The following is a 57,671-nucleotide window of genomic DNA, read 5'->3' on the forward strand; positions in this document are numbered from 1 at the left end:
CCTGATGACGCCTGGCGCAATACGCTGGTCAACATCACCGACAGCCGCATTCTCGGTCAGAGCGCCATCTGGGCCGCCGAAAACGGGAAATATGGCGCGTTTAATATCACTAACGGCGATGTCTTTCGCTGGAGCCACGTCTGGCCGAAACTGGCCGACTGGTTCGGCGTGCCCGTCGGGGAGGCGCAGCCGATTTCGCTGAGCGAGCGACTCAGCGCGCTTAAACCGCTCTGGTCTTCGATTGCCGATAAAGCGCAGCTAAAAGAGCGGGATATCGACCGGCTGGCGCTGGGGGGCTTTGGCGATTTTATTTTTCACGTAGAGAAAGATGCCATATTCGATGTGACCAAAGCGCGTCAGGAGGGCTTCGATGCAATGATCAAACGCTCTGATGAGGTGCTGATTGAACATCTGGACGCGATGCGCAGCAGCAGGCTGATCCCTTAAGCCTGAGTAACACGGCGATGCCTTTCGGCATCGCCGTTGTGCGTTAGTCGATCAGCTTATCAAGGGAGAGCGGCAAATCGCGCACGCGCTTGCCGGTAGCATGATAGACCGCATTGCTGATGGCAGCCGCCATGCCCACAATGCCCAGTTCGCCGACCGCTTTGCCACCCATCAGGGTAGCGTGGTAGTCCGGTTCGCCGACGTCGATGGCGACGATCTCCGGCACGTCTGCATTCACGGCGATCAGGTAGTCCGCCAGATTGTTATTAATCACGCGCGCGTTGCGCGGATCAATCACGCCCCCTTCCAGCAGCGCCTGGCCCAGCCCCATCACCATGCCGCCGATCCACTGGCTGCGCGCCAGCTGGGGATTATAGAGACGGCCGCTGTCAAACGCGGAGACCAGCCGTTTAACCCGCACGGTGCCAAAATCTTCGTCTACCCGCACCTCGACGAACTGCGCGCCCCAGCTGTGCGCGGAGAACGCCTCCGGCCGCGTCATTTTCGACATGGAGTGCACCGCCTGATCGCGATCTTCTTCGCTCTCATCCGGCGAGAAGGTGCCGGAGAGCACAGAGAGCGTAAGCGAATCATTCAGCTTCACCAGTTTGTCATAGCTGACCGCGCGCTCGGGCTGGCTTTTCACGCGCACTGCGCCATCGCGTAGCACCAGCTGCTCGCGCTCAACCTGGAACAGCGGCGAACCGGGCGATTCGGTCGCCAGCGTGAAGAGTTTTTCGCGCATCGCTTCCGCGGTCTTATGCACTGCCGCGGTGAGATTGCCCGCCAGCTGCGAACCGCCCGCCACGCCAGCGCGCGGCAGATCGGTGTCGCCCAGCTCGACGCGGATCTGCCTGGAGGGAATTTGCAGCACCTCGGCGGCGGTCTGCGCCAGAATGGTATAGGTGCCGGTGCCGATGTCCGCCCCGGCGCTCTGCACCACCAGGCTGCCGTCGCTGTGGAAAATCAGTTTTGCTTCGGCGGGCGAGCGGCTGACCGGATAAGTGGCGGTCGCCATTCCCCAGCCAATCAGCTCCCGCCCTTCACGCATTGAGCGCGGCGCCATGCTGCGTTTATCCCAGCCAAACGCCTCGGCGGCGGCGGCGTAGGCCTCTTTCAAACGGCGCGTGCTCCAGGGCGCATTGAGCTGATAGTCGTGATCGGCCCAGTTGCGCAGGCGAAACGCCAGCGGATCGATCCCCAGTTCATAAGCCATCTCATCCATGGCGACTTCCAGGCCATAGGTGCTCGGGTTCTCTCCTGGCGCACGCATCCAGCCTGGCGTGACGGTGTTGATCGCCGCGACGTAGTGACGCGAATAGACATTCGGCACCGCGTAGAGACGACCTGTCGCTTTGTTGGTGCCCTCTGCGAAGGTATCGATCATCGAGGTATCGCTCAGGCCGTCATGGATAATCGCCAGAATTTTGCCGTCGCGCGAGGCGCCCATCTCCAGATTTTGAATGGTCGCCGGACGACCACCCAGACCGGTAAAGGTTTGCGGGCGGGTTAAAGAGACTTTGATCGGTCGCCCCAGCGCGCGCGAGGCGACGCAGGCGAGCGCGACATGGGTGTAGGGCACCGGTTTGGAGCCGAAACCGCCTCCCACATAGGGAGAGATAATGCGCACCTGGCTGACGGCGATGCCCAGCCACTCAGCAATCTCCTTCTGGGCGCCCATCACCCACTGGCTCGGCTCCCAGACCGTCATCCGGTCATCCTGCCAGGAAGCGATGCAGGCGTGCGGCTCCATCGGCGTATTATATTCGCGCGGCGTCGCGTATCGCGCGTTGATCCTCACTTCCGCCTGCGCCATCGCCTGATGGGCATCGCCGAGATCGATATTGGTCGAGCTGTTTTCTTTGCGTTCGGCGCGCGGATCGTCCGGATAAATCAAGGCTGGTTCAGTCTCATATTCCGTTTCTACCAGGCTGGCGGCCCAGGTCGCCTGCTCAAAAGTCTCCGCTACTACCAGGCCGATATTCTGGCCGTTATGAATGATTTTATCGTCCTGGATGGGCGTATAGGTGGACTGCGCCGCGCCGCCGTCGGCGATGCCGGTAGGCTTGTTGATCTTCAGGCTGTTAAGGTGGGTATAGACCGCCAGCACGCCCGGTGCCTGGCGCGCTTTTTCCGTCTCCATGCGGGTAATGCGCCCGCTGGCCACGGTAGACTGGATCACCACGCCGTAGGCGACATTTTCCGGCTGGTATTCCACTGCATATTTAGCCTGACCGGTTACCTTGACCACGCCGTCGCCGCGCTCGCGCTTTTCGCCCAGCGCCTGAAAGTTTTTTTCTGCCGTATCCATTATTTATCCTCTCTGTTCGGCCAGTTAAGCCATGCCGCCCGCTTTCATCAGCGCGCGGGCGATGGCGCGCGGCGCCAGCAGCTTTTTATGCTGGTTTTGCGGCAGCGCTTCGGCGTCCTGCACCACCAGCTCGGCGGCGCGACGCAGGGTCTGCTCGCTGAATGGCTGACCGCGCAGCGCGCCTTCAACGTGTCGGGCGCGCCAGGGTTTGGTGGCCACGCCGCCGACGGCGATGCGCAGGTCGCGGATGCGATCGCCATCCAGCTCAATGCCGACAGCCGCGCTGGCGGCGGCAAACTCGTAAGAGCTGCGATCGCGCACCTTCAGATAATGGGAATGGCGCAGCGCAGCGGTTAACGGCAGCTCCACCGCCACGATCATCTCATCCGCCGCCAGATCGTGCTCCAGGTGCGGCGTGTTACCCGGCAACAGGAAGAATTCATCTACGGGAATACGTCGTTCGCGCTGTGCGGCGTTGCGCACGATCACCACCGCATCAAAGGCGGTCAGCGCGACTGCCAGATCGCCGGGATAGACTGCAATACAGCTTTCGCTGGTGCCCAGAATGGCATGGTTGCCATTTACGCCGTCGCGCGCGGCGCAGCCAGAGCCGGGCTGGCGCTTATTGCAGGCGGAAAAGGTATGCGGGTCGCGGAAATAGACGCAGCGGGTACGCTGCAGCAGATTGCCGCCTATCGAGGCCATATTGCGCAACTGTGGCGACGCCGCCTGCCAGAGACTGTCATAAATCGCGGGCGCGGATAGCTGACATTCAGGATGGTTCTCCACCTCGCTCATGCGCGCCAGCGCGCCGATGCGCAGCGTATCCGCCGTAAAGGTAATTTCACGCATCTCCGCCAGCTGGTTGATATCGATCAGCGCGGCAGGCTGTTCGACATCGCACTTCATCAGGTCGATTTGGTTCGTACCGCCCGCCAGAAAGCGGCTGTTTTCGCGCTGTTTCTGGCGCAGCGCCTCATCCACGCTGCCGGTGGCAACGTAATCAAATGGATTCATGTTGCCTCCTTGCTGAGATCGGCGGCCGCCTGCTGGATCGCCTCGACAATATTGGGATAGGCGCCGCAGCGGCAGAGGTTGCCGCTCATATATTCCCGAATTTCCTCTGGCGAACCGGCGTGACCTTCGTCGATGCAGGCCACGGCGGACATGATCTGGCCTGGCGTACAGTAGCCGCACTGAAAGGCGTCGTACTCCAGAAAGCGCGCCTGTACCGGATGCAGCGTGCCGTCGGCCTGGGCCAGCCCTTCGATAGTGGTGACCGACTGGCCATTAGCCTGTGCCGCCAGCGTCAGGCAGCTCAGCACGCGTTTGCCGTTAATATGCACCGTACAGGCGCCGCACTGACCCTGATCGCACCCTTTCTTGGTGCCGGTAAGATTGATGTGTTCGCGCAGCGCGTCAAGCAAGGTGACGCGCGGATCGACCAGCAGCGTATGCGGTTGCCCGTTGATCTCCAGCTGTAAATGTAGATTTTCAGACATAGCTCGTTTCCAGTATTTAACGGGTTTTTAAAAGGGATGTTATGCACGTTATGAGGAGATGTAGTGTGGTGTGCAATCCGTTAAGTCTAGACGGCTAAGCGAGGGCGGGGTTGCCTGTTTCTGGAAATCTGTTGCCTGTTTCTCGCCGCGGGCGAGCCTGGCGCTTGAACAGAACGGGGTTGAGGCGTCCGTTACTGGCCTCTTTGTGCGTCATTCGGATAGAGGCTGTCGTCACCTTTACCCCATTCCGGGCGACAGAGGCGGAAGTCCTCTCCCGGTAAAAAGGGAACCGGCCGCGCTGGCGGGTTCCCTGGCTGGGCGTAGCAGGCGAGCCTCAGACAACCTCGGCGATAGCGTACTCGCGGGCGATGGCGCGGGTTTCTTTACCCCACGTCGATGCTTTGGTTCTGACCTGATGAGCGTCGAAGGTTTCCTGACTGGTGAACAACTCCTCAACTGACCAGATTAAGGGATCGTCGGTTTCCCTGACCTCAAAAGCGAGGCATCCCGCCTCTTCCTTCGTCAGCCTGATGTGCTCAGGAAGATAACGGCGCACCAGCGCCGTCTCTTCCCGGTTTTTGCAGATTAAACGGCCAGTAAGCTTTATCACTGTTATCCCTTTCATTGCGTTACGTTTTAGCCGTTTTACACCAGTCTGACGCCTTATAAAAGCCTGACGGCGCTACATTTCACAGCCCGGTTCAGGGTGCGAAAATCGCGCGTACGCAGCCATCTTCTTTATGCTTAAACATCTCATAGCCGCGCGGCGCATCCTCCAGCGAGAAACGGTGCGTCGCCATAAAGGCAGGGTTAAGCTCATTCTTCGCGACGTGCTCCAGCAGCCGATGCATATAGCGCTGTCCATGTTGTTGCGCGGTACGGATAGTCAGGCTTTTGTTAATCATCAGCCCCAGCGGAAACTTATCCATCACGCCGTAAACGCCAAGGATAGCGATATTGCCGCCCTTCCGGCAGGCGTAGAGCGCCTGACGCAGCGCGGCGCCGACGTCGGTTTCCAGATGCAGCAGCTGTTTGGTTTTATCGTAAACCTGGGTAAGGCCTTCGCCGCGCGCCTCCATGCCGACAGCGTCGATACAGCTGTCCGGGCCGCGCCCGCCGGTGAGCTCCAGCAGCGCCTCGTTGATATCGACCTGGGTGTAATCGAGCGTAATGCTGCCTGCATAGTCGCGCGCCATCGCCAGGCGTTCCGGATAGCGGTCGATGCCGATGACCTGATGCGCGCCCATCAGCCACGCGCTTTGCTGCGCCATTAAGCCAACGCCGCCGCAGCCCCACACCACTACCGTATCGCCAGGGTGGATATTGCAAAAATCGGCACCCATATAGCCGGTCGGAGCCGCATCGGAGAGAAAGAGCGCCTGCTCGTCGGTTACGCCTTCCGGCACCACAAAACAGTCGTTATCGGCAAAAGGCACGCGAACATATTCAGCGTGCGAGCCTGCATAGCCGCCGAACGCGTGGCTGTAGGCATAAATGCCGCCGGTAGGGTGTCCCAGCACCGTTTCGCCTTTCTCCCACTGCGGATTGGTGTTGTCACAGCAGGATGGCAGCTGGTGCTGACAGTACCAGCAGGAGCCGCACGAGATAAACGAGGGAACCACGACGCGATCGCCGCGACGGATCTGTTTTACCGCGCTGCCAACCTCCACCACTTCGCCCATAAATTCATGGCCGAGAATATCCCCTTCGCGCATGCTCGGGATCAGCCCGTCGATTACGTGCAAATCAGAGCCGCAGGTGGTGGTTAAAATAACGCGAATAATCGCATCATGCGGATTAAGCAGGCCCGGATCGGCCACCGTTTCAACGCTGAGATCGTTTACGCCGTTCCAGCAGAGTGCGCGCATCTATTTCTCCTTATCCTGACGTTCGGCATGTCGGCCAGCGGGCTGACCATCAAGCGTGGGGATCTCGCCGGTTTCGGCCAGACTTTTAAATCGGTGCAGCGCCTTGCTGGCGATCTCTTTGGGCAGCAGGTCGAAGAAGGTCGTGACCTTTTTACCCAGCGCGCCCCCCGGCGGCGTGAAACGCAGCGTCAGCGACAGCTCGGTTCCCCACTCACCCGGCGCCGGGCGCAGCAGCAGTTCGCCTTCGTTAGGGATATCTGCCCCTTCCAGAGACTGCCAGGCGATGATCTCTCCCGGTTGCGCCTCAACAATGCGGCTCTCCCAGGAGTAATGTTTGCCGAGCGGGCCATCGACCTGCCACAACGCATCGCTTTTGTTAACGGGCGTAACGGTCGCAAAATGGCTCATAATGCGGGGCAAGGTGTCAGGCTCCAGCCAGAGGGCAAAAAGGTCAGTAGCGGGACGCCCGACGGTTATCCAGCGGCGTAGCGTAAGCACGTCGGCAACAGCATCAGGTTTTGATTTTTTGGCCAAAGGATCCTCCTGTAAGGCGCAAACAGCCATTAACATAGTTTGAGTTAAGTCCAGAGGATCGGATATTGCGAGCGAAACCGCAGGCGGGAGGGGGAATTCTGGCGCGCAGAAAAAAGCCGGGAATGCTCCCGGCCGGGTTTATTGCTGGCTGTCCTGCCAGTGTCGTTCGCAGTGTTCGCGCGCTTCGGCGGGCAGATCGCGCAGTTCCGGCAGGCTGTCGCCAGAACCGTAGTCCATCGCCACTGCGACCTCTTTTTGCTCATCACGCGCGGCGAAACTGAGCTTCTCGTCCAGCTTGCGCCACTCCCCATCCTCTTGCCGGTAAATCAGCGCATAGACAGGCGTCTTTTCATCGTCGCCGTAAATCTCATATTTCTGTGCCCCTTCACCTTCAGAACCAAACTGCAGAGTGTCAATCAATACGGAATCGGCCATGTTTTTCTCCTCGGTCACCAGAAAATAAGCATAGCCTATTGCCCGGAGCAGATACGCCCTGGCAGAAAGAGGGCCAGCGTTTTGGCTGGCGCAGCATCCTTGTCGGGGCTCTGCCTCAGTTAAATAGAGCAATCCCGGAAGCGCTGGCATTTATCTCAGGGATGCGTTTAAAAGAAATGAACATGGTATTTTTACAACGGATGTTAACGAATATTTATAAGCGAATGCGTAACGGGGACAAATAATAAAAATGACAATACGAAAACCTTACTCAAAATTTATCTCATTTAACATTGATCATTATTCTGGAATAACAATATAATGGTCACATATATGATCTTTTCGACCACTTTGTTAAATTAATAAGTAACAGTAAATTTTTATTTTAACATTAACACGTAACAGGAGTTTTTAAGGGAACAGCTATTTATCAATTATTTTCAAATATCTCTCGCCAGTTCTGACAGTTAGAACGATTTGGGATGCTTATAAGCTAAAGGAAGACCCCCAAACGGAAGGGAAACGAAAAAGCTTTCCTCCCGGTGATGGAACCAACATAAACCAATGCATTTACCTGAACGATTGCGATATGAATCTTATCGGAACAGGTCACTGTGCATTATAAAATTTATCTCAGTAAAGGATGTCTGAATATGAAAATTGTCATGTTGAATAAAACTGCTGCCGGTCTGTTTTTATTAACAGCATGCAATGCGGCTTTCGCCAGCACCACAACAGCCGATGTCGGTGGCGGCACTATCACCTTTTACGGTTCAGTAACCGATGCAACCTGTAATGTTACGACGAATAGCGGAAGCGACTTTTCCGTTGATCTGAATCCCGTTACGACAAGCGATCTGGGAACAACCGCTGGAGTTATCAGCACCAATGCCAAACAGTTTACGTTGAACATCGACGGCTGTTCTGGCTTTGACAGCACCAGCACGGCTGCGCAAACGCTTATGATTACCTTCTCAGGCGGAAATGTCTCTGACGATAACACCTACCTGAAAAACGGCTCGGGTACGGCCAGCGGCGTGGGGATTGGCATTACCAAAGATGGCAGCACGCTGGTAGCGTTGAACACGGCGTTAGATACCGGTATGGCGACGACCTCTTCTGACGGCACCACTTATGATACAGCGCCTGCGTCAGGCACGCTGAGTTACTACGCCAATTACTATAACTACGGCGGCTCATCCGTCGCTGCGGGGTCTGTCGTCACCACAGCGACCTACACCTTTACCTATGAGTAATTAAGAAGGATCAGGACGATTAGCGATGGCAAGGATGTCATATTTTAAGGACAGAAAATGAAGACCCTTTCCTGTGGATTATTACTGCTTACTCTCTCCGCTCATGCAAGCGCCAGCGTGGTGATGAATAATACACGCGTAATTTTTCCGAGCGACAAAGAAAGCGTTAATGTCCAGCTTATTAATAAGTCAGCGGAAGGCCATCTTGTTCAGTCATGGGTGGATAATGGAAATCCCAACGAGAAACCTGAAAATCTCAGATTACCCCTGGCTGTGGTTCCCGCTGTTGTTAAAATTGGGGCTGGTGATGGTCAAATTCTGACGGTTGTTAAAAGTAACCTTGCGGCCGCGCTGCCCGCCGACCGTGAGACCCTGTTCTGGCTTAACTTTATTGATATCCCTCCGCAGCCAAAAGATAAACGCGGAAACTTTATCCAGTTCGCTGTCAGGAATCGGGTAAAGGTTTTTTACCGCCCGGCGGCTCTTAACGTCCGTCAAATCGACGTGCAAACCCACCTTCAAATAAAGCGAGAAGGCAATAACGCCTGCGTTAATAACCGCTCGCCTTATTTTATTACTGCGGCTGGATTAAGTAACGTTCAAAAAGGAAGCCAAAAAGACAACTTACTTAAAAAAACACTGCTCATTAAACCATTCAGCTGCGCACCACTGGATAATTCCATTGCTTACGTTAGTAAGAGACAGACCTGGTTGACTTACTTAGATGACTTCGGGACACTCAGAACTGTCAGCATTCCTGTAATATGAAAAGAAGAACGGATTGTTATAAAGTTACCTTACTATTTCTTGGTACGCTGTATTCAGCAATCGTTTATGCGGACGACGAGTTTAACCCTGGATTTCTGGTTGGCAGCGCTGTTAATACTCGTATATCAGAAGCGAAGAATACGATTTCCCCAGGCGTCTATAAGGTTGATGTCTATGTGAATAAAGAGTGGAAAGGTAACTATCAGCTAAAGGTCGCAGAGGGCAATGATCTCTTTATTCAAAAAGCGGACTTCTTTAAGTTTGACATCAAAACCGAGGCAACGTCAGAAACCTCGCCCTCAACTAATGCGCAGGGTTGGGTTTTATTAACTCTCTTTCTTAAGGAGAGTGAGTTCAAGTTCCGTCAAAACACATTCCAGCTTGATATTACCGTGCCTCAGGCAAGGATTATCGTGCACGACAAAAACTGGATGCCCCCTGAACAGTGGGATAAGGGCATTACAGGTTTGTTCACCAACTATAACCTTATTTACACTGACGGGAACTATAAAAACAGCAGCGATCAGTCTTCGCTTTATGTGACGTTGAACAGCGGTTTTAATATTGCAGACTGGCACTTACGTGATAAATCCTATTATTATCACAACAAAAGCAATTCCAGCTGGATCACGCGCGCCCGCTATCTGGAAAAATCGTTTCCCGCGATAAATTCTACGGCAAAAGCAGGCGAGGACTACACCAGCTCGGACTGGTTTGACAGCTTCAAGTTCCGGGGCGTGGCTCTTATAAAAGATCTCTCTATGCTGCCCGACAGCTATCGTCTCTATATGCCTGTCGTCAGAGGCGTTGCGGAAAGCAATGCAGTAGTTAAGGTGATCCAGAACGACAAGATCGTTTTTCAACAGAGCGTTCCTGCCGGCCCCTTCGAGTTCGCCGACCTGATGCCGACTGGCTCGCGCTCGGATCTGAGCCTGGTGATTGAATACGCTAATGGCAAAAAGACAACAGCGATAATCCCCTATTCCGCGTCAGGCAATCTGTTGAGAAGCGGCAGCTCCGACTGGGCCTTATACGCAGGCAAATTCAAAAGCGATTACTATTTTAAAAACAGCAATTTTGTGCAGGCGGAATATTCACGGGGGTTAAATAACTCTCTGACGATAGTCGCAGGCTCTATCACAGGCGAAAATTATCAGTCTGGCCTGGCAGGCGCAGGGCTGTTGATTCCTTATCTAGGAACGTTAACCACAAGCTACCAATACGCCCGTGCTAAGGCTTCTGGCGCACACGCGCGTGGAGGCAAGGCCAGAATTTCGCTGAACAAATATTTTCCGACAAGAACCTCAATCACTGTCTCAGCGACCCATAATGAAAAAAATTACCTCACGCTAAGCCAGTCAGATTCCGCAGCGCAGTATGTCTCTGCGCAAACTGGCTACCGTGTGCAAGAACAAAACAGCTTCAGCGCGGCGATCGACCAACGCCTTCCTGAGGGGTATGGTTCGCTTAATGCGAGTATTTACGCCACAGGCTACTGGAATACCAGTAAAACATCTCGCCAGTTTAGCCTGGGCTGGAGCAACAGCTATAACCAGATATCCTGGACAGTCAATGCGGGTAGACGTATTTATACCGACTCTTCGCTTCTGGAGCAGGAGAAACGAACCGCCGTTTATCACGATGAGAGCTACGGCAGCATTAGCGTCAGCATTCCCTGGAGCATTTTTAACCACAACGGAACGATAACCGCGGCGTCAAACGTTCAGGGAAGCCAGCATTCGTCCTCTGTCGGCTGGAATGAGACGGTCTCTGAACGATTGCGATATAACCTGCTGGCCAGTAGCAAGAGCAGCGATCGCGCGTCGTCCAGTGGCTACGTTTCCTATACCTCCCCCTGGTCGACCCTGACTGGCAACCTGGCTCAGAGCAGAAACTCAACGCAGTATGGTTTCAGCGCCTCAGGCAGCCTTCTGTTATCACAGCATGGTCTGCTGGCCTCTCCGCAAACGGGCAACCACTTCGTCATTATTGACGCGCCGGGGATCGCGGATGCGAAAGTGAATGGCAATGCCAGTATCGTAACGAATAGCGCGGGTAAGGCGCTGTTGCCCTACGCTACGCCGTGGCGCAAAAACACGCTCTATCTGAATGCGGATTCTGCCAGCGATATTGAGGGGAATATTAAAAAAGTTGCCCCGTGGAAAGGCAGTATTTCTTACGTTAAGTACATTACCGACACGCGAAAAACCTTCTCTTTACGCGCCACTAATAATAATGGCGCACCGCTGACGTTCGGCGCCTCTCTTTATGACAAACAGGGTAATGAACTGGGCTATGTCGCTCAGGGCGGGCTTATTCATATCAAAGCGGACACATTGCCCGACTCAATACGCGTTCAGACAGATAAGACGCACGCCTGCCTCATAGAGGAGGTTGTGCTGACTGGGGATAATATATGCAAAAATTTATAAATCGTTTGCTGTGGATCCTGCTTTTTGCAGCAGGTATCAGCGCAGTGTCAGTGACGCCAGCTTTAGCTATCGGGAGCTGCGATCCCAATAATATCTCATCGGGTAACAACTCCGTGGCGCTTTCAACGATTAGCGATATCGACCTTGCAACGATGTTGTCGCTGACTAATAGCTATTCGCTGACAACCAGCTCTAACTTTAGCGGTTATAAGTTAGTCTGTATCCTGAGCGGTGAGACGCTTCAATATCGAAACGGTATTGAGGGGGGCTATACCGTTAAGTTTACCAGCGGCGATGTGGATACTTATATCAAATTTACTGCCTCTCTCTCCGTTAACAATAAGTATTTCGACAGTGGTCTTATCAGTACTAGCTATTCTGCTTCGGATTTTGATACTGAGATAACCTTAACGGCGGAACTCGTAACAGGTTCTGATTATGATGTCGCCAGTACCAGCGGCAGCGTTGAGATCCCACTGCTGTATCTTACAAGTTCAAGCTATAGCAAAACGTATTCTACCGCCAGCGCGCTGCGGAGTCAGGTCTCTACCCGGGCTGCCGCAGCGGCATCATCATATTACGATCTAAAAGGATTCGCCTCGGTTAATGTCTCGTTCTCACCGGTCAGCACCACCTGCGTTATTGAAAACCAAGAATTTACACTGCCTTCAACCACGCTGTTTGCTATTCAGTCCGGCGAGACTTCCGATACACAATTTACTATTCCTGTTACCTGTAGCGGCAGCCTAAACAGTCTGGCGACAAAGACCTTCAATCTGAGAGCCTACAGTGGCGATATCGTTGACGCCACGCGCTATATTATCAGGAACGCGTCATCAACCTCTTCGGGGATCGGCTTTCAGCTGTTTAATGATACGGCCGATCCGCTGGTATTCAGCGCCAGTTATGACTCAAGCTCAACGTCGCTTGCTTCAATGACACAAGGTTCAGATTTGATCACCTCGCTTACCTCATTGAATATCGGTGCGCGCTATAAAATTTACGATAGTTCTTCCGCAACGCCCGGAACCGTTGTAGGCACCATAACGATTTATATGGAGTATGACTAACTCGCCTGGTTAAAGCTCTCCCAGGCGAGACGGCAAAAAGATTTTTTATAATTCAGGTTTCTTATCTCTTCGTCCGGCACTTATCATTCCCCCTAAATGGCTCGCTTTCAGCGCGACAATGTGCGCGCCCTGCCGTTTTTATACGACTCACGCGATGCGGCTGCCTGTACGATGACATCAGGCAACGAACATAACGGAAACAGAGGTAACGGATGATGTCCCAGAAGAAAGCAACGCTTATCGGTCTGATGGCCATTGTGCTGTGGAGCGCGATTGTCGGGCTGATAAAAAGCGTTAGCGAAGGGTTCGGCCCGGTCGGTGGCGCGGCGCTAATCTATAGCTGTAGCGCGTTGTTGCTGCTCTTTACCCTTGGCTTTCCCGATCTACGCACCTTTCCGCGGCGTTATCTGATCGCTGGCAGCATTTTATTTGTCTGTTACGAACTTTGCCTGTCGCTGTCGCTCGGCTTTACCCACAGCGGTCGTCAGGCGATTGAAGTCGGCATGGTGAATTATCTCTGGCCGAGCATGACTATCGTGCTGACGGTTATCGTCAACCGCCAAAAAACCAGCCTGTTTATCGTTCCCGGCGTTCTTCTTGCTGTCGCGGGTATAGGTCGCGTCCTCGGTGGCGAGAACGCCTTTTCGCTGAGCGAGATTGGCAATAATGTTATGGAGAATCCGCTCAGCTACGGGCTGGCATTTAGCGGCGCGGTGATCTGGGCGATCTACTGCGTGGCGACGAAAAAAATCGCCAACGGCAGTAACGGCATCACGCTGTTTTTTATATTAACCGCGCTGACGCTGTGGGTGAAATTTCTGCTGTCGCCACAGCCCGCTTTTATTTTCTCGCCGCAGTCGCTGAGCGCGCTTGCGCTGGCCGCCATTGCGATGAGCTTCGGCTACGCCGCCTGGAACACCGGCATTCTGCACGGAAACGTTAATCTGCTGGCCGCTGCTTCCTACTTTATTCCGGTTATTTCCTCTTTGCTGGCCGCGGTTATCCTTAACTCGCACCTGACGTTATCGTTCTGGCAGGGTACGGCAATGGTCAGCCTGGGTTCACTGATCTGCTGGTGGTCAACCCGAACCGCTGGCAGTAAAAAAGCCGCGCGGGAGACGTCATAACGTTTCGTGTTAATAAAGCCATGCAGCGGCGAATAACGTGTAAAACGGTGTGGCGGAGTCAATCCGCCATATCTCTGGCGCACAAATTTACAACAATAAGAAAACAGGTCCGAATATTTCAATAAGAAATACGCGTATTAATTTACACCCGTTCCCATAATGGATTGGTTGTGTAGAGGATGGTCCCAATAAGCCTGGTTAGTTTCAGGATGAAATGATACTCTTTTTTATGTTACTCACGGTTAATAATGAAGTATTGCCAGCATGTATTTTTCATCCAAAAAATCAATCGCAATTATCTTTGCCTGGGGCCTTGCAGGGTTGTTCTTTATCGTTTTTCTCACCTGTAAAATTCACGCCAAAATTATCCTGCAGACGGCTGCCTGTTTCTGTCACAAAACCTCTGGGCACTATCTCGAATGGTTAACGCATTTGCCCAAACTCGTTTACAGGATACTATTCGAGAAATGTGAGCATAGTTCCGCGCAACGCCACTGATACAGAAAGGATTTAATGAAAAATAAAGCGAAACAATGAATGCCATTTAATCAAAAATAACCATACCAGAAACCCGGCAGAAGAATAGAGAACCACAAACAGAATAATGCCTGTACGTTTATTAGAGAATCGCATTAGCATCCTTTCTAACTTCATCATAAGACTTTCACAAAATGGCAGATTAGCCGGTGCCTCATTTGACATAACATGCTGTGAGTAATTTTTATTATCAGGCAAGAAGCATAAATACCGCTTCAACACGCTATGTGATTCAGCCCTTTATTACTGCCCGCACGTTTTATTATGATCCATGTCAATTCTATCCTGTTCTCGCTTACGCTCTGTTATTCTGTCTCACACCGCCCTACTGTTTAATCCAGGTTTACTCTCCGGGGAATAAACTGGAGTCTGTGATGTATGCACATCATAAAGCATGAAACATACGATTATATGTAACCTTCCTTGCTTGCGCCCATTGCCTGGGCGCTTTTTTATTTCAGTACTCTTTATCGCGTGGTAGATATCAGGAACTGCTGACCATCTTAAGCGCCTGCGCTTTACGCGCCTTCATTCTCCAGACGATCCATAACAACCCAAACCATAGCGGCATGGCGCAAAGCGCGGCCAGCGTGTCCGGGTCGAATACCATAATCACCACCGAGAAGGCGAAAAACAACAGGCTAATCCAGCTCATCACCACGCCTGCCGGCATTTTAAACTGTGACTGTTCATGCAGTTCCGGGCGGTGCTTACGATACGCCAGGTAAGCCACCAGAATCATGCCCCAGCTGTAGATCACCAGAATCGCTGCAAGCGTGGATACAATGGTAAACAGCGTCATAACATTGGGCACCAGGAACAGCAGCAGCGTTCCGCTCAGCATGCAGAAGCAGGAAAAGAGCAGGCTGCGTACGGGAATACGGGTGCTTCTGGAAAGTATGCGAAATTGCCAGTGCGCATGTTTTTCTACCGACAGACCGTAGAGCATACGGGTACTGGAATAGACGCCGCTGTTAGCGGACGACATTGCAGAAGTAAGCGCCACAAAGTTGATAATCGCGGCGGCGGCAGGCAAACCGGCTTTATCAAACAGGGTGACAAAAGGGCTGACGTCTGGGGAAATCGCAGCCCAGGAGGTGACGGCGATAATAACGACCATCGACAGCATATAAAAAATGATAATACGCAGCGGAATGGCGTTAATCGCTTTCGGCAGAATTTTCTCCGGGTCGCGCGTTTCGGCGGTCATGGTGCCGAGCAGCTCAATGCCGGTATAGGAAAAGATAGCGATCTGAAAGCCAGCCAGAAAGCCTGTCACGCCGTGGGGCAAAAACACCGCTGAGTCCGTCAAATGCTGCAGCGAAGCCTGAACGCCGTCCGGCGAGGTCCAGCCGGTAGCGACCATCCAGATGCCGGTAAAGATCAGCGCAACAATAGTGATTACCTTAATTAGCGCAAACCAGAACTCCGCCTCGCCGAACATCTTTACCGACAGCAGGTTGAACATGCAGAGAATACCCAGGGTGACGAGCGCCGGTATCCAGGCGGACATTTCAGGAAACCAGTACTGCATATAACCGCCGCAAACCACTACGTCGGCGATACAGGTTACGACCCAGCTCAGCCAGTAAGACCACCCCAGATAAAAACTGGCTTTGGGCCCCAGGTAATCCGCGACGAAATCGGCGAAGGAGCGATAGTCGAGTCTGGATAACAGTACCTCCCCCATCGCGCGCATCACCATATACATAAAAAACCCCACCAGCGCATAGATGATGAGGATCGAGGTGCCCGCGACGGCGATATTTTTTCCGGCACCCATAAACAGCCCGGTGCCGATAGCGCCGCCCAGCGCGATCATCTGAATATGGCGCTCGCTCAGCCCGCGCTCCAGCTGCGACGAAGAGGAAGATTTTGCTGACGGCGCGTGCGGTTCTTTTACGGTCATAGCAATTCCTTCTGTGTTAAGGAGAGGTCACGGCGGCAACCTTTTGCGAGGCAACGGCTCAGCGAATCCGCGGCTGTCGCCCCTCTTTTCTCAGCGCTGAAAGTCATAGATGCTCCCCAGCGACAGGATCTGCGTCAGCTCATCCAGCGCCTGGCGGACTTCGCGCAGCAGCTGCGGATCGGCCAGATCGCTGCTGTGCAGCCGATCGCGATAATGTTTTTCTACCCAGCGAGTCAGCTGTTGATAGCGTGCGTCATTCATCAGGCTGCCGCTGTTGACGGCGGCGCGTTCAGCCTCGTTCAACACCACGCGCAGGCGAAGGCAGGCGGGCCCGCCGCCGTTGCGCATACTTTCACGCAGGTCGAACAGCTGCACCTCGTCAATCGGCGAGCCGGGACGCTCCGTCAGAAGGTTAAGATAGCGCCAGACATTTTCGCGCTGGCGGCACTCTTCCGGCACGACAATCAACATTTTCCCGTCAGGCTTGCTCAGCAGCTGACTGTTAAACAGGTAAGAGGCGACCGCATCCTCCAGCGAAACCTGTTCCTCCGGCACTTCGACACTCTCAAAAGGTAAACCCAGCGCGGCGCTCTTCTCCCGTAGCTGGCTGAGGAGACGATCCTGATCGAGAAAAGCGCGCTGATGGTGAAACAGTACATGCCGGTTGCTTACCGCGATGACGTCGTTGTGAAACACGCCGCTGTCTATCGCCGCAGGGTTCTGCTGAGCGAAAAGGGTATAGTCAGGATTAAGCTGATGCAGGCGCGCGACCGCTTCGCTCGCTTCCAGCGTCTGACGCGCTGGGTAACGCTGCGGCGCCACACCGCCGCCGAACGCGCGACGTCCGTAAACAAACAGCTGAATACCCTGACTACCGTAATCGCCGCAGAAGCGATTATGATTGGCCGCGCCTTCGTCGCCGAAATCGCTCTGCTGCGGCAGCGCGTCGTGATGACAGAAGTGAGCCTCATTATTAAAGGTGGCGCGCAGGATCGCCGAGGTCACCGGCGCCTCGAGAGAGCGATGCAGCTTATTGTTGAGATTCGCCACGGTGAAATGCACCCGACCATCGGCGCTGTCCGCTGAAGGGGACACCGTGGCCGCATTGGCGGTCCACATTGACGACGCGGAGCTCAGCGCAGAAAGAAGATGCGGTGAGGCCGCCGCCGCACGCGCCAGCAGCTGCGTATCGCTGCCGGTAAACCCCAGCGCGCGCAGCGCGTCGACGTCAGGACGCGGCTGCGGCGGCAGAATGCCCTGCACGAAGCCGCGATCCGCCAGTGCTTTCATTTTCGCCAGCCCCTGCAGCGCGGCCTTACGCGGATTCGACAGGCCGTCGCGGTTGTGCAGCGACGCCTCGTTCCCGACCGACAGTCCTGCATAGTGGTGCGTCGGGCCAACCAGCCCGTCAAAATTTGCTTCAAAACCAGACATAAAAACCTCTGTATCAGAAAGGAAGGCCCGGAGAAGACGTGGCGGGCAAGGTCAGGGATTCGCTATCTTCAGGCGAACAGGTGCTCAGTCGCAGGCCGTTGCCCTGGCGCCACTCTCTGGCAATAAAGTGTGCTGCATGGCTCATAACGCATTCTCTTCGGGATTAAGGGAAACCAGGCGCAGCCTGTCAGCGTCGTCGATCTGCATCGCGCGGCGCTGGGCCTCGTTCAGGCAAAGAGAGCGGCCGTCGGCGGCGGGCTGCACCAGTACCGCACAGAAGTGCGCTAAATCATCTCGGGCGACAATACAGGGCGCATTGCCTTCAGCCAGCGTTTCGCCAGCACGGCCGGCAGTCACTACGCGGCTGTCGCGGATGGCGCGAATAGCATCGGTTTCGGCCTCCATTACCGGGCCGGCGTCAAAAATGTCGACCGAGCCGCGCCAGCTGAATCCCTCTTTTTCCAGGATCGCTCTGGCGGGCGCGGTGCGCGGATGCACCTCACCGATAACCCGCTGTGCGGCGGCGGGCAGCAGCGAAATGTAAACCGGCCAGGAGGGCATCAGCTCGGCGATAAAGGTTTTCATGCCGGTGCCGGTCAGGCGATCCGCTTCCGCAAAAGGAATTTCAAAAAAGTGATGACCCAGCGCGTCCCAGAAGGGCGATCTCCCCTCCTCATCCACTACGCCGCGCATCTCCGCAAAAAGGTGGGATGAGAAGAGGTGGCGGTGCGCGGCGATAAACAGCAGGCGCGCTTTAGAGAGCAGCAGACCGTTACGGTTAACCTGATAATCAGGATCGAGAAACAGCGTACAGAGTTCACTGTGGCCGGTATGGTCATAGCTGAGGTGCAGCAACTCCTGGTTTTTATAGACGCCAATTTCGCGTGAGGCGCGTACGCTACGCTGAATGCGAAAGTTATAAAAAGGCTCATTCAGCCCTACGGCGACTTCAATCGCGCTAACGCCGACCACGCGGCCCGCCAGCGGATCCTCCAGTACAAACAGAAACCCCTGTTGAGCGCGCGGCAGGCGTCCCGCAAAGGTTTCGATACTGTTATGGATACGCGCTCTGAGTCGCGGCTCGTCGTGCGGCAAGGATGTCATGCCGACCCCGGCGCGCGCCGCGAGCCGCAGGATATCAGGCAAATCAGATTCTTTTACCGGTCGAAACAGCACAGGCGTTCTCCTCTGTTAACCGACGAAACGGGCAATAGCGCGTTCAAGCCGCACAAACGCCGTTTCCAGGTCGCTGAAGGGAATATTTAAGGCCGGGGTGAGGCGCAACACATCCGGTCCGGCGATCAGGGCGATAACGCCCTCTTCCGCCGCCAGGTTGGTCAGCGTTTTGGCTTTACCGCTGTAAGGCGTCGCCAGTTCAGCACCGATCAGCAAGCCTGCGCCGCGAATATCGCTAAAGACGCCATACTGCGTGTTCAGCGCCGCGAGTCGCTCCACGATCCAACCGTGGCGCGCTTTTACGCCCTGCAGCAGCGCGCTGTCCAGCTGCGCCAGCACGCTGTTGGCGACCGTCGCGGCCAGCGGGTTGCCGCCGAAGGTCGTGCCGTGCGTGCCGGGCTGAAACACCTGCGCCCAGGCATCGCGCGTCAGCATCGCGCCGACAGGGAAGCCGCCGCCCAGCCCTTTCGCGCTGGTTAAAATATCGGGTTCAACGCCATACTGCTGACAGGCGTAAAGCGAACCGGTTCGTCCGGCGCCGGTCTGCACCTCATCAAAGATCAGCGTGGCGTGGTAGCGATCGCAGAGCTGACGCAACCCCTGCAAAAAGGCCGCATCCGCCGGGCGCACGCCGCCCTCGCCGATAATCGGCTCGACGATAATGGCGCAGGTGCGTTCAGAAATATGATCGCTGACGGCCTGGAGATCGTTATAAGGCAGATGGGTAATGTCGCCGGGCAGCGGCGCATAGTCCGCCGAATATTTTGGCTGTCCGCCAACCGTGACCGTAAACAGGGTGCGGCCATGAAAGGCATTGTTGAAGGCGATAATCTCGCTTTTTTCTTTTCCGTGGCGTTCGAGAGCATATTTACGCGCCAGCTTAAGCGCCGCCTCGTTGGCTTCCGCACCGGAGTTACAGAAAAAGACTTTATCGGCGAAGGTGGACTCAACCAGCGTTTTCGCCAGCTGCAGTACCGGTTCGTTGGTGTAGCCATTGCCGATGTGCCAGAGCCTGTCGATCTGCGCTTTGAGCGCCTCGGCAAGGTGAGGATTGGCATGTCCCAGCGCGTTGACCGCAATACCACCGGCCAGATCGATATATTCCTTGTCCTGCTGATCCCAGACGCGGGAACCACTCGCTTTTACCGGAATAAAAGGCGCGGGCGAAAAGCAAGGCACCATATATTTATCGAAATCTTCACGATTAAGACGTGCTGACATGTCATTTCTCCTGAAATGAAAAGAAGAATAGCGTGACGATCCAGCCGCGCTTTCGCTTGTAATTTAACGGCGCGGGCAAGCCGCGAATTAAATAAATTATCGCGTTATGTTTATCGCGTGAAATATAAATCAGGCTAGCGCTTCGGGTCGATAATGATTAAATATATCCATTCCTTCTGTTTAAGTGAGTTTCATACTGGTCGTGGCCTGTAACAAAGTCAACACATCCTGGATTCATTCTATTCACTTTTTGAACCCTCTCAAAGATCTGAAAAAATTGATAAAAACCGTCATTATGCAGATCTGGTGCATATAAAATGCATAAATATTCACTACATGCAGGTCAAAAAAGATGATTAATTATTCATATATCGTGACCGGGAAACGGTCCGTCTTTTTAGCTTTGGCTCTCTCGCCGATAGACATGCTGCAAATAAATGTTAGGTTTACTGCCGTTAAGAACATCTGATCCTGTTTTATTTCCCTGCACATTTAGCGACCCTACGTCGATAAGGTTTTTTATGGAAAAGTTATCTTACGCGTCAGAAAGTAGCACCTCTGCCTGGACCACCTATTTACGCCAAATAGATCGCGTGGCGCCCTATTTAGGCGAACTGGCGCGCTGGACGGATACATTGCGTCACCCTAAACGCGCGCTGATTGTCGATATTCCGTTGCAAATGGATGACGGGACGATTCGTCATTTCGAAGGTTATCGCGTTCAGCACAACCTTTCGCGTGGCCCCGGCAAAGGCGGCATTCGTTACCATCCCGACGTGGACCTCAATGAAGTTATGGCGCTTTCTGCGTGGATGACTATCAAGTGTGCTGCGGTCAACCTGCCCTATGGCGGCGCTAAAGGCGGCATCCGCGTAGATCCTTTCTCGCTTTCAGAAGGCGAGCTGGAGCGTTTGACGCGTCGTTATACCAGCGAAATCGGCATCGTTATCGGACCGCAAAAAGATATTCCCGCGCCGGATGTCGGCACTAACGGCAAGGTTATGGCCTGGATTATGGATACCTACTCCATGAACCAGGGCACCACGGTCACTGGCGTCGTTACGGGTAAGCCGGTCCATCTTGGCGGCTCGCTTGGCCGCGAAAAAGCGACAGGCCGCGGCGTCTTTATCACCGGCAGAGAGGTGGCACAGCGCGCAGGTATTACGATTGAAGGCAGCCGCGTCGCCGTTCAGGGCTTCGGCAACGTCGGCAGCGAAGCAGCTCGCCTGTTTGCTGAAGCGGGCGCGCGCGTCGTGGCTATTCAGGATCACAGCGCGACGCTCTATAACGAGCGCGGCATCGACCTGACGGCGCTCAGCGACTGGCAGGCGCAGCACCGCAAAATTGCGGGCTTTACCGGCGCACAGGAGATCGACAGCGAGGCGTTCTGGGAGGTGCAGATGGATATTCTGATCCCTGCCGCGCTCGAAGGGCAGATTACCCTACAGCGCGCGAAGTCGCTTAACTGCCGGCTGGTGCTCGAAGGCGCTAACGGCCCGACCTTTCCTGAAGCGGACGATATGCTGGCAGAGAGAGGCATTCTCGTTGTGCCCGACGTGGTGTGTAACGCCGGCGGCGTGACGGTGAGTTATTTTGAATGGGTGCAGGATATGGCCAGCTTCTTCTGGAGCGAAGAGGAGATCAACCAGCGCATGGACAAGATTATGACTGAGGCGATGGTCAGCGTCTGGGATAAAGCTAAAGAGAAAAGCTGCTCTTTACGCACCGCGGCTTATATTGTCGCCTGCGAGCGCATTCTGATGGCGCGCCAGGATCGCGGCATTTATCCGGGTTAGAACCTGTCGCCTGCTGAGGTGATAGCCCTTTTGCGCTATGGCGCCAAAGCGCATCTGCTTCCGGCAGGCGGTCCTCTGCCTGCCTGGTCCGCTCGCGTAGCTTCAGAATACCTGACAGCCAACGCAGGCTGAGAGTAAGGGCAGCCGCCTGGACCGCTCTGCCGGAATACCTTACCGGTTTTCACTGGCGGAACGTCAGGTCGCACGTATCAAAATATTTAATTATGCCGGCGCGTCAGAGCTGTCCCTCAGTTTTCTGTCTGTCAATGTTAATGCTGCCTGTGAAGCGCTTTTTATCGCTCGATATCGTCTTTTAATAAAATATTTATGAAACAGGATGGCCCACTCAGTCGTTCTGCCTGCGACCGGCTATACATTTATTGCCGTTCCCGTCACTATTTATATCAACTATAAATAAACCAGCCTTAAATTATTCTATAACCCTGGCGATGCAGGTTAAGCAGTTGCTAATGTAGTGTTCACATTTCACGATTAAGACGATCTGGTTTTATTTTTACTCAGCCTTAATAACCTGTTAAATCTCAAGCCTAAAGGCTTTATTTGCAAAAACAAATTTGCAAAAATGTTAATTTCATAGAACCTTACTGTTTGAAAACGCGTTAATGCTCTGCTTTTTCAGTAACGATGTCAGGAAGAATGATAATTATAAAGGCCTGACAAACAAAGGCTTTGCGCGTATCCTTCCCGGAAAAGGAATAGTATTCAAGGTCATCGGGAAAATATCTGGCGTGAAGCTACAGTCTCAGCAAAAATATTTATACATCATTCAATAAGATGCTTTACACGCTAAGTTTTTTCGTCACCTTCGCTTCAGCTGAGGCTTAATATCGGATTTTGCGATGCGCTCCAGAGCAGCGGAACATAAAAAGAAAACATCGAACCCCATGAGATTTTCTGGATTAACTCTACTAACAGAGCATTTTACGGATAAATTTAGAGACGAATAATGAATAAAAATTATTACCTGAGTGAGTTAAGACGCTGCCCCTCAAAAGATATACTTGATATCGTTACCAGCTATATGCGTAAAAATGTTCCTGCTCAGGATATCAGCTCTTTTGAAGGTGCCTACGATCACCGTAAGGCAGAGCTTATAATGAATGAGATTTTTAATGATGTTCCGAGCGAAATATGGAGGCTGGTGAATTAGTCAGGAAAGCTGGCCAGGAACATTAGCGTCCATTTCAGCGTTTACCTCAATGATAAAAGAGCATCACTTCGCCCTGCGTGATGCTCTTTGCTGCCAGAAGGGTTAAGACCCGCCAGCTACGCCGCTGTCGTCTGTTTTGAACACGCCGCCAAAACTACTACCATTCAACGGTAATTTTGCCGAAGTGCCCGCCATCGCGCTGCAGAGTAAACGCATCGGCGAGAGAAGTGAGTCCAGTGAACTTGTTGCTAATGACCGGGCGTAGCCCTGTCTGGTTTAGGGCGCGGATAAAATCCTCTTGCTGTCGACGGTTGCCAACGATCAGCCCCTGGATCTTTGCCTGTTTGGCCATTAGCAGCGATGTCGGGATGTTCCCTTCTCGCCCGGTCAGCACGCCGATCAGAGCGATATGCCCGCCAACCCTGACGGCGTGAATGGACTGCGCCAGCGTCCCGGGCCCGCCAACCTCAATAACCACATCAGCCCCCTCTCCACCGGTAAGCTCCTGCACTGCTTTACCCCAGTCGGGATGGGTGCGGTAGTTGATGGTCTCATCTGCGCCCAGCGCGCGCGCCTGCGCCAGCTTCTCATCGGAAGAAGAGGTGATAATGACGCGCGCACCCATAGCTTTAGCAATCTGCAACGCGGTGATCGACACGCCGCCAGTACCGAGCGCCAGCACCGTATCGCCTGCCTTGAGGCGGGCATCGCCTGCCAGCGCGCGCCAGGCCGTCAGTCCAGAGGTGGTGATGGTCGCCGCTTCTGCATGGCTCCAGCCAGCCGGGGCCAGGGTGAAACTGCTGGCGGGGCGCACAACATATTCGGCCGCAAATCCGTCAGCGCCATCGCCTGGCGTTTGCATGAAATCCGCGACCTGATTAAAAGGAAGCCCATCCGCCCACTGAGGAAAAAAACATGAAACGACTGCATCGCCCACTTTGAAGCCGGTTACCCCCTCACCCACTTCCTCCACGACGCCTGCGCCGTCCGCCATCATAATGCGCTGTGGCGCGGTCGGTATTGCACCTTCCGCGACCAGCAGGTCGTGATAGTTGAGCGATGTTGCATGTATCGCCACGCGGATTTCGCCATAACCGGGTTTGCCAGGGTCGGCCAGCGTCATCAGCTTAAGATTAGCCAGTCCGCCTGGAGCGGTTAAGGTCATAGCCTGCATAATTCACCTCTTGAAAACGCTGTCTGGAAGATTCACAGCATAGTTTTTGCTGCACCTTATTAAGCAGCATAGTGGATCAGAACGGGGTTTACCGGCGTGTAACCTAAAAGGAGCTTCACTGGCGCATAGTGACGGGGGACTCGTGTATCGGGATAGGAGGGGCATTACCTGTCACAGGCAGCGATAGCCATATAGGTTTATGGGCGCTCGCGTCTCAACAGGAGGCAGGTCACTCATTTTTGTTCTGGATGAGCGCGGTGAAAGAGCGCCCATTCTTCTATGCGCTCACCTGAAGGAAGGGTGCAATATTCAGTAGTTCCGACATCTGTCCGAATCTGTGACAGCCTTCCGCCTGAATGGACACACCAGCTGGCAGCGGGGTTGCGCATAGTTAACTGTGTTTTTTCAGGAGAATGGGAAGCACATGCGGTGAGCTGTACGCCTGACAAAACCACAGTAGCCAGCATTATAAGAGTACGATTTTTCATTTTCAGTCCTTCTTAACGAAAACAGCCTGTTTACCACAGCCATTTAATTTTCTCGCGCGTGACATTAAGTCAGGCAGGCACCCTGCCAAAGTTATGTGTTACAAGGTTAACTCTTAAACAGATTACCATAGAGAACAAAACGATTTATCAACAAACAGCAAATTAAGATATAGCCATATTTTCCCGGCAGCAGAGAAAAATCGCAACAGCAATACAGCTCTTTTAACTGGCATAAGGCACTATACATCATGCACAGCGCAGGAAATTTTAAGAAAAGTTTATAAAGACACGTCGATAGTGTAATTGCTATATATATACAAAATCAGGGCAATTAAAAGACCAATAATTATTCCTGTGACAACTTTAAGTGGGATAGTAAGAAGGGTGTTATTACGTTGCATTTCATTTTTCATAAGCGCCTCTTAAAAAATAAAACAGACCTTTGCGTTCAATTTAATTAATGAGCGTTTATTCCTGGCATGACTGTTGATGACAAGGGATAATATACTTCTCCCTCCTGAAGTTTTCTTTCTCGCCAATCACGCCTTTATATAAGTCAAGCAGAGACAAATCGCTAAGAAAAGAATAAAAATCACAGTCACCTTTAAGGTCAAACTTACGCATTACATTGTACTTGTGCGCATAGATTGTCTTAACAGACAGCCCCAGAGATTTAGCGGTCTGATTAACCGAGCATCCACTTTTCAAAAAGCTCATTACCTGCAGCTGTATCAGCGATATTCGGGCATAATTACATCTCATGCAGTCCGTTGGTGCAAATGCGTTCGTTTTCTGATCTTTGGCGATCAGCCAGGCTTTAGTTATCTTATCTCTGATACTCCTGACCGCATCGCTTCTGGATAGGAGGGTTAAGGATTGATAACATACCGGGAGCTGATCTGAAATAATGTTTTCAATATGATTAACGAACACCAGAAGTATGCTGCCCGGCTTGCGAAAACGATAAGCTGGCTGGCACATAAACAGACGCCACTGTGAGACACTGACTAATATAATGTCAGCCTTGCGCAAATTTTCGCTATCGAATCCTGATAAGAACGCTACACTTCCACCTAATAAGAGCGCTTCTTCAATAATTTTGGAGATGCCGAGTCTGAAATAATAATTTTCGTCCGTGCAAATGACCTTAATATCCATACTCTGTTCCTTTTAGCATCAGGCATCCCAAAATTTTCGGACACAAATGCAAAACTAGACAAACTTACCGTTAACCAGCACTAGCTCTCCCTTGTCTTTCAGATCCTTTAACACCCGGCAAATCGAACTTTTGGAGAGATGCGAGCTGTTTTCAAGCAGATAGAGCGCAGAAAATCGTTTTTTCAAATGCGGTGGCAGTTTCCCCCAGCGTTCAATCAGAGAAACCACCTCATCGTGGGAATTACTTTTTGGTAACTGTAGATAGTCCATTAAGTCAGAGTATTGACCTGATAAAATTGACATGGCGTCGTTGAAAAGGTTCTTTTCAAAGACCAGTCGCCAGAAGGTTTCGTAGTCGACGAAGCTTACTTTTCCATAATCAATCCTCTCCAGATAAACGGGTGGTTCATCCAGTGCAGGCGTGACGCCGACCACAAAAGGCGCAGAAAGAATATTAAGTACTTTGTTTTCACTTTTCAGTTTTAACAAAAAATCGCCGTCAAGAATGAACAGAACCCGACGTACATTATCCTTAGTTAAATGATAACGGCGTTTGCCTCGCGAAATCTCATCTGGTTCTGCGATTTGCGTATAGCCTGCTAACGCGTCGATGATTCGCTCATGATTTTCAGTCACTCTGTGCATATCGATTAACTCAATCTATCTGACGCCACGTAGCCATGCTTCGTGCGCAGTGATTAACATAAAATAGAAAAAAACTTTGTTATAACTTGTGCATTTTCCCCGAAGTATTGTGCCTGTTTTGCGTCATCTCCTGTTTTTTCGTCTCAAATGTATTCATTTAGCTGTTTTGGTATAATAAGAGCCCGGTCATAAAATTCAATCCCCAAAACCAGCCGAAAGAAAGCATTAAAAACCTTACTAAGACAAAACAGCCATACATTAAACCAGATGTATGGATTTTTTATAGGCCATAGTGCCTGTAAAAAGAGACAGCTGCTTGTGCTATAACTTTTTTCTGAAAAAATTGACTATCCGTTATCATTTGATGAGTCGATGTTATGTATATGCACTATCCAATAACCAACTAAACATTTCGGCAAAGAAACAAGCACACATGCAATGTCTCTAATCATTATGGAACGAATGTTAATTACTGACAGCGAAACAGGCGTTCTGAATGAGATACATGTCCGGGAGAGGAAAACGCCTCATTAAAAATAACCAAGCAAAAATTAAAAAAAAGCAGACACACTTTTTATCCCTGCGATTATTCACACGTTAGCCAGACACCAAACGAAAAGATTCAGGTGATAAATCTAAAACCAGTTTGACACCGCAAGTCAACAAAATATTACCAACTCTTTAAAGAGGCTGCTATCCCCCCTTTTAGTGATAGCACTTAAAACCTGTTCTTATTCCTGACGCCAAAATAGCCTTTGCTAAAAAGCATTTTGCTTTTTGGCAGAACTGCCATGTTAAATGTTCGAATAATAACCAGCAATTGCACCTGGAAAAATTTAACAAGTCATCCTGTATTACAATGCAAGTTAAGGGATTGTAAATGGCCAGGTGCTTACAAAAAGTGAAGGCTGAATTTACTTTGCCTGATAATGGTAAAAATGAGCTTTAAAAGAAAATACCACTCTGACAAAGCTCTGCCGGGGCTGACATTAAATATTTTTAGTCTCATTTGGGAACGCTTATCCGTCTGGTTTTCTTTAAAAAGAGTAAGCTACTACCCAGAGGGGACACAATTTTACCCAGGCCAAAAATATACTCACAGGCAACTATTCTATACATTCCGCGCAAACTGATTATTATACTAAAAGGGTGGGTCCACTAAGCAACCGTTATTCCTTTGTCCTTTCTTCAGGCAGGTGGAATAGCTATGTTTGAGCGCAATTACGAGAAAAAGTAAAAATTTGTCATGCGTTAACAGCGAGCAATACGCCATTATCTGTTTTACTTAGCTTCCGTTTAACGCGCCTTTAATAAGGTCAAATTCGAAATTTTCTCGTTTATCAGAAAACACCGGTTTCCTTACGTTACGTTGACAGAACGCCCTGGTAAAGGTAACCATTTTTATTTTACAGCAGACAGCACTGTTGTTACTGTTATGAGCCCTTATTTTTACCCTGACCAGTGTTCATGAACATATAGTTAACGCATAAAATACAAATGGCATGTTATTGCAGCCTTATCGAATGTAATAGCAGTGAACAGCTATTTTTATTCAACATATTACCCTTTGCTGGATAAACGAACTGGCAATAGAGCTAAAAGGTGCTTCGCCTGAATGTTGAGCTGGAGTCACTTCAGCAGAGAATGGTCCTGGCGGCTTTCTCAGACAAAAGCATTATGCAGGGTTATGAGAATGCTTCAGCTTTATGCGTTGCTACAGGCGCTGCAGGTTCAGACTGCTCCCGCGATCTGTTCAGGAACAACCAATGCGGTAGTCAGCTGACAGCATTAGCAGGGCCTTAAGGAGCCCATCTATTCACTGACTAAAGGATTTTTAAGACGGTATGCCTCAGAAAAAAAGAGCAGTTCAGATTGGTGTATCTGATGAAAGCCCGTTTATTATCTCTTCAATCCAGTCGATACTGGCAGTCGAATTTTGGGTCAGGAAATGTGCACTTATCCGGTGGATGCAGAGACTTTGCTGATGCGCCTTAAGGAGCATACGCCAGATATATTAATTATCGATTTCCGCATCAGTTTTGAGCGCAATGACTTTAATGGCATAAGAAAAATTGAAAAGATCCATAATCAGTTACCCGAACTGAAGATTATTGTGTTCACTGCCCAGACAAACCCGGCTATTTTACAAAAAGCATTACAAGTGCCAGTAAATGCTATTGTCAGCAAACGAGATGATTGTCATGAGCTGGTTCAGGCCCTTCACTGGATCTTGTCCAGAAAAGACGGCACCTATTATTCTGAGCAGATGAAGCATCTGATGAGCGATCATCTTACTGGTTCTGTTAAAACTCTGCTGTCACCATCAGAGCTGGAAGTTATTCGGCTTTTTGCCATCGGTTATAGCCTGATGGACATTGCTAAGGTCCGTCAGCGTAGCGTAAGCACTGTGGCGACACAGAAATATAATGCGATGCGTAAACTTCAGCTGCATTCCAATACTGAGTTAATAAAGTATGTCTTTGCTCAGGAATTAATATAATCGGCGCTTTTTAGCTGTGTAAACCGAAAAAGCCATCAGGCCTGACTGTTGCTTCCTGGCATAACTCATACGTCAGGCTATCCCTTCGATATCCGTGAACAGGTGGGCTGGCGTAAGAGCTACCTGTCTCTGCTACCGCGCAGTTACAACCTGAACCTTAATTTGCTGATTTCTGCTGCTCAGGCTTGCTTAGCTGTTCACGCTTAGCAGACGGTCAGACTCATACTTCCAGACAACAAATGGAAAACGCCAGGGCGGCTAGTGTACGACTCAGAACTCCCCTGGGTTGTGGCATCATTGCGTAAAGAGAGATCGAAGCCTGCTGATTGTTTTAGCGTTGTGTGGATACCGTGGCGTATCTGTTCAGTGCCCAGACGGGCAGCAGAGCGAGCGATCCTCCAGGTTGTCAGGCGTGTTGTAAAAAACGCTCTTCAGGAGGGCGTCAAAAGGATCGTGGTCGTCATCGCGCCTCCGGAGCGCGCTCTGATGAATCAACTTATCCACTGAATAGATCCCAACAATACGATCCTTATATGATCCCTATTAGATCCTAAAGAGATCCCCGATCGTCGCAGGCCTTGTCAGCTCTGGCCTGAAAGGGTGATCGCATAAGCTGTAATAAGCAGAATATAAGCTGTAACAAGCAAAGCATAAGCTATAAGGCGTAAAGCATAAGCTGTAATCTGCAAACAAGATAAGCTATAGTGAGTTCAGTCACGGTTTTCTCTGTTCAACTGTGGATAATTTTTACCTTTGATTTCATGATGCTAAACGCAGCCCTGTTTGTTATGTTCGGATCATCCATTTTTGATCCACAGGCTCAGCGGATCTGAAGAAGCTATACAGAGCTGCTCGCTTTTTGTGATTTTACTACTTTTTAGTATAAAAATTATCGAGTTACATCGTTAACGATTAGGATCCGGAGCCTGTTTTGGATAACGAAAGCATAGATCTTGACGCTCTTTTTCAGGAGCTGGACAAATCCACTGGCGAGCTGGTTACGCTGACGCCCAATGCCAATAATACGGTGCAGCCGGTTGCGCTTATGAGGCTCGGTGTTTTTGTTCCTACCCTTAAGTCGCTAAAAAATAGCAAAAAAAATACCATGTCAGTGACGGATGCGACTGAAGAGCTGTCCCGGCTTTCGCTGGCCAAAGCGGAAGGCTTTGATAAAGTCGAAATTGTCGGCCCCCGGCTGGACATGGATAACGATTTCAAAACCTGGGTAGGCATAATCCATTCGTTCGCGAAGCATAAAGTTATCGGCGATAAGGTACAGCTTCCGTTTGTTGAGTTTGCCAAGCTCTGTGGGATACCTTCAAATCGCTCCTCTAAGAAGCTCAGAGAGCGTATAAGCCCTTCTCTGAAGCGTATTGCGGGTACGGTCATCTCGTTCACGGCAAACACCAAAGAGCACTCTAAAGAGTACGTAACCCACCTTGTGCAGTCTGCTTACTACGACACTGCGAAAGATATCGTGATTTTGCAGGCCGATCCTCGTCTGTTTGAGTTGTATCAGTTTGATCGTAAAGTCCTTTTACAGCTCAAAGCCATTAACGTACTGAAACGGCGCGAGTCAGCGCAGGCAATTTATACCTTTATCGAAAGCCTGCCCAAAAACCCTGCTCCTATATCGCTGGCGCGGTTGCGCGCACGGCTCAACCTGAAGTCCCCTGTATTCTCTCAAAATCAGACCGTACGCCGCGCTATGGAGCAGTTAAAGGAGATTGGCTATCTGGACTACACCGAGGTCCAGAGAGGCCGTGCGGTCTTCTTTAATGTGCATTACCGGCGTCCTAAGCTTAAAGCGCCTAAAAACGAGAGTGAAGAAACTATCCCGACAACATCCCCTGCCCCGGCAACGCCCGATCCTGAACTGGCGAAAAAGCTCGAGGTTCTGGAGAAACTGGGCATTACGATGGACGATCTGGAAAAACTCTTTAAAACCAAATAGTTGCATCGCCTGGTAAATGCAGGCAGGCGCCGTCATGCCCATTTTACAAGGCATTTTACTCACTACAGCTTATATAGCTTCTGGTGAGTAAAAGCGTCCTCGACCGCTCCACTACTGGCGCCTTTCAGGGGCTGCCGTTTCTTTCTGTGTTACCTGTAAATGCGAAATATACCGCTAAATCAAAAAGATGATTCGTCTCAACAAGAGCGTTCTTCTGGCACGAATCTTCTGTATATAAGCTGTAGTGAGTAAGTTACTCACTACAGCTTATATCCTTTCTTACACGCATCCTCTGCCAGCATCAGGGTAGACAGCCTGTTTACTCTGTTGTCGACTGCCAGCGCCTGCTACAACACCTCTTTCATGGCCTGCCATTATCTCTGGACGAACCTGAATCATCGCCTCGCGAGCTTGCACCCTGTCTACACTGCGAGTTACCTGCTCCTTTTACTCACTACAGCTTATACAGATCCAGAAAAGCAGTTCGAACTCACTACAGCTTATATCATAAGCTGTAGTGAGTAATATAAGCTGTAGTGAGTGAGTTACTCATTACAGCTTATATTACTCCCCTGCTTTCTCTCTCGTAAAAAACAGACTGCAGCTTTTGCCTGAGCGCACAGGTTAGCAATCGTCTTCACCTCTCAAAGAACAGCTTCGGAGTCGCGCAGGCATGCGTCATTAAACACATCCTGAGAAGCTAGCCGAGACAATTTACTTACTACAGTGCAGGTTCAGTCGATGCGCGGCGCACAGGGCCTGTTGTCCTGCATATGCACGCCTGACGTTAACGACATTCAGAACAATACAAACGAGATATAGTGAAGATACACATTGTGAACGGTTAACTGTTCCCGGGTGCCGGAAATGCATTCTATGTTAACTGACTGAGATAACAGCATTAATTGCATGTCCCTCTTTTACGCAAACAGTTTCAAGAAGAAGCAGAAAGCAGGAAAGAGCAATAAGATACAACGTCACGTTGGTGTCTGAATGCCGCTGCAGAGCCCCAGACGCATTGCTGCATCTTTTTGCACCTTAAACGCCGGGAATTTCAGGTTGAAATTTTTAGTCTATATTTTTATTAAACAGTAAGTTAGAAGGTTATTTTGGTGGGTATTTAGCAGGGTTTTTGCGGCTCAGGAAGCATAAAATCAAGGCCTTTGCAGAGCAGTGCTCACGCTTCAGGCCTTTATCTTTTATGATTTAATTTTTACTGTCAGCCTGCATTTTTTCCAGGATAGCTTTTACTGCCGCATCCAGCTCAGCCTGATAGTGCGCAGGAATGCGCGAAAACTCATAGGTGACCAGACGCTTGTCCGCATCTGTTTTCTTGCGGGCAAACTGCTTTTTATCCGCGAACTCAGCCATCTTCTCCGTCACGACTCTTTTATCAGCCTTAGTGCTTTTTGCACTACTGTTTACCGAGCGGATAAAGCCAATAATTTTGTTTTTAGACGATGGGTCATGCGGATCCAGCGTTGCATCCCCTTCGATGCGCTCACGTACCGCTTCAACCAGGTCGCTCAGACTGCCATGTCGGGCTTCAACTTTTTCCGCGATATCAAGCAGCGTCTGGTAATCATTGATAGAGAGATCGCCCACGGATGGGAAGAGTGCAATCATCTCGTCAGGTACAGAGGCCGCCTGAAATGCACGACTGATTTTCGCCGCGGAAAGCCCTTCTGCCCTGGCGATCTCAGACTGATTCATGTTCTCCGGGTACATCAGCATAAGACGTTTGCCAAGTTCGCGTAGGGTGTGCTCTTTTGCGGTCTGAATGTCGATAGCCAGCTGGCGCGCATCAGCCAGCGAGAGGTCATCTTTAGTGACAAGCACTTCGAACGGCGTGCCGTTGTAAAGACAGGCAGCGCGTCGGCGAGAGCCATCCAGCACTTCAATGCGTCCATCCACTTCGCGACCAATAGCCGGAAAGAACTGCTGCAGTTTAATCGTCCGGGAAATATCGCTGACCGACTCTGGCGTAAGGAAAGCCTGGTCGCGGCCATTCACCGCGGCATCGACATAGGTCTGCGCTTCAATATCATCATGCAGAATTTTAGTAAGGGCAAAGCGCGCTTCAGCACCGGACTTAAGGATGAAAACGCGCGTGCTTTCCGTTTCGCTCAGCATGCGGGAAAAACTCGAGTTACCCAGCGTACGGCCCATTTTTTTCATTTCTTTCATGACTGTGAACTCCTGACAAATTCAATCCGTTTAAAAACCGCCTGGGTAAAACGCTCCGCCTCGCGCTTGGCATTTTTGAGCGCTTCTGCGCTGCCTGGATAAGACTGAGGATCAGCGCTGACGATAGTGTCGAATGTCTCCCCGCAGCGCTCGAAGCCATCGAGCCGTGGTAATGCAGCATCAAGAATGTAAGAGGTAAATACGTCACGTGCTAAGCCGTGCGTCATCTCGTGATCGCGTTTGGACGTCATTTTCGACATAAACCCGATATTGCCTTTGATACGCGGATTGATGCCCTCTTCTTCCAGCTGTTCGAGCATTTCTGGCAGGCGGGTCAGATATTTGAGCGTGGAATGAAAATCAACCTGAGCGGGCGGCGTCGGCGTGAGCAGCAGATCGCTTGCGGCGATGGCGTTGAGCATGAACGCATCAAGATGCGGCCCTGTATCAATAAAGATGAAATCATAGTCATCACCGACGCGGTCAATGATGTTACGACGTAACACTTCCGAAGGCAGTACGCCTGGCAGATGTTCGCGAACCAGATCGTTCCACTGGCTGGCAACAAAGCCGTCGTCAATGGATGCTGGAATGATATCCACGCCTGGGATAATCGTGGGCTGAATAATATCTTTATGAAGTTGTTCTGCATCCAGATCGTTAAGCATCGCCTGCGCGGCGGTTTCCATAATCGAGCCGATGCTGTTTGCATGGTTCAGAAACATGGTGCTTGAGGCCTGGGGATCAAGGTCGATAACCAGGTTGCGCAGATCGTACTGCAGCAGATCGGGATGGACGCGCAGGCCGTGCGCCAGAGTAACGGTGCTGACCGTTTTGGATACGCCGCCCTTGAGATTGACCACAAAAATAACAAATGGCCCCTCACCTTTATGTATATCGCGATACTTGGGCACTTTACGATGGGCATAGATATCGACGACATCCTGAACGGTCAGCGCGTAATGTTTGGTATTGCCCGCATCCTTTTTGCCGAACACGTGCCCTTTTGATTCCATTTCTTCAATCGCCTGTTCTACCGCTCGGCGGCTTAGTCTGGGCAGATTAGCAACTGAATTGCGGGTGAAGGTCTGGTAATACTGATCGAGGCCAAATTCGTGACGCTTGTCGATAATGTCATCACTCATGCTGCGTAACATGGCGTTTGCCCTGCGCGCCGTTTCGTCTACCCCACCGTAATTACTTTTCATCACTCCGCTCCGTTGGCAATATTTCAGGACAGTGTACAGATCATCCTGCTATGTGCAACATTTTTATGATTTCAGCAAAAAATTGTACAAAGCAAAATATTTTGTTCGTTCAGTGCGTTGCGCGCACTCTATTATGCTGAGATGAAAGCATCTTCCTTTTAGTTATTTATCACTTTAAGCCCCTTCCTCCCCGCTATTTTGCTGTTGAAAAAGGTACAGAGTACCCACACCTTTTTCATATTTAACTATTTGATACATATAGTAATTTTAATTTTATTTCAGATTGAAATTCCCAAGGGGCTTCATGGGTCTGACTATCTTTAACAGACAGCTGAAAGAGACAGAGTTTTATCCCTCGTACATGTGAAGGCTGTAATCGATATCAGCAGTTAGCGTTCTGCTGTAGTGAAAAGAGAAGAAGTAGATGGGCTTAACCGGGATGCGCATATTGCTAACAGCGGCAGGCTTTCCCTGTTGGGTATAGCTCTTTAAAGCTAAGGCCGGCTCGCCTGAAAAGCCAGAATGCAGAATTACGCTGTGGTGCACCTGTTGCTGATGCTGATGGTTGATTTGCGTTTTATCAGAAACAAAGTGCGGACTACCCTGCCCGCATAGCCATCAATAGGATCGTGCCGTTCTATATCACCTTGGTGCGCGCTGGCTAAATATCACCTCATTGGGCAGCGGCTGCATACCGATAGTTGCAAACCGGTATACAGTAAACGCCCTGCTTTGTTGCGCGCCTGGCGGGCCAACAAGCGCACCGTCTGAAGAGTGTCGGCACCAGCATCAGCCAGCCTCTGACAACGCTGGTATAAAGAAACGATCACGGCGAGACTGTCAGGGGATAATGCGGGCTTCCCTGAACCGGGCAAATAAACTGAGAAACATCTCGTCCGTCGCGCGATAGTGCGTAAAGCCTGCCCGGCGTAATTTGCTTCCATCGCCAAACATGTCGTAATCCCAGCCAAAAACGAAATCTGCAAACTGACCATTGTTAAGCTGCAAAATATCCCTTTCCTGTAACTGATGGCGTTCTGCCAGATCGCGCCACGTTGTACGGTAGTCTATGAATAACTGCTGGAATGAAAGCCTGACCGGCGGCGCGCACTCCAGTCCAAACCAGTGGGCAATAACTGGCCAGAGTTCACTCCAGCGCCAGATATCACCGTTATTGACGTTGTAGGCCTGATTTCTTGCTTCGGGTGCCGTTGCCGCCCATAGCGTCGCTTCAGCCAGTAAAGCCGCATCCGTATGATCAACGATGCTGTGCCAGTTTTGTTGCGACCCAGGAAAACGAAAGGGTAATCCCTCGGTCTTGCATAGCGAGGCATACAGCGCAAGGCTCAGCGCCAGGTTCATTACATTGCCTGGGACTGCACTGCCCACGACGCCAGGCCGCAGCGCATTCCAGTGCCAGGCTTTACCCTGCTGTGCGTCGTTTAGCCAGCGAAGCTGCGCGGCGTTAAATTCCGCTCCCGGTACGCCGGGGTCGTTCTCCCGCGCTGGCGTTTTAAACGGCCCGAGATGCGCGCCATACACTTTATAGCCCTGCATCAGACTAACGGTCTTTAATGGCGCGATACGTTCCATATTGCTTACCAGATTGCGCAGCATGGTGACATTCGGCTCAACCATTTCTGTCCAGTTCGCTGCGTTAAGCCAGGCGCTGTAGAAGATATGTGTCACCTGACTGAGTGGTTTCAGCGCCTGTGCGCTCTGCTTTGCATTGAGCAGATCGACATTCACTGTCGTGACATTATCTGTAGAGGCTGAACCCTGGCGTGACAGCCCGACAACCTGCCATTCGTGATGCAATAGAGTGTTAATCAACTGACTTCCGACAATGCCGCTGGCGCCTGCCACCAGCGCTACGTTGAGTTTACCTGTCTGTTTCATGCTTATTCTCCAGAGAAAGGAACAGGCTCAGTGTGATATATATAATTTTCGCCATATATCCCCCTGGGCTGATGTCACTTATAAGAAAAACCACGAAATGAAAAACAAGCTCAACGCGATTTCTACCTTTCTGCGGGTTGCAGAAGCGGGTTCGTTTTCCGAAGCGGCGCGTCAGACCGGCATGAAGCAGTCTGCCGTCAGCCAGCAGATTGCAGCGCTTGAGGAGGAGCTCGGCGTAGTGTTATTGCACCGTACCACGCGCGCTATGGCACTTACTGAACAGGGCGAACGCTACCGCCGCCAGATACAGCCGCTGCTGGATGCGATGCAGGAGATGGAAAGCCAGCTGCGCCCCACTCAGCAGCAATGGCAGGGCCGCGTGCATATACAGCTGCCGAGCGGGCTGGGACAGATTTTCCTGCCGCATCTGCTGGCGCTACAAAAGGACAATGCCGGGCTGCATATGACGCTGTCGCTTGATGACCGTGTGTCAGACCTGGTAAGCGAAGGTATTGATGTTGCGCTACGGCTCAGCGGCGAGCCGCCGGATTTGCTAGCGGCGCGTATGCTGGCGCGCATTAAAACTCCCCTCTTTGCTGCACCCGGTTTTGCGCCTGTTAATTCGCCAGAAGATCTGGCCGTGCTGCCGTACATCCGGTTCAGCGGCATCGCGCACGCTGCACCGCTTCGGCTGATATCAGAAAATGAAACGGTTGAGCTGACGGCCAATACCGTTTTCCGGGCGAACAGTAGCGAAGGGCTACTACAGGCGATACAGGCTGGTATCGGCATCGGCGGTATGCAATTGCCGCTTGTCACTCAGGCACTGCACACCGGTACGCTGGTTCAGGTGCTTCCAGCCTGGCGTCTGCCCGATCGTTTTTTGTATGCGGTATTTCCTGACGCGCGTTTTATTCCCCTAAGAGTAAGGCGCATCGTAGAAATGATTGAGTCTCTTTTGAAAACGCTGCCTGGGATGAGCTAAGCGCTGCAGCGTTGCGTTGTAAAACCTCTTTAAGCTTTGTCGCGCCTCACGCTTTTATGCTTCCGGTCGTCCACGTTTTACCTGTTAAGGATGTAATAATCTTTCTGGCAGATGATTTGATCAACGCCGGGAGAAGAGGTTTAGCGCTTATAAAGCATGAGAGGTTCAGGGCGAGCTGGACTGGCGTGCAAAAACGAAAAGGGCGCTTTTGCTTTCTGTACTCCTGGGTTTGAAAAGAAGTTTTGTTTGTCAAAATAGCGCTGTTCGACAAAACAATGTGCGTATCACTGATGATGTTGAGGTAAACATGAAATTCCCTGGTATTCCGGAAAATGAAGAAGAACGACTGAAGTCGGTCTATATGATCGACCTGCTCGATACCAGGGATGATGAACGCTTTGAAAGGCTAACGCGCATCGGACAAAAACTGTTTCAGGTACCGATAGCGGCGATTAACCTTCTTGACCGCGATCGTCAGTGGACGCTGGCCTGCCAGGGACTCAGCGGGCGTGAAATGAAACGTGACATCTCTTTTTGTGGCCATGCGATTCTGCAAAAAGAACCGCTTATCATAAGCGATGCGCGCCTTGATGAACGCTTCCACGACAACCCGCTGGTAACGGGCGAGCCGTTTATTCGGTTCTATGCCGGTTATCCGGTTCACTTGCCAGACGGTTCGGTAGCAGGGACATTATGCCTGGTTAACAGCGAGCCTCGCGTTTTCACCGAACAGGATATCGCTTCGCTGAAAGATTTAGCCTTCATCGTGGAAGATGAGTTTCAGATCATTAATATGGCCATGACCGACAGCCTGACTGATATTCCTAACCGACGCGGTTTCTACCACAGCGGTGAAAAGCGATTCAGCGAGTTTCAGCAAAGCGACAAGGCACTAAGCATTCTCTATTTTGACCTTGATAAGTTCAAACCTATTAACGATATGTGGGGACATGCTGAGGGCGATGAGGTGCTGAAAGTTTTTTCGGCTCAGCTGCGAAAACTGCTGGGGCCAAAAGATATTGTTGGACGGCTTGGGGGCGATGAATTTGCCGTATTACTTGCCAGCGGCAACGAGCCTGCGACGTTCCTGAACAGGCTGCGCGAAAGCCTTAATGCTTTTAATCAGCATACCAGCAAGCCTTACAATATTAACTATTCCTACGGGGTTATCAGCGCCAGCCCCGGCAAATATGCCTCGCTGAATGAGATGATCAAAGAGAGCGACAGCGTAATGTATTCCGAAAAGCGCAGAAAAAAACTGGGCTAGCTTTTTAAGGTTGCCGGTTCGCAGACAAAGAGGCCAGCGACATCCTTGTCTGCCGTCTTAACTAACAGACAGGAATCGCTCTGCTCCAGATAAGCGATCCCTGTCCTGTCACCAGAAAAAGGGGATGAGGCTATCCCGCTATCGATTGCCGTACCCTATCAGCCAGCAAGCATGACGGCGAACTCCCGGTATGAGCGCAGCGGACGTCCGAGTAAAGTAACCAGACGCTCGCGGTCACCCTCCTGGGGAATCATGCCTTCGCTGACAAAACGCTCGGCCATCAGTCGCATCTCATACGCCATCCATGTCGGCATGAAGCCCGCCATATTCGCTTCAAACGCGTCAGGATTGTCGCCGCCGTAGACAACTGACCGACCCAGCACGTCAGCCCATACTGCGGCTGCCTGGGTGCCGGTCAGCGTGTCGGGTCCGACAAGGTTAATCGTCTCAAGCGGTAATTTTCCAGCGGCCTGCTCACGCCGTATCAGCTCGATAGCGGCGACCTCAGCGATATCGCGCGCGTCTACCATAGCAAGCCCCACATTACCGATGGGCATAGGGTAAATGCCATGATCCACTATGACCTCCCTGATCATGATTTCATTATCGATAAAATAGGTAGGGCGCAAAATGGTGGCGCTAAAGTCCATCGCCTTAAGCATCCGTTCCGCCCCGGATTTAACAGCGAAGTGAGGGACATTCACAGCACTTTCAGCGTCAAAAACCGAGAGGTAGACGACCCGCTCAATGCCGCACTCCCGGGCGATGTTCAGGGTGATGATCGCCTGCGTGAATTCATCGGCTGACACCGCGTTCAGCAGAAAGAGGGTGCTGATGCCAGAGAACGCGGCGCGCAGCGAACCGATATCGAGCAAATCTCCCTGAATAACGTTTACGCCCGCTGGAAAGCCAGCATGGGCAGGATCGCGGGTCAGAACGCGGAAATCGGCGTCGCGGCTGATAAGCTGATCGACGACATGGCGGCCGACGCGGCCGGTGGCTCCGGTAACAAGGATGGTCATGATGTTTACTCCATGGTGAGTGGGTTGGTGTAAACAAACCTTACTCCGTCCCATTTTGTTCGAATAGCCGCTATTATCGTGACAGATAGTTCCACAAATGAGACAGGCTATGGACCTCAACGCTTTAAAAGATTTTCACTTGATTGCGACATCGGGGGGAATTGGCGCAGCCAGCCGCGCCAGTGGAAGGCCGAAGGCGACGCTGTCGCGTCGGCTGGCTGAGCTGGAAGAGGCATTAGGTGTACGCCTGATTGAACGAGGCAGTCGCAGGCTTGAAATCACCGAAGCGGGGCAGCTGCTACTGTCCCGCACCATCGGTCCGGTCAGTGAAATTGACGAAGCGGTTACGCTGGTACAGGAAGGTTCCGCTAAGCCCAGGGGACATCTTCGTATTGCGGCCCCCGTACTGTTTTCACAGGTTGCCCTGGGGCGGCTTGCGGCCAGATTTTGTGCGATCTATCCAGAAGTGCGGATCGAAGTGGTCTCCGAAGACAGACTCAGCGATCTGGTTGATGAGCATTTTGACATTGCCGTGCGCGTTAACCCGAACAAGGAGAGCACGCTGGTTGGCAGGTGTTTCGCCAGAGACAGATTGATTCTGGCGGCTTCGCCCACGTTCGATATGCCGAAGGCCGACAGCGGGGCGCCCGTTCCTGTTGCGGCAGTCGTTATGCCGTCTTATCAGGATGGAGAGACCTGGACTTTGCATAATGGCCAGATTTGCTTTTCGCCGCAGCCGGTAATGCAGCTTTCTTCGCTGCTGACCGTTCGCGACGCCGTTACAGCGGGCGCCGGCGCGGCGATATTGCCGCAATCCATTATCAGTAGTCAGCTGGAGAGCGGGGAGCTTGTGTCATGGGGGGAAGTCGGCAACCCCACGGAACTCTGGATTCTGCATACCTCTCGCCGTCTGCAGAGCCCTAAGGTAAAGGCCTTTGTCGATTTCATCTGCAAACAATTTCCTGGAGGATGGTTTATTACCTGATATCGCACCTGGATGTATCACAGGTTCAGGTGACAGACCTTTTTAAATTGATCCCGAAGAGGAGATGGCGATGCGGGGCAGGGGAGTCGCTTATGCGTCATTGCGGTAGCGTTATCAAGCGGTATTAATCGCGGTACGGCAAAGCAACTGGCGAAAAAGTAAAAACGGCATCTGCGCTTGAATCCGATGAGGGAAAGTTAAAGCGGCTGTGGTCAGCGAGGAAGAGGGCAGACTTAAATTCAACCCAGGGTGATAAGGAATATCACCTCTCAGAGGGCATGTTTTCCTCCCGCACTCGAACCGTGCAGTCCATTCGTTGCTGTTCTTAGTTACATCATCCTTTTAACTCTTTTGCTTCCTCTCCGAGCACTTATTTAGACATTATGCCCCTTTCTGACAAAAACCTAAAAACCGGAGCTGTACCTGAAGGCCGGTTGCCCCCACTGGACAGCCGTCGCCGCTCGGCCCGCAGGGCCGGTGTTGTTATTACTGACTATTGAATGCTGTAACTAACTTGGGGGGCTGCTGTAAGTCGTGCCGCTGAAAATATTCCTGTCTTCGACCGTACGGGTTCAGTGCGCCTGAAAGCCCGCTATTTAAAGAGGCCTGACAGGATGCATGATCCCTGGCGTTGTCTTTCATCTGCGGTGCATTACCCAACCGCCTTATAAATTATGTTGGCGTTTTACGTTAGCAGCCGAAACGGCTGATAAAGAACTTGCGAATTCGCAATAAAGGATAAAAGTAAGAGGTGCTTATGCCTTTACACTTCGCGCTTCTGAACTAAATCTTATAAATCAACGGCAACAGCATGGTTTAACCATGATTTAAAGCAGAATAGTTAAGGAACAAGCGAGTCATGACCAAATTGCCTCAGTTTTCAGCCGCTTTCTTGCATCCGCGTTACTGGCTTAGCTGGCTGGGAATTGCCGCCCTCTGGAGCCTGGTACAGCTGCCATATCCTCTGCTGTTTAAAACAGGCCACCTTCTTGGACGTTTAGCTTTGCGTATGCTACCGCGTCGGGCAGAGATAGCTCGTCGTAACCTTGCGCTTTGCTTTCCGCAGATGAGTGAGCAAGAACGCGAATCGTTGCTGCTGCGTAATTTTGAATCCGTAGGAATGGGCGTTATCGAAACCGGTATGGCATGGTTCTGGCCTGAATGGCGTGTGCGTAAATGTTTTACCGTCAGCGGGTATGAGCATATGGAAAGGGCGCGTGCACGCGGCCAGGGCGTGGTGCTGATCGGTATGCATTTTCTCACGCTGGAACTGGGTGCCCGCATCTTCGGTATGCTTAACCCCGGCGTGGGCGTCTATCGCCCCAATAACAACGCCCTGCTCGACTGGTTGCAGACGCGAGGCAGGCTACGCTCGAACAAGACGATGCTGGACCGTTATGATCTGAAGGGCATGATCCGCGCGTTAAAACAGAATGAAATCTTGTGGTACGCGCCCGATCACGACTACGGCAAAAACAACAGCGTGTTTGTCCCCTTTTTTGCCGTACCGGATGCCGCAACCACGGCGGGCAGTTACATGCTGGTGAAAAGCGCCAGCCCTGCCGTAATCCCTTTTGTCCCGCGACGTAAAGCTGATGGCATAGGTTATGAGCTGATTATTCTGCCGGATATCGGCGACACGCTGAAAGGCGCGGACAAAGAGACGGTTGCGCGACTGATGAACCAGGCGATTGAAGAGGCGGTGCTGCTGGCACCAGAGCAATATATGTGGCTGCATCGACGCTTTAAAACACGTCCCGAAGGGCAGCCAGAGCTCTATTCGCGGAAAAAACCACGCGTATCGCTGGGTGACCCCCTTCCCGAGCAGACCTTCTCCAGGCACTCAGGCACACAGCTTTAGTGACTAACGATAACGGTCTGCCTGGAAACAGGCAGACCGGCTCAGAAGGAGATTAACTTAACGTAACGCCGCTGGCGTTAATTAAACACCATGCCACCGTCGATTAATAATGACTGTCCGGTCATATAATCGGAGTCAGGTCCCGCCAGGAAAGAGACGCAGGCCGCCACATCTTCTGGTTCAGAAAGCCGTCCCAGCGTAATGCGTTTTGCAAACTCCTGCGTGCCATACCCGGCGGGTTTCCCTGCCGCATCGGAAATCTGCTTATCGATGGCTTCCCACATTGGCGTTTTCACAATGCCGGGGCAAAAGGCATTTACGGTAATACCAGCCGCGGCCAGATCCTTAGCCGCAGTTTGCGTAAGCCCGCGTACAGCGAACTTACTGGAGCTGTAAACCGCCAGCTCTGGATTGCCAACATGACCAGCCTGCGAGCAGGCGTTAATGATCTTCCCGCCATGGTTTTCCGCGGCGAAGGCCTTAATGGCAGCCTGCATACCCCAGATAACGCCCTTAACGTTTACGTTATAGACCTTATCCACCACCTCTTCGGTAATCTCGGTAATCGGCGTAGAAGGGGCAACGCCTGCGTTATTAACAATAACATCGAAGCCGCCCAGCGTTTGCCTGGCTTCTTCCACCGCCTGGAAAACCCGATCGCGCTGGGCGACATCAACCTGCAACGCAACGGCCTTTCCCCCGGCGCTAATAATTTTGTCGGTTATCTGCTGAGCGGTCTCAGCGTTATAATCAGCGACCGCAACGGCAAAGCCATCTTTAGCCAGGCGTAAAGCGATGGCGGCGCCAATGCCTTGTCCAGCGCCGGTAACAAATGCCACTTTGTTTTTCATAATGATATCCTTTTTGATGTTAAATCAAAGCAGTTGACTGAGATGCAACTGTCCCATCAGCAACGGGTTGTCGCTGTAATCGACCGGAACTGCGACCACTGCCGGCCCGTTCACATCCATCGCCTGACGTAACGTCGGCTCCAGCTCTGCCGCGCTGTTTACTGCAAAACCGGCCGCGCCAAACGCCTCGGCATAGGTTTTAAAGTCAACCGGGCCAAAGTTGACGCCAGAAAGGCGCTGATATTTTTTCTCTTCCTGAATGGCGACCATGTTGTAAGCATTATCGACCCAGATAATGTGCAGAATATTGGCTTTCAGCCTGACGGCAGTTTCCAGCTCCATACTGGACTGCAGGAATCCCCCGTCGCCAGAGACAGAAACGACTTTGCGCGAAGGATCGACCAGCCAGGCACCGATCGCCCATGGCAACGCCACACCCATCGTCTGTTGCCCGTTAGAAATCATGATTTGCCGCGCCCGGAAGCTGTAAAGATAACGGGCAATCCAGATATGAAAGCTGCCCATATCCACCGTCAGGCTGACATCATTATTGATAATGTCCTGCATCGCACGGACGATGCGCAGCGGATGCAGCGCAAACTGATTCAGGCTGGCGCCCTGCATCGCCAGTAGCTGCCGTTGCTGTTGACGATCCTCCAGAATTGAGGCGGCAGCGTCGCTGAGCTGCAGCGGCGAAGTGATGCGCGCAGCGATTTTACGTACGGTCTGCGCAATATCGCCGACCAGCTCAGCGTCTGGCTGGTAGCGGTTATCTGTGTCTGCCGGCAGAACATCAATATGCACCAGGCGCGCTTTTCCGCTGTTCCACATTGCCGGTTCATACTCAACCGGGCTGTAGCCAATCGTGATAATCAGGTCAGCCTGCTGGAGCAGCCGGTCTCCTGCCTGGTTATTAAACAGGCCGATACGTCCGGCGAAACGCGAGAAGTGTTCCTGCCTGACTGCGCCAGCGGCCTGATAGGTGCTGGTCACGGGTATGCGGCTTTTCGTCAGCAGCTCATGTATCGCCGCGCTGTTCTCCGGCTGGCTCGCCATCAGGCCCAGCAGGATCACCGGATTTTTTGCCCGCGCGATTTCACGGCTCACAGACTCAATCAGAGCGTCGGGCGCAGCGCCCAGCGTTACGCGCCCTTTGTTTTGCAGCGGCGTGCCGGTTACCGGCTGATCGACAATATCCTGCGGCAGGCTGATAAAAGAGCCGCCCCCACGTCCGTTTTCAGCATGTCGAAACGCATTCGAGATACATTCGGCCAGCGCAGAGGACTCAGTAACCTCGACAGCAAATTTAGTGACCGGACGAAACATCGACACGGTATCCATGCTCTGATGCACCTGTTTGGCGCTGTCCGACCGTTTTACCGCTCCGCCAATTGCCACGACGGGATCGCCTTCGCTGGTGGCTGTAGCCATGCCGGTAACCAGATTCGAACAGCCCGGCCCGGAAGTGACCAGCGCCACGCCGGCGTTGCCAGTCAGTCGGCCGACGGCCGCAGCCATAAAGGCCGCATTGGCTTCATGCCTGACGGGGATAAGCTGAATGGGAGAGTCCAGAAGAGAATCAAACACCTTGTCGATTTTAGCGCCAGGAATGCCAAATACATGATTGACGCCCTGCGCCTCAAGCTGCGCCACCACGAGATCGGCACTGCTGTTCCATTGCGCGTTATTTTTTCGCGTGTTCATCTTTACCTCTCTTGTTAGCTTTCGACAGCCCGAATGGCTTCATCAAGATCGTGGGGATTGAGATCGGCCTGCAAAAAATCCTTGTCCTGCGGCAGATCAATCACCAGCTGGCTGATGGCGCCGAAAGTCAGCGTGCCTTGCTCCAGTACGTAATCGAGAATGTGTCCGCCGCCCTGGCGGTCCTCGGTAATAAAATGTTCGTGGTAGCCCGCTACGTTGATTCCCTGCATATACTGCGGTGTGCGAAAACCAATCAGCTCACCCTCACTCTCACTAAAACTAAACGTAGGCTGATTGCCCAGCACTTCAGGCATGGTGCGATAAGGACGGCACTGACAGGGCACGGTTCGCGTCTCGACAGTGCGGAAGCGGCCGCTGATGCGCAGCGCGCAGAACTGGTTATCTGAGGTGATTTTGCTGTCAATAACGCGGTGCACATCGTCACGCGTTGCGGTTTCGGCAAACTGATGCTGATACTCAGGTTTAAAGAAGGTCATGACGGCAAACGGCGTCTTTTGTTCAGGACGGGCAGGACGCGCGCTGCCATCGGAACGTAACTGATAAACGTTGCTGTCAAAGGCGATCAGCTCGCCATCAAGCTGGTTGAACGTACCCAGGCCAAAATCGCCTTTCCGCAACAGGTCAGAAACCGTGGTAGAGCCGTCGTAAACGCCGTTAAGCAGCGCGCTCATCAGCGATGTCTGATAGATAACTTTTTCTGGTGATTCATCTGCAAGTTTACTGAGGGTCTCTTTTAGCTGATCCTCACATGAACAGTCAGATACAAAATTACACATATGCTGCCTCACAAACCGATAGTTAAGCCGTGTTAATATCATGGTGGGCCAGATAGCTCACAGAATCCAATAGCTAAACCAGTTAACTTTGAGACGTTTTTGATATGGAACTTCGCCATCTACGTTATTTCGTTGCTGTGGCCGAGACGCTGCACTTCACCCGCGCAGCGGAGATGCTTGGCATTTCTCAACCTCCCCTGAGTCAGCAAATTCAGCGTCTGGAGCATGAGATCGGCACGCCTTTGCTGAAGCGACTGACGCGTGGCGTGGAGCTCACCGAGGCGGGTAGCGCTTTTCTGCCTGATGCGATACAGATTGTGCAGCAGGCCGATCTCGCGCTGGAAAAAGCCCGCGGCGTGGCGCGGGGCATAAGTGGACAGATGTCGCTGGGTTTTGCCAGTTCGGTGGCGTTTAGCGAGCCGGTATTCGATCTTATTCGCCGTTTTAAGGCGCGTTATCCCGCGATGGAGCTCATCACGCGGGAAGAGAATATGGCGTTGCTGATGCAGGACTTGCGAGAGGGAATGCTCGATGCGGCCTTTATCCGGCTGCCCTGCGAAAGCAGCAGAGCATTTAACCTGAAGGTGATCGCCACCGAGAGAATGTTAATCGCCTTGCCAGCGGATCATGCCCGCAGCCATCAGCACACCATTGCGCTGTCAGAGCTGTCGGACGAAGCGCTGATCATCTTCCCGCGTGATGTTTCCCCCAGCCTTTATGAACTGATCGTGAGTACCTGTCTGCGCGCGGGATTCAATACGGCGCGATTTCAGCAGGCGCCCCAGATTACCTCTTCCCTCGGCATGGTGGGGGCTAACTGCGGAATCGCGCTGGTGCCTGCATCCATGTGCTGTGTGAACAACCCGCACATTGTCTTTCGCGAGATAGAGAACAATACGCTCTTTACGGATATCGCCTTTGCCTGGCGACGCAGCAATACGGCCAGAACGGTAACGCACTTACTCAAACTGATCCATGAAACGGAGCCAGTGCCATCGGGCGAGGCACAAAAACAGCCGCCTGTTTAGTTTGTTAACGGCTTAAGAAAAGCAGCTTTATGCAGCGCTAACCTTTCTCAGTCAGACAAGCGCATACTTCGGCGCACGCCGAAGCATCGGGCTGTGGCTCACCATAAGCTGAACGGCGTATTTCACACCGGAGACAGCAAATGATTGCCGTAATATTTGAAGCGAATGCCCTTCCTGACGCGCAGGAACGCTACCTGCAGCTTGCCGCGGAGCTGAAGCCTTTATTAGCTGATGCGCCAGGATTTATTTCTGTTGAGCGCTTTCAAAGCCTGAGTACAGCAGGAAAAATATTGTCTCTTTCCTGGTGGGAAGACGAAGATGCCGTGGCGCACTGGAAGCAAAACGTTATGCATCAGGCCGCGCAAAAAGAGGGCAGGGAATCTATTTTCGCCAGCTACAGAATACGGGTCGCCCGCGTGTTCCGCGATTACTCTTCAGATAAGGAAGCGCATCAGCATGTATGATATCCACATCGTTCTGAGCAACAGGCCAGGCGCGCTTGCCTTACTGGGCGGTACGCTGGGGAAAAACGGCATCGGACTTGAAGGCGGCGGCGTTTTTACCACCTCCGACGGTGGACACGCCCATTACCTTGTTGAGGATGGAGAAAAGGCCCGGCTGGTGCTGACGGAAGCGGGATTTGACGTTAAAGCGCTGTGTCGCCCGCTGATCCGAAAACTAGCTCAGGAACGTCCCGGAGAGCTGGGCGAACTCGCTGATGCTCTGGGCCGGAGCGGCATTAATATTCGAGTACAGTATAGCGATCACAGCAACCGGCTCATTCTTCTTACGGATGATGATGTTCGGGCTGCTGAAGTCACCAGAAAATGGGAGACAGTGTCGAATGAGCCTGTTGCAGAGTGAACATGACTCGCTCCCAGAGAGCGGTCTGGAAAAATCGATGTCGCTCGTGGCTGCCGCCCTGTCTGATCCGTCCCGGGTCACTATTCTCTGCGCGCTTATGGATGGACGGGCCTGGACCGCCACCGAGCTCAGCGCGGCAGCCTCTGTTGCCGCTTCGACCACCAGCGGCCATCTTGCGCGGCTGCTCAGCAGCGGGCTGATCATCTGCCTCTCTCAGGGACGTCACCGCTATTACAGCCTGGCCGGGCATCACATTGCCGGACTGCTGGAAAACCTGATGGGCGTATCCACCCACAGCCGCGCTTTGCCACCGCCGCGCACTCCTGAGCATTTACGCTACGCGCGCACCTGCTACGACCACCTTGCCGGCGAACTTGCTGTGAATATTTACGCATTTATGCTGCAGGAAAAGTGGCTGGAGCCTGACGGATCATCTCTTACGTCTGTTGGTAAAACGCAGTTTCATGATTTGGGGGCGGTACTGCATCCTGAAGCAAGGCGCAAAGCCTGTTGTTCATGTCTTGACTGGAGTGAAAGGCGCTTTCATCTGGGAGGAGACGCAGGTCATGCGCTGCTGACATGCTTTCTTCAGCATGCGTGGCTGCTTCGCGTGCCCGGATATCGTGAAGTCACGGTAACGAAAGAAGGTGCAAAGGCGATGCATCGCCTGTTCGGAATCAGTCAGCCCTGAGTAAAGCTGCTGCGCCGCAGACAGCGGCGCAGCATGCTCCTGTTAGCGATCGCGCACCGCGTCCAGCGCACCCTGGAGCCGTTGCGCAGTGCTGTTCTCGCCTCTGCTTTCAAACAGAGGAATAAGCTCTGCGAGCTGCGCATCCGTCAGCCCGACGTTTTTGCTTATGCCCAGGTGCGCTTTCAGCTGCGATTCCACGCCGGTCATGGCCGCCAGCGCAGCAACGGTAGCAAGCTCGCGGCTTTTCCAGTCGAGGTTGTCGCGGCTGAAAATATCGCCGAACAGATGGACCTTCAGATAGTGATCTATCGCAGGCGCGAAATCGAACAGGGCGCCTTTGACCGGGCTGCCTGCGAGGGTTGTCTGGTTCTGCGTTCCGGCCGCCAGCATCTCTTCGGGTTTCGGCAGCGGGCCAGGCGCTCTGCCTTCTGCATCTTTTATGCCCTGTTCCCGACGCGCATCAATGACTTTCATCAACTCAGCCAGCGCATTCAGGCTACGGGGAAAACCAGCATAGGCATAAAGCTGAACCAGGATCTCACGGCAGTCGCTGATGGTCAGACCGGCGTCCAGCGCCTGCTGCAATGCCTGGTGTAGCGCAGGGATATCACCCGTCGCGGCATACGCGGCGATAACCGCCGTCTGCTTTTGCTGCGCGGTAAGAGGATGTTTCTGTTGAATTAGCATGGCGTTACTCTTTATCGAAGCGTGGGTATCGCGCTCTCCGGCAGCGCTGCCGGAATAAACCAGAGCGGCGCATAACACCAGACCGGCAGCTATGCTCCGCTTCATCATTATGCCCTTACGATTTTTCAACGCCGGCATACTGCTCGTCGCTGACCTGCTCCATCCAGTCAACCACTTTGCCTTCCTGCGCTTCAGCAATAGCGATATGCGACATGCTCACTTCTGGCGCGGCGCCATGCCAGTGCTTCACGCCAGCCGGTATCCATACAATATCTCCAGGCCGGATTTCGCGTACCGGCTCTCCCCACTCCTGAACGAGCCCAAGGCCAGCGGTGACAATCAGCGTCTGGCCAAGGGGATGCGTATGCCAGGCTGTGCGGGCAGAAGGCTCAAACGTCACGGTCGCGCCGCCTATACGGGCTGGCTCACTTCCCTGAAACGGAGAGTCAATTCGTACCGTTCCGGTGAAATAGTCAGGCGAACCTTTTACTGAAGGTTTTTCTCCACTTTGCATTACGGTGATCACAGGTGTGTACTCCTTTGAGTGAACGGCGGAACAGGCAAGCGCGAGGGACAGCGCAGCAGCAGCAAGTCTCTTCATACGATCCCCTTTACCAGTAAGTTAAATGGGTCAGGCGCTGGCCTGCCGATGAATAGTCAGTTCAGTTTAGGCTCAGGCGTATTGTTTGATAAGATGGGCAAATATGAACGCCTATGTGCAGGAGATTCACCAATGGCGCATGAAAATCTTAATGACCTGCGCGCCTTTCAAATTGTGGCGCGCGAAAAAAACTTTACCCGCGCTGCAGCTCAGCTTGGCATATCGCGTTCGGGATTAAGCCATGCGATTACGGCGCTGGAGGCGCGGCTCGGCGTCAGATTACTGACGCGCACAACACGCAGCGTTTCACTTACGGAAGCCGGAATGCGTCTGTATAACCGGTTAATGCCAATGCTAAGCGAGCTGGACAGCGAACTGGCGTCTCTGCGCGCGATGGGCGAGAAACCGGCAGGCGCCGTTCGCATTACCGCACACGATCACGCGATCGCCTCTGTGCTCTGGCCACGACTGCAGCCCTTACTGAAGCGATACCCGGACATTCATATCGAGTTAAGCGTGGACTATGCCCTGACGGATATTGTGGCGCAGCAGTTCGACGCTGGCGTCCGGGTCGGCAATGTGGTTGATAAGGATATGATAGCCGTCAGGATCGGACCCGACTTTCATATGGCGGTGGTCGGTTCGCCAGACTATCTGCAGGATAAAAAGATGCCTGAAACACCCGCTGATTTGACCGAGCATCAGTGTATCAATCTGCGGCTTCCTACACGTGGCGGGCTCTATGCATGGGATTTTGAAAAAGAGGGCAAGACATTATCGGTGCGGGTGCAGGGCCAGACCGTTTTTAACAACACCTTCCTTATGCTACAGGCAGCGCTGGATGGAACGGGGCTTGCTTATGTTCCGCTGGATCTTGCGCAGAAGCACATTGAAGCCGGGCAGTTACTCCCCGTTCTAAAAGAGTGGTGGCCGCATTTTCCGGGATACCATCTTTACTATGCAAACCGCCGCCAGATGATGCCTGCGCTTGTAGAGGTCATCAACGCGCTGCGCTTCCGGGAAGCGTAAGCATAGTCTTTCGACAGGACAGAAGGTAAACATGCAGCTTCAGGCGAATTCATCTGAACCATTATGAAAAAATGGGGTCAAATTTGTGAGTTCGTGTGCCTGGAGATATGACTTAAACGCATAGCTCAATCAGGAGCGGGTAAGCCGATGTATTTGCGTATTAATTCATTCCCAAAATAGACTGATTTCCTGTATCAATGCGCAGTTCGTCGCATCTTTTCCCGGAGTTTCACACAGGCTGTCCACTTTTTCTGTGGATAACTAAGCGGCTTATTCTTCATTATTTTCCATCAGATCGACCATTGCTCCCTTGTGAGCTTCCACATAGCGAATGTAGCGCATCAGCGTTTCAGGTTTTTTCCAGGTTCCTTCCTGCATAATCTGCGGTACCGAATAACCTTTACGTGCCAGATCCTGTGCCGCGCCGACGCGTGCGCTGTGACCACTCCAGCGCCGGTAACGGTTTTTGTTTGGCTTCGCAGTAGTGGTATGGCCGGCTGCCTCCCAGGCGCGGGTGAAAATGCTTTTAAGCGCAGGCGTGCTCATCGGTTCGTCGGTCACGACCATCACTTTGCCTGACCGGTGAACCGGGGCAAAGAGAAAGGCATCGAGTTCATGAATTAAGCCCGATGCGACAATCCATTTTGTCAGCACTGCGGATGACTTCGAACCCAGGGCTTTTACCAGGCTGCCGGTATCCAGGATAGTTTTGGTCCATGACCCTTCGAGAATGATGCGGCCATCTTCAGCGCGCATGACATCCCCAACCCGAAAACGTGCCACTTCGCTGATACGCATCAGCGTACTGTAAGCCACATGAAGGAAAGCGAGATCGCGCATATTCTGCAAACTCTGGTTATCCGCCCACGCGGCTTCCACCTTCTGCAAATCACTCAGCCGGAACGGCAGTGCCTGACCGGTGCGCTCGCCGGAGACTACCGCAACGCGATTGATCTTTTTTACCGCTCGCGATACCAGCGGTGAAGTGGAAGGAGGAACCAGCCCCGCGTTACGGTGTAACATCGCTATCAGCGACTGATGCGTGCCAATGGTCGAAGAGGCACGCCCGATCGATTGCAAGTAGCTGAGATAGTCACGCAGATCTTCTGGCGACATGGGCAGCAGAGTACGATTATTGGCCGTTGCCCAGCGATGACAAACGCGCATGACACTCATCAGTTGCCGCCAGGTGTTGGGCGCAAAGGCGTCTTTATCCTGAACAAACTCACGCAGGCGCTGTGTAAGATCGTCATCCGACGGAGAAAGGGGCAGCAGGGCGTTTGTGGCGATGATTCCATCCATATTTGTTTAATTTATTCGCAATTTAATCTTTGATCGCGCTACGTGAATTCTGAGAAAAAAGCAGGGGTAGACTCCTGCAGATTTTACGTAGCGTTGTCATTTTAAAGGGGCGCACGCGCCGTCCAGGATGCCCGGTCATCGATTTCCAGTCCAAAGCATAAGAGTAAACAGCGCCATCAGGGCAGGATCTGGCCCGGATCCGCATGATACCGGGTTTAACAAGGCGTGTCGCTGGGTTTGTATAAGTCTTATTATATAAAGTCAGGATGTAAGGAAGGAAAGATCCGCCGTTAGCGCATCTGTGCTGCCCTTGTTGAGTCCCTGGCTCTGGACGGAGGAGGAGGGCCAGCGTGGCGGTAAAAAAGCAGGTATCCTGCTGCGGCTAAGGGAAAGAGCAGGAACGGGCGACGATACCAGCATGCTCAGATGGTAAGGTTTTATTAATCACTGGCTTCAGATCGTTGATTACGACAAAAAGGGATGGAAGGCGATAGAAATATAAAAATCAAACCCAGAGACGATCCACTAAAATAACCTGATTACACCCCCTCTATATAACTACGTAAAAAACCATAAGAGCACCTGTAGCTACCACTATTTAAAAAACATTGCCATTATAAGCCGGAATGCTTCTAGATTAATTAGAAAACAAATCCGTCATTGTTTATAAAGAATTAAGGGAAAGGTCCAGTCAAGAAGCAGTATTTTCAATACACTACTATATAAAGTCGAACAGGAAAACCATAAATAGCGCCAAATAATTATTAACATAATACATTGAAAATTAAAATAAATATTTACCCATTCCATTCCTGAAGCTTAAAGACAAGCCGGGCCAGAGTTAATAACTCTAATTCGTGGTAAATATGCCACCATCAGCTTCCCCTCGAAGTTGAACGCCTCATTTATTTTTAACCATCAGTAAAGTCAGCGGATGCCGCCCCTTATTAATCATTAGTATCGCAAGCGTCTTTTCTGAAAAATTAACTTAGCCCAGATGCGCTAACACTCTGCTTTGCCAAAATAAACGAATAATCAAAAGGCCTGTTTCCAATGCCATAAAGCAGCGCTAATAAAGCCAAATATAAATAAGCCATACCGAATGCCAGCAAATAAAAGATAAAAAAACCTTTTATAAGCGGCTTCGCGCGGGAGAGCTAACGTCACTGAAGCAACCAGCGGGCCGCTCAGCCGCCAGGAAGAAAGCAGTTTTTCACATAGCGGGATTTAACGTGCCAGGATTAAACGCAGCGGGATACACGCAGATGGGCCTTTATTTATTAACGAGGATTTTATGACGCTGCGATCGCTTCAGGCACTTTGCCTTGTGAATTTTTTTATGGCGGACGTAAGGGATGGGTTAGGCCCTTTTTTAGGCATCTTTCTGACTGAACACCACTGGAGAGCGGACGATATTGGTTGGGTGATGACGGCAGGCGGTCTGGCTGGGCTGGTCGCCACTATCCCTGCGGGGCTGATAACGGATGCGACCCAGTATAAACGACTGCTGCTTATTATCGGTTCGCTTGTCATCACCTTTTCAACGCTGCTGCTCTGGTATTTTCCCGAGCCGTGGGTCACGCTTCTCTCGCAAATCCTGACCGGCCTCTCGGCAGCCTTTATCGCGCCTGTACTCACCGGCATCACGCTTGGCTTAACCGGGCCGGATAAATTCAGCCATCAGATGGGCAGAAACGAAGCCTTTAACCACGGCGGCAATATGTCAGCGGCGATCGCCGCCGGGATTTCCGTCGCCTGGTGGGGCACAGGCGCCGTCTTTGCGTTAATGACCGCTATGGCATTGTGCGCGGCGCTTTCTGTCTTAGCTATCAGGCATCAGGATATCGACAATCGACTCGCCCGTGGCTTAAGCGGTGATGAAACCAGGCTTGTCGTGCCTGAGCTCTCGGTCCTTATTCGCAATCCAGCCGTTATCTTTATCGGGTTAACGCTGCTGCTGTTTCACCTCAGCAATGCCGCTCTGTTGCCCATGCTGAGTATGCATGCGGCAGTTTCACATCACGGCGCGATGCCTGTTGGCGTTTACACTGCCGCGACGGTGGTAATTTCGCAGTGCGTGATGATCCCGGTCGCGCTGTTTGCCGCCAGCCACGCGCAAAAATCAGGATATTCATTACTGATTACGGCAGCGCTACTGGTGTTGCCGGTGCGTGCCGCGCTCGCCTCTGCATACACTGGTCCTTACGCGATGATCCCGGTTCAGGTGCTTGATGGCCTGGCGGCCGGACTGCTGGGCGTGGCGGTACCAGGGTATATCGTTAAGGTGCTGGAGGGAAGCGGACATACCAATGCAGGCCAGGGCATCATTATGCTTATGCAGGGGGTCGGGGCCGCGATGAGTCCGGCGCTGGCGGGCAGCGTTGCAGCCCGTTATTCCTATAGCACGGCTTTCGCAGTGCTGGGCATTATTGCCCTGACGGCGCTAATGATCTGGTGGGCTGCCAGCCGCTTCCACCGGGAGCAGCCTGAGTCCCATCGATCATGAATACCTTTAAAGGGAATAAACAATCGTTGCCGGTACGATACTGTAAGCACTGCAGAAAGCCGATGACCTGGCGAAAGAAATGGGAAAAATGCTGGGATGAAGTGCAGTATTGCTCCGAACGCTGTCGGCGTGAGGCTAAACGGTGCGCGAGTGATATAAAGACGTGATACAGCACCGTCATTTAGCGGCTGAGAACAGATCGCGGGCATCGCGATCTGTTCTTCAGGCGACACAAACCTCTGCAGCGGTGTTTTGCCGCCGGGCTGCTGGGCCGATAAGCGCCAGGCAAGGGCTTCAGGCGGTCATCAGCATAGCGAAGGCGTCGCCGATCATCTTCAGGCTGCTCAGCAACAGCACGCGCTGCGCCTGCTCCAGACGTAAATAACGCCGCAGCGGAGGCATACGGCAAACCACTTCGCTGGCTCCCCAGGGTTCAATAACGCAGTACCAGCCATGCGGATCCACCTCCAGTTTTATGCTGCGATAATCCAGCTCGCCCAGCGTTTCACACAGACGAGGAAACCCGTTCAGCCAGGCTGCTGTCGCCTGCCCGGCAGGCTGACGCGAGCGGAACTGAACAGGACGCCGCCGCAGCCTGCCGGGCTGATGCACATCGATACGAAAGGATGCGGTCTGCGCCGCCGCGCCGCGGCAGCTAAACCGGCTACTGATAATTGAGGCCATAAACAGCCGCCGGGTATGCAACCTGATCGCGACCTGCTGTTGTTTGTCCAGCTGCAACTGGAATCCATCGCTGTCCTGGCTCAGCGGCCAGCCGGCAAGATCGCGCGCGAGGGCGGTCAGCATGATGGCTACACCAGCGAGCGCAGCACATCGGGGACGCCAGCGGCGGGTTCGCCGTGGCGCGCAAATGCGCGGTCCAGCACCTCTTCAACGGCGACCGGCCGGAAAGGATTCACCCGCTGCACCAGCACCGTCCACACCAGCGCATAGGCTGCTGTCACCGCCAGCATAATACCGAAAGGTATCAGAATATCGCTTTTGTGCATGCCCGGCGGGGTGATATTCAGAATAGCGATAATGATACCCACGCTGGAAATGATTTGCGGCAGCGGGAAAAGCGGCGAGCGGTAAGCGCGCGGCAGATCCGGACGACGCAGGCGCAGCAGCACCACCGATAAGGTCACCAGAAGGTAGGCTACACCCCAGGCACATACGGCCGCGAGGATCAGCGGCACAATACGGTCGAGGCTGCCCTGTAAATACCATGCATGCAGACAGGGAATAGCGACCGCAACCGCTATGGCCGCCAGCGGCGTTTTGAAACGCGGATGTAGCCAGGTGAGGAAACGCGGCAACGCCCCGTCCAGCGCCATGCCATAAAGAATACGCGGCACGGCGGCCATCAGCGTATTAATGGTGGCTGCGCCTGCCAGCAGCAGTCCGAAACCGAGCCAGTACTGTCCAAAATCGCCCATAACGCGATGGGCGAAGGCGGGGATAGCCATCGGCGTATCAAGTAGATGCACGCCGTTAGCCGCATCAACCACCACATTTTCCACCTGACGATTGATCGCCGCGCCGTAGAGAAACATGCAGGATGCGACGCCGCACAGACCAAGCGCCATCGCGCGGGGAATGGTGCGATGCGCCTGCTTAATTTCCGGCGCCATCGGCGTCACCAGCTCGCAGCCAACGAACATAAACATCGCCATACCGATATAACCGAACAGCCCTGAAAGATCGTGCAAATCCAGCGTGCTGCCGAACCAGCCAGGCAGGTGCGTTGCTGGCGCCATAAGTATTCCGCACAGGCCGAAAATAGCGAGCGTTGACCACATAATGAATGTCAGCACCACTTCAACCTTGCCAAATATTTCGACGCCGAGCGCATTAAGAAAGCCAAAAATAATGACCAGGCCGACGCCAACCAGCCAGGTGCTGTGATGCGCATCAAGATGAGCGTTAAGCGTCTCAAAGTTCACCAGCGCCATAATTCCTGAAAGGATGGTTTCCGCCGTGCCGGCAAAGATATGCACGATAAGATAGGCGCACAGCGCGCCGACGATAGCGAAGAAACGCCCCATGCCGCATGAAATATAGTCGTAGACCGATCCGGTGGTGGGCATCAGCGTAGCCGCTTCAGAGAAAGTGGTGATTTGCGCCTGCATCATGATAAATGCGATCAGCACCGCTAGCGCGAAGGTATCGCCGCCCATGCCGAAGCCGCTGGTGACGGTCAGGATGACAGGACTTGCCATAATCAACCCGACTGAACTGGCTAAGGTCGTTGGAAAACCCACTACGCCGCGCTCAAGCAGCGACCCAAGTTTGTTATTGTTCATATTTACCCCGGCAATGTAATTAACGGTGATACGCTCATGCTCATTAAAAACAAGCCTGGGGACGGTGGGAAATCGTCCGAAGGGATGAGAGCCAGGCGTTCAACTTACAGTTATTTATTTGTTATCAGCGTGTTGCTTAATTTCTTCGCTGTCATCTCTTTTTCATATGAACGTGATCGTTCGCGCGTTTTAACGCGGCGCGCAGCGGCAAAAGGGCGGGAAAACGGCGGCCAGCAGGCCGCCTGGAGGATTAGCGGGATTCGACATTAGCGAGGTAACACTTCACAAAGCGAGGCGTTAATACTTTCCACAGCACCGTCGTGCCCTGTTCAGCAAACCAGGTGTCACCTTTCTGATAGCGCGTGGTTTCACCGGTGGTTTCGACCGTCAGCTCGACTTCGCCTTCCAGCACCGTAGCCTGTTCAGTAAAGGGATAGGTCATGCTGAAACTGCCTTGCGTTGATGAAAACAGCCCGCAGGAAAAAGCGTCCTGCGGCTCGCCATAAATCATCAGGCCTGCCACCTGTGGATCGCCCTCAATTGGCGTGGCGCCGAGCAGGCTGACGCTACCAATCGGATGCAGTTCGGGAATAGGATCGTTTAACTTTATCGCTTTCATCTTTTTCTCCAGTCGTTTAGCTACGGCCATTCCAGTAGCCAGCGGTTTGATGTAATAACTTGCCCGCCGTGACCAGCATCAGACGCATGCTGTCGCGGCCATGAATACGGGCGTGGGGAATTTTGCTTAGCAGGTCATAGCGCGCAGAGCCGCCGTTAATCCCTTCCGCAAGGACTTTACAAATAATGTGCGACGGCGTGACGCCAAAGCCGGAATAGCCCTGTACGTAAAACACATTGTTATGCTGGCTTAAGGTGCCAATTTGCGGGAACAGGTTGGCGCTGCACGCCATCGGACCGCCCCAGGCGAAGTCGATCTTCACATCGTGCAGATAAGGGAAAACCTGCAACATCAGCGTG

The 57,671-nt window shown here is 52.4% G+C and carries 51 protein-coding genes (2 of these 51 cut by a window edge); 21 read left to right on the plus strand and 30 right to left on the minus strand.

The window, feature by feature from the left end:
• A protein-coding gene (locus tag D7S44_RS17100; protein WP_120456865.1) for an SDR family oxidoreductase crosses the window boundary here: on the plus strand, positions 1-447 show its 3' portion. It extends 600 nt beyond the left edge of the window; 447 of the gene's 1,047 nt are visible here — the last part of the coding sequence; the start codon falls outside the window, past its left edge; the stop codon is at positions 445-447.
• A 43-nt stretch (positions 448-490) separates the two neighbouring features.
• Here D7S44_RS17100 and D7S44_RS17105 read toward each other — a convergent pair whose 3' ends face one another.
• The 7 genes from D7S44_RS17105 to D7S44_RS17135 form a co-directional block, all read right to left on the minus strand.
• Positions 491-2,758, minus strand: a complete 2,268-nt coding sequence (locus tag D7S44_RS17105; protein WP_120456867.1) for a xanthine dehydrogenase family protein molybdopterin-binding subunit — start codon at positions 2,756-2,758, stop codon at positions 491-493.
• Between the two features lie 24 nt (positions 2,759-2,782).
• A complete protein-coding gene (locus D7S44_RS17110) occupies positions 2,783-3,775 on the minus strand; it encodes an FAD binding domain-containing protein (RefSeq protein ID WP_120456869.1) in 993 nt (330 codons plus the stop codon).
• Entirely contained in the window at positions 3,772-4,260 is a 489-nt protein-coding gene (locus tag D7S44_RS17115; protein WP_120456871.1) for a (2Fe-2S)-binding protein, read from the minus strand. The genes D7S44_RS17110 and D7S44_RS17115 overlap by 4 nt, the downstream gene beginning before the upstream one ends.
• Positions 4,261-4,594: 334 nt before the next feature.
• The gene (locus D7S44_RS17120) at positions 4,595-4,870 is read right to left on the minus strand and encodes a putative quinol monooxygenase (protein WP_205685242.1); all 276 of its coding nucleotides are present in this window, start codon (positions 4,868-4,870) and stop codon (positions 4,595-4,597) included.
• A gap of 91 nt (positions 4,871-4,961) precedes the next feature.
• On the minus strand, positions 4,962-6,128 hold the full coding sequence (locus D7S44_RS17125) for a zinc-dependent alcohol dehydrogenase (protein ID WP_120456874.1): 1,167 nt from the start codon (positions 6,126-6,128) through the stop codon (positions 4,962-4,964).
• Entirely contained in the window at positions 6,129-6,662 is a 534-nt protein-coding gene (locus D7S44_RS17130) for an SRPBCC family protein (protein WP_240629485.1), read from the minus strand.
• A 138-nt stretch (positions 6,663-6,800) separates the two neighbouring features.
• Entirely contained in the window at positions 6,801-7,097 is a 297-nt protein-coding gene (locus D7S44_RS17135) for a hypothetical protein (RefSeq protein WP_120456876.1), read from the minus strand.
• Between the two features lie 653 nt (positions 7,098-7,750).
• On the opposite strand from D7S44_RS17135, the gene D7S44_RS17140 reads away from it, so the two are divergent.
• The 5 genes from D7S44_RS17140 to yddG all read left to right on the plus strand — a co-directional run bounded on the left by D7S44_RS17140 (position 7,751) and on the right by yddG (position 13,750).
• On the plus strand, positions 7,751-8,353 hold the full coding sequence (locus D7S44_RS17140; protein WP_240629486.1) for a fimbrial protein: 603 nt from the start codon (positions 7,751-7,753) through the stop codon (positions 8,351-8,353).
• Between the two features lie 57 nt (positions 8,354-8,410).
• Entirely contained in the window at positions 8,411-9,121 is a 711-nt protein-coding gene (locus D7S44_RS17145) for a fimbrial biogenesis chaperone (RefSeq protein WP_120456878.1), read from the plus strand.
• Positions 9,118-11,553 (plus strand): fimbria/pilus outer membrane usher protein, encoded by a 2,436-nt coding sequence (locus D7S44_RS17150; RefSeq protein ID WP_120456880.1) that lies wholly within the window; start codon positions 9,118-9,120, stop codon positions 11,551-11,553. The genes D7S44_RS17145 and D7S44_RS17150 overlap by 4 nt, the downstream gene beginning before the upstream one ends.
• Complete coding sequence (locus D7S44_RS17155; RefSeq protein WP_120456882.1) at positions 11,538-12,623, plus strand: fimbrial protein; 1,086 nt, start codon at positions 11,538-11,540, stop codon at positions 12,621-12,623. Before D7S44_RS17150 ends, D7S44_RS17155 begins: the two co-directional genes overlap by 16 nt.
• Positions 12,624-12,838: 215 nt before the next feature.
• Complete coding sequence (gene yddG, locus D7S44_RS17160) at positions 12,839-13,750, plus strand: aromatic amino acid DMT transporter YddG (protein ID WP_120457003.1); 912 nt, start codon at positions 12,839-12,841, stop codon at positions 13,748-13,750.
• Positions 13,751-14,771: 1,021 nt separating this feature from the next.
• On the opposite strand, the gene D7S44_RS17165 is transcribed toward yddG, so the two are convergent.
• The 5 genes from D7S44_RS17165 to D7S44_RS17180 all read right to left on the minus strand — a co-directional run bounded on the left by D7S44_RS17165 (position 14,772) and on the right by D7S44_RS17180 (position 20,027).
• Complete coding sequence (locus tag D7S44_RS17165; protein ID WP_120456884.1) at positions 14,772-16,196, minus strand: amino acid permease; 1,425 nt, start codon at positions 16,194-16,196, stop codon at positions 14,772-14,774.
• 90 nt (positions 16,197-16,286) lie between these two features.
• Complete coding sequence (gene astB, locus D7S44_RS17170) at positions 16,287-17,630, minus strand: N-succinylarginine dihydrolase (RefSeq protein WP_120456886.1); 1,344 nt, start codon at positions 17,628-17,630, stop codon at positions 16,287-16,289.
• A 13-nt stretch (positions 17,631-17,643) separates the two neighbouring features.
• On the minus strand, positions 17,644-17,775 hold the full coding sequence (locus D7S44_RS24030; protein ID WP_257026036.1) for a hypothetical protein: 132 nt from the start codon (positions 17,773-17,775) through the stop codon (positions 17,644-17,646).
• Positions 17,772-18,806 carry an arginine N-succinyltransferase gene (gene astA, locus D7S44_RS17175; protein WP_120456888.1) on the minus strand — a complete coding sequence of 345 codons (1,035 nt, stop codon included), beginning with the start codon at positions 18,804-18,806 and terminating at the stop codon, positions 17,772-17,774. Before astA ends, D7S44_RS24030 begins: the two co-directional genes overlap by 4 nt.
• A 15-nt stretch (positions 18,807-18,821) precedes the next feature.
• A complete protein-coding gene (locus tag D7S44_RS17180) occupies positions 18,822-20,027 on the minus strand; it encodes a bifunctional succinylornithine transaminase/acetylornithine transaminase (protein WP_120456890.1) in 1,206 nt (401 codons plus the stop codon).
• Between the two features lie 521 nt (positions 20,028-20,548).
• Here D7S44_RS17180 and D7S44_RS17185 point away from each other — a divergent pair.
• Positions 20,549-21,823: a Glu/Leu/Phe/Val family dehydrogenase gene (locus D7S44_RS17185; RefSeq protein ID WP_120456892.1), complete on the plus strand. Its 1,275-nt coding sequence runs from the start codon at positions 20,549-20,551 to the stop codon at positions 21,821-21,823.
• A gap of 967 nt (positions 21,824-22,790) precedes the next feature.
• Entirely contained in the window at positions 22,791-22,994 is a 204-nt protein-coding gene (locus D7S44_RS17190) for an Hha/YmoA family nucleoid-associated regulatory protein (RefSeq protein ID WP_120456893.1), read from the plus strand.
• Between the two features lie 157 nt (positions 22,995-23,151).
• Here D7S44_RS17190 and D7S44_RS17195 read toward each other — a convergent pair whose 3' ends face one another.
• The 4 genes from D7S44_RS17195 to D7S44_RS17210 form a co-directional block, all read right to left on the minus strand.
• The gene (locus D7S44_RS17195) at positions 23,152-24,168 is read right to left on the minus strand and encodes a zinc-dependent alcohol dehydrogenase family protein (protein WP_120456895.1); all 1,017 of its coding nucleotides are present in this window, start codon (positions 24,166-24,168) and stop codon (positions 23,152-23,154) included.
• 233 nt (positions 24,169-24,401) lie between these two features.
• Positions 24,402-24,656 carry a putative hemolysin gene (locus tag D7S44_RS17200; protein WP_240629487.1) on the minus strand — a complete coding sequence of 85 codons (255 nt, stop codon included), beginning with the start codon at positions 24,654-24,656 and terminating at the stop codon, positions 24,402-24,404.
• A gap of 468 nt (positions 24,657-25,124) precedes the next feature.
• A complete protein-coding gene (locus D7S44_RS17205) occupies positions 25,125-25,814 on the minus strand; it encodes a helix-turn-helix transcriptional regulator (protein ID WP_120456896.1) in 690 nt (229 codons plus the stop codon).
• Between the two features lie 54 nt (positions 25,815-25,868).
• Positions 25,869-26,459 carry a helix-turn-helix domain-containing protein gene (locus tag D7S44_RS17210; protein WP_120456898.1) on the minus strand — a complete coding sequence of 197 codons (591 nt, stop codon included), beginning with the start codon at positions 26,457-26,459 and terminating at the stop codon, positions 25,869-25,871.
• A 1,948-nt stretch (positions 26,460-28,407) separates the two neighbouring features.
• Between D7S44_RS17210 and D7S44_RS17215 the strand changes: the two genes are divergently transcribed.
• Positions 28,408-28,959 carry a response regulator gene (locus tag D7S44_RS17215; RefSeq protein ID WP_120456900.1) on the plus strand — a complete coding sequence of 184 codons (552 nt, stop codon included), beginning with the start codon at positions 28,408-28,410 and terminating at the stop codon, positions 28,957-28,959.
• A 973-nt stretch (positions 28,960-29,932) separates the two neighbouring features.
• Positions 29,933-30,913, plus strand: coding sequence for a RepB family plasmid replication initiator protein (locus tag D7S44_RS17220; protein WP_120457007.1), 981 nt, complete (start codon positions 29,933-29,935; stop codon positions 30,911-30,913).
• 1,206 nt (positions 30,914-32,119) lie between these two features.
• Here the strand turns inward: D7S44_RS17220 and D7S44_RS17225 are convergent.
• The 3 genes from D7S44_RS17225 to D7S44_RS17235 all read right to left on the minus strand — a co-directional run bounded on the left by D7S44_RS17225 (position 32,120) and on the right by D7S44_RS17235 (position 36,207).
• Positions 32,120-33,100, minus strand: coding sequence for a ParB/RepB/Spo0J family partition protein (locus D7S44_RS17225; RefSeq protein WP_120456902.1), 981 nt, complete (start codon positions 33,098-33,100; stop codon positions 32,120-32,122).
• Positions 33,097-34,308, minus strand: a complete 1,212-nt coding sequence (locus D7S44_RS17230; protein ID WP_120456903.1) for an AAA family ATPase — start codon at positions 34,306-34,308, stop codon at positions 33,097-33,099. Before D7S44_RS17230 ends, D7S44_RS17225 begins: the two co-directional genes overlap by 4 nt.
• 840 nt (positions 34,309-35,148) lie before the next feature.
• Positions 35,149-36,207 carry an SDR family oxidoreductase gene (locus D7S44_RS17235; protein WP_120456905.1) on the minus strand — a complete coding sequence of 353 codons (1,059 nt, stop codon included), beginning with the start codon at positions 36,205-36,207 and terminating at the stop codon, positions 35,149-35,151.
• A gap of 97 nt (positions 36,208-36,304) precedes the next feature.
• Between D7S44_RS17235 and D7S44_RS17240 the strand changes: the two genes are divergently transcribed.
• Together D7S44_RS17240 and D7S44_RS17245 are read left to right on the plus strand one after the other, a co-directional pair.
• Complete coding sequence (locus D7S44_RS17240) at positions 36,305-37,192, plus strand: LysR family transcriptional regulator (protein ID WP_120456907.1); 888 nt, start codon at positions 36,305-36,307, stop codon at positions 37,190-37,192.
• 307 nt (positions 37,193-37,499) lie between these two features.
• Entirely contained in the window at positions 37,500-38,459 is a 960-nt protein-coding gene (locus tag D7S44_RS17245; protein WP_120456909.1) for a sensor domain-containing diguanylate cyclase, read from the plus strand.
• Positions 38,460-38,617: 158 nt separating this feature from the next.
• Here D7S44_RS17245 and D7S44_RS17250 read toward each other — a convergent pair whose 3' ends face one another.
• On the minus strand, positions 38,618-39,481 hold the full coding sequence (locus D7S44_RS17250; RefSeq protein ID WP_120456911.1) for an SDR family oxidoreductase: 864 nt from the start codon (positions 39,479-39,481) through the stop codon (positions 38,618-38,620).
• A 109-nt stretch (positions 39,482-39,590) separates the two neighbouring features.
• On the opposite strand from D7S44_RS17250, the gene D7S44_RS17255 reads away from it, so the two are divergent.
• Together D7S44_RS17255 and D7S44_RS17260 are read left to right on the plus strand one after the other, a co-directional pair.
• Entirely contained in the window at positions 39,591-40,466 is an 876-nt protein-coding gene (locus tag D7S44_RS17255) for a LysR family transcriptional regulator (protein ID WP_120456913.1), read from the plus strand.
• 859 nt (positions 40,467-41,325) lie between these two features.
• Entirely contained in the window at positions 41,326-42,327 is a 1,002-nt protein-coding gene (locus D7S44_RS17260; protein ID WP_120456915.1) for a Kdo(2)-lipid IV(A) acyltransferase, read from the plus strand.
• A gap of 77 nt (positions 42,328-42,404) precedes the next feature.
• On the opposite strand, the gene D7S44_RS17265 is transcribed toward D7S44_RS17260, so the two are convergent.
• Genes D7S44_RS17265 through budA form a run of 3 tightly spaced genes read right to left on the minus strand, consistent with a single transcriptional unit; the run spans position 42,405 to position 45,679 of the window.
• Positions 42,405-43,178: a (S)-acetoin forming diacetyl reductase gene (locus D7S44_RS17265; RefSeq protein ID WP_120456917.1), complete on the minus strand. Its 774-nt coding sequence runs from the start codon at positions 43,176-43,178 to the stop codon at positions 42,405-42,407.
• A gap of 24 nt (positions 43,179-43,202) precedes the next feature.
• Positions 43,203-44,882 carry an acetolactate synthase AlsS gene (alsS, locus tag D7S44_RS17270; protein WP_120456919.1) on the minus strand — a complete coding sequence of 560 codons (1,680 nt, stop codon included), beginning with the start codon at positions 44,880-44,882 and terminating at the stop codon, positions 43,203-43,205.
• Positions 44,883-44,896: 14 nt separating this feature from the next.
• Positions 44,897-45,679 (minus strand): acetolactate decarboxylase, encoded by a 783-nt coding sequence (gene budA, locus D7S44_RS17275; RefSeq protein WP_120456921.1) that lies wholly within the window; start codon positions 45,677-45,679, stop codon positions 44,897-44,899.
• 104 nt (positions 45,680-45,783) lie between these two features.
• Here budA and D7S44_RS17280 point away from each other — a divergent pair, with 104 nt between their 5' ends.
• From D7S44_RS17280 to D7S44_RS17295, 4 genes are all read left to right on the plus strand, one after another.
• Positions 45,784-46,707, plus strand: coding sequence for a LysR family transcriptional regulator (locus D7S44_RS17280; protein ID WP_120456922.1), 924 nt, complete (start codon positions 45,784-45,786; stop codon positions 46,705-46,707).
• A 140-nt stretch (positions 46,708-46,847) separates the two neighbouring features.
• A complete protein-coding gene (locus D7S44_RS17285; RefSeq protein ID WP_120456924.1) occupies positions 46,848-47,171 on the plus strand; it encodes an antibiotic biosynthesis monooxygenase family protein in 324 nt (107 codons plus the stop codon).
• Positions 47,164-47,571: an amino acid-binding protein gene (locus D7S44_RS17290; RefSeq protein WP_120456926.1), complete on the plus strand. Its 408-nt coding sequence runs from the start codon at positions 47,164-47,166 to the stop codon at positions 47,569-47,571. Before D7S44_RS17285 ends, D7S44_RS17290 begins: the two co-directional genes overlap by 8 nt.
• Positions 47,552-48,262, plus strand: coding sequence for an ArsR/SmtB family transcription factor (locus tag D7S44_RS17295; RefSeq protein ID WP_120456928.1), 711 nt, complete (start codon positions 47,552-47,554; stop codon positions 48,260-48,262). The genes D7S44_RS17290 and D7S44_RS17295 overlap by 20 nt, the downstream gene beginning before the upstream one ends.
• A 42-nt stretch (positions 48,263-48,304) precedes the next feature.
• Here the strand turns inward: D7S44_RS17295 and D7S44_RS17300 are convergent, their stop codons facing one another.
• Together D7S44_RS17300 and D7S44_RS17305 are read right to left on the minus strand one after the other, a co-directional pair.
• The gene (locus D7S44_RS17300) at positions 48,305-48,949 is read right to left on the minus strand and encodes a carboxymuconolactone decarboxylase family protein (protein ID WP_240629488.1); all 645 of its coding nucleotides are present in this window, start codon (positions 48,947-48,949) and stop codon (positions 48,305-48,307) included.
• A 115-nt stretch (positions 48,950-49,064) separates the two neighbouring features.
• Positions 49,065-49,463: a (R)-mandelonitrile lyase gene (locus tag D7S44_RS17305; RefSeq protein WP_240629497.1), complete on the minus strand. Its 399-nt coding sequence runs from the start codon at positions 49,461-49,463 to the stop codon at positions 49,065-49,067.
• Between the two features lie 219 nt (positions 49,464-49,682).
• Here D7S44_RS17305 and D7S44_RS17310 point away from each other — a divergent pair, with 219 nt between their 5' ends.
• Positions 49,683-50,579: a LysR family transcriptional regulator gene (locus D7S44_RS17310; protein ID WP_120456932.1), complete on the plus strand. Its 897-nt coding sequence runs from the start codon at positions 49,683-49,685 to the stop codon at positions 50,577-50,579.
• 270 nt (positions 50,580-50,849) lie between these two features.
• Here D7S44_RS17310 and D7S44_RS17315 read toward each other — a convergent pair whose 3' ends face one another.
• Positions 50,850-51,881 carry a tyrosine-type recombinase/integrase gene (locus D7S44_RS17315; RefSeq protein WP_120456934.1) on the minus strand — a complete coding sequence of 344 codons (1,032 nt, stop codon included), beginning with the start codon at positions 51,879-51,881 and terminating at the stop codon, positions 50,850-50,852.
• 1,294 nt (positions 51,882-53,175) lie between these two features.
• On the opposite strand from D7S44_RS17315, the gene D7S44_RS17320 reads away from it, so the two are divergent.
• Together D7S44_RS17320 and D7S44_RS17325 are read left to right on the plus strand one after the other, a co-directional pair.
• Positions 53,176-54,387: an MFS transporter gene (locus D7S44_RS17320; RefSeq protein WP_120456936.1), complete on the plus strand. Its 1,212-nt coding sequence runs from the start codon at positions 53,176-53,178 to the stop codon at positions 54,385-54,387.
• Positions 54,384-54,554 carry a DUF2256 domain-containing protein gene (locus tag D7S44_RS17325; RefSeq protein WP_120456938.1) on the plus strand — a complete coding sequence of 57 codons (171 nt, stop codon included), beginning with the start codon at positions 54,384-54,386 and terminating at the stop codon, positions 54,552-54,554. Before D7S44_RS17320 ends, D7S44_RS17325 begins: the two co-directional genes overlap by 4 nt.
• A gap of 127 nt (positions 54,555-54,681) precedes the next feature.
• On the opposite strand, the gene D7S44_RS17330 is transcribed toward D7S44_RS17325, so the two are convergent.
• From D7S44_RS17330 to D7S44_RS17345, 4 genes are all read right to left on the minus strand, one after another.
• Positions 54,682-55,194, minus strand: a complete 513-nt coding sequence (locus D7S44_RS17330) for a DUF3156 family protein (protein ID WP_120456940.1) — start codon at positions 55,192-55,194, stop codon at positions 54,682-54,684.
• 5 nt (positions 55,195-55,199) lie between these two features.
• Positions 55,200-56,693: an APC family permease gene (locus D7S44_RS17335; RefSeq protein WP_120456942.1), complete on the minus strand. Its 1,494-nt coding sequence runs from the start codon at positions 56,691-56,693 to the stop codon at positions 55,200-55,202.
• A gap of 250 nt (positions 56,694-56,943) precedes the next feature.
• Positions 56,944-57,312, minus strand: a complete 369-nt coding sequence (locus D7S44_RS17340) for a cupin domain-containing protein (RefSeq protein WP_120456944.1) — start codon at positions 57,310-57,312, stop codon at positions 56,944-56,946.
• A gap of 16 nt (positions 57,313-57,328) precedes the next feature.
• Positions 57,329-57,671, minus strand: the end of a protein-coding gene (locus D7S44_RS17345; RefSeq protein WP_120456946.1) for an NAD(P)/FAD-dependent oxidoreductase. The gene runs 959 nt beyond the window's last position; only the last 343 of its 1,302 coding nucleotides appear in the window; its start codon lies off the right edge, out of view; it ends in the stop codon at positions 57,329-57,331.

The organism is Pantoea piersonii, from assembly GCF_003612015.1.
Lineage (GTDB): Bacteria > Pseudomonadota > Gammaproteobacteria > Enterobacterales > Enterobacteriaceae > Pantoea > Pantoea piersonii.

What these genes read in the sequence shown, in the direction of transcription:
- D7S44_RS17210 (WP_120456898.1), bottom strand. Translation starts at nt 26,459, where the DNA reads ATGCACAGAGTGACTGAAAATCATGAGCGAATCATCGACGCGTTAGCA.
- D7S44_RS17330 (WP_120456940.1), bottom strand. Translation starts at nt 55,194, where the DNA reads ATGCTGACCGCCCTCGCGCGCGATCTTGCCGGCTGGCCGCTGAGCCAG.
- D7S44_RS17300 (WP_240629488.1), bottom strand. Translation starts at nt 48,949, where the DNA reads ATGCTAATTCAACAGAAACATCCTCTTACCGCGCAGCAAAAGCAGACG.
- D7S44_RS17145 (WP_120456878.1), top strand. Translation starts at nt 8,411, where the DNA reads ATGAAGACCCTTTCCTGTGGATTATTACTGCTTACTCTCTCCGCTCAT.
- D7S44_RS17320 (WP_120456936.1), top strand. Translation starts at nt 53,176, where the DNA reads ATGACGCTGCGATCGCTTCAGGCACTTTGCCTTGTGAATTTTTTTATG.
- D7S44_RS17140 (WP_240629486.1), top strand. Translation starts at nt 7,751, where the DNA reads ATGAAAATTGTCATGTTGAATAAAACTGCTGCCGGTCTGTTTTTATTA.
- astB (WP_120456886.1), bottom strand. Translation starts at nt 17,630, where the DNA reads ATGTCTGGTTTTGAAGCAAATTTTGACGGGCTGGTTGGCCCGACGCAC.
- D7S44_RS17215 (WP_120456900.1), top strand. Translation starts at nt 28,408, where the DNA reads ATGTGCACTTATCCGGTGGATGCAGAGACTTTGCTGATGCGCCTTAAG.
- D7S44_RS17250 (WP_120456911.1), bottom strand. Translation starts at nt 39,481, where the DNA reads ATGACCATCCTTGTTACCGGAGCCACCGGCCGCGTCGGCCGCCATGTC.
- D7S44_RS17340 (WP_120456944.1), bottom strand. Translation starts at nt 57,312, where the DNA reads ATGAAAGCGATAAAGTTAAACGATCCTATTCCCGAACTGCATCCGATT.
- yddG (WP_120457003.1), top strand. Translation starts at nt 12,839, where the DNA reads ATGTCCCAGAAGAAAGCAACGCTTATCGGTCTGATGGCCATTGTGCTG.
- D7S44_RS17310 (WP_120456932.1), top strand. Translation starts at nt 49,683, where the DNA reads ATGGCGCATGAAAATCTTAATGACCTGCGCGCCTTTCAAATTGTGGCG.
- budA (WP_120456921.1), bottom strand. Translation starts at nt 45,679, where the DNA reads ATGTGTAATTTTGTATCTGACTGTTCATGTGAGGATCAGCTAAAAGAG.
- D7S44_RS17110 (WP_120456869.1), bottom strand. Translation starts at nt 3,775, where the DNA reads ATGAATCCATTTGATTACGTTGCCACCGGCAGCGTGGATGAGGCGCTG.
- D7S44_RS17325 (WP_120456938.1), top strand. Translation starts at nt 54,384, where the DNA reads ATGAATACCTTTAAAGGGAATAAACAATCGTTGCCGGTACGATACTGT.
- D7S44_RS17285 (WP_120456924.1), top strand. Translation starts at nt 46,848, where the DNA reads ATGATTGCCGTAATATTTGAAGCGAATGCCCTTCCTGACGCGCAGGAA.
- D7S44_RS17205 (WP_120456896.1), bottom strand. Translation starts at nt 25,814, where the DNA reads ATGGATATTAAGGTCATTTGCACGGACGAAAATTATTATTTCAGACTC.
- D7S44_RS17125 (WP_120456874.1), bottom strand. Translation starts at nt 6,128, where the DNA reads ATGCGCGCACTCTGCTGGAACGGCGTAAACGATCTCAGCGTTGAAACG.
- D7S44_RS17315 (WP_120456934.1), bottom strand. Translation starts at nt 51,881, where the DNA reads ATGGATGGAATCATCGCCACAAACGCCCTGCTGCCCCTTTCTCCGTCG.
- D7S44_RS17230 (WP_120456903.1), bottom strand. Translation starts at nt 34,308, where the DNA reads ATGAAAAGTAATTACGGTGGGGTAGACGAAACGGCGCGCAGGGCAAAC.
- D7S44_RS17185 (WP_120456892.1), top strand. Translation starts at nt 20,549, where the DNA reads ATGGAAAAGTTATCTTACGCGTCAGAAAGTAGCACCTCTGCCTGGACC.
- D7S44_RS17265 (WP_120456917.1), bottom strand. Translation starts at nt 43,178, where the DNA reads ATGAAAAACAAAGTGGCATTTGTTACCGGCGCTGGACAAGGCATTGGC.
- D7S44_RS17150 (WP_120456880.1), top strand. Translation starts at nt 9,118, where the DNA reads ATGAAAAGAAGAACGGATTGTTATAAAGTTACCTTACTATTTCTTGGT.
- D7S44_RS17240 (WP_120456907.1), top strand. Translation starts at nt 36,305, where the DNA reads ATGAAAAACAAGCTCAACGCGATTTCTACCTTTCTGCGGGTTGCAGAA.
- D7S44_RS17135 (WP_120456876.1), bottom strand. Translation starts at nt 7,097, where the DNA reads ATGGCCGATTCCGTATTGATTGACACTCTGCAGTTTGGTTCTGAAGGT.
- D7S44_RS17105 (WP_120456867.1), bottom strand. Translation starts at nt 2,758, where the DNA reads ATGGATACGGCAGAAAAAAACTTTCAGGCGCTGGGCGAAAAGCGCGAG.
- D7S44_RS17335 (WP_120456942.1), bottom strand. Translation starts at nt 56,693, where the DNA reads ATGAACAATAACAAACTTGGGTCGCTGCTTGAGCGCGGCGTAGTGGGT.
- alsS (WP_120456919.1), bottom strand. Translation starts at nt 44,882, where the DNA reads ATGAACACGCGAAAAAATAACGCGCAATGGAACAGCAGTGCCGATCTC.
- D7S44_RS17195 (WP_120456895.1), bottom strand. Translation starts at nt 24,168, where the DNA reads ATGCAGGCTATGACCTTAACCGCTCCAGGCGGACTGGCTAATCTTAAG.
- D7S44_RS17245 (WP_120456909.1), top strand. Translation starts at nt 37,500, where the DNA reads ATGAAATTCCCTGGTATTCCGGAAAATGAAGAAGAACGACTGAAGTCG.
- D7S44_RS17235 (WP_120456905.1), bottom strand. Translation starts at nt 36,207, where the DNA reads ATGAAACAGACAGGTAAACTCAACGTAGCGCTGGTGGCAGGCGCCAGC.
- D7S44_RS24030 (WP_257026036.1), bottom strand. Translation starts at nt 17,775, where the DNA reads ATGAGCCATGCAGCACACTTTATTGCCAGAGAGTGGCGCCAGGGCAAC.
- D7S44_RS17295 (WP_120456928.1), top strand. Translation starts at nt 47,552, where the DNA reads ATGAGCCTGTTGCAGAGTGAACATGACTCGCTCCCAGAGAGCGGTCTG.
- D7S44_RS17155 (WP_120456882.1), top strand. Translation starts at nt 11,538, where the DNA reads ATGCAAAAATTTATAAATCGTTTGCTGTGGATCCTGCTTTTTGCAGCA.
- D7S44_RS17290 (WP_120456926.1), top strand. Translation starts at nt 47,164, where the DNA reads ATGTATGATATCCACATCGTTCTGAGCAACAGGCCAGGCGCGCTTGCC.
- D7S44_RS17190 (WP_120456893.1), top strand. Translation starts at nt 22,791, where the DNA reads ATGAATAAAAATTATTACCTGAGTGAGTTAAGACGCTGCCCCTCAAAA.
- D7S44_RS17305 (WP_240629497.1), bottom strand. Translation starts at nt 49,463, where the DNA reads ATGCAAAGTGGAGAAAAACCTTCAGTAAAAGGTTCGCCTGACTATTTC.
- D7S44_RS17280 (WP_120456922.1), top strand. Translation starts at nt 45,784, where the DNA reads ATGGAACTTCGCCATCTACGTTATTTCGTTGCTGTGGCCGAGACGCTG.
- D7S44_RS17200 (WP_240629487.1), bottom strand. Translation starts at nt 24,656, where the DNA reads ATGAAAAATCGTACTCTTATAATGCTGGCTACTGTGGTTTTGTCAGGC.
- D7S44_RS17260 (WP_120456915.1), top strand. Translation starts at nt 41,326, where the DNA reads ATGACCAAATTGCCTCAGTTTTCAGCCGCTTTCTTGCATCCGCGTTAC.
- D7S44_RS17180 (WP_120456890.1), bottom strand. Translation starts at nt 20,027, where the DNA reads ATGTCAGCACGTCTTAATCGTGAAGATTTCGATAAATATATGGTGCCT.
- D7S44_RS17165 (WP_120456884.1), bottom strand. Translation starts at nt 16,196, where the DNA reads ATGACCGTAAAAGAACCGCACGCGCCGTCAGCAAAATCTTCCTCTTCG.
- D7S44_RS17255 (WP_120456913.1), top strand. Translation starts at nt 39,591, where the DNA reads ATGGACCTCAACGCTTTAAAAGATTTTCACTTGATTGCGACATCGGGG.
- D7S44_RS17225 (WP_120456902.1), bottom strand. Translation starts at nt 33,100, where the DNA reads ATGAAAGAAATGAAAAAAATGGGCCGTACGCTGGGTAACTCGAGTTTT.
- D7S44_RS17115 (WP_120456871.1), bottom strand. Translation starts at nt 4,260, where the DNA reads ATGTCTGAAAATCTACATTTACAGCTGGAGATCAACGGGCAACCGCAT.